The 57,671-nt window shown below is 45.5% G+C and carries 51 protein-coding genes and 1 pseudogene (2 of these 52 only partly in view); 33 read left to right on the forward strand and 19 right to left on the reverse strand.

What is annotated here, in order from left to right:
- Positions 1-1,081: the 3' portion of an ABC-F family ATP-binding cassette domain-containing protein gene (locus AC060N_RS11785; protein ID WP_479523970.1), read on the forward strand. Its footprint begins 791 nt before the window's first position; 1,081 of the gene's 1,872 nt are visible here — the last part of the coding sequence; its start codon lies off the left edge, out of view; the stop codon is at positions 1,079-1,081.
- A 50-nt stretch (positions 1,082-1,131) separates the two neighbouring features.
- Here AC060N_RS11785 and AC060N_RS11790 read toward each other — a convergent pair whose 3' ends face one another.
- From AC060N_RS11790 to AC060N_RS11830, 9 genes are all read right to left on the reverse strand, one after another.
- The gene (locus AC060N_RS11790; RefSeq protein ID WP_153639471.1) at positions 1,132-1,371 is read right to left on the reverse strand and encodes an SHOCT domain-containing protein; all 240 of its coding nucleotides are present in this window, start codon (positions 1,369-1,371) and stop codon (positions 1,132-1,134) included.
- 77 nt (positions 1,372-1,448) lie between these two features.
- Positions 1,449-1,811, reverse strand: coding sequence for a heavy-metal-associated domain-containing protein (locus AC060N_RS11795; RefSeq protein ID WP_479523971.1), 363 nt, complete (start codon positions 1,809-1,811; stop codon positions 1,449-1,451).
- A 30-nt stretch (positions 1,812-1,841) separates the two neighbouring features.
- Complete coding sequence (locus AC060N_RS11800; RefSeq protein WP_479523972.1) at positions 1,842-2,105, reverse strand: SHOCT domain-containing protein; 264 nt, start codon at positions 2,103-2,105, stop codon at positions 1,842-1,844.
- Between the two features lie 64 nt (positions 2,106-2,169).
- Entirely contained in the window at positions 2,170-2,556 is a 387-nt protein-coding gene (locus AC060N_RS11805; protein ID WP_479523973.1) for a DUF302 domain-containing protein, read from the reverse strand.
- Between the two features lie 145 nt (positions 2,557-2,701).
- A complete protein-coding gene (locus AC060N_RS11810; RefSeq protein WP_479523974.1) occupies positions 2,702-3,043 on the reverse strand; it encodes a P-II family nitrogen regulator in 342 nt (113 codons plus the stop codon).
- A gap of 38 nt (positions 3,044-3,081) precedes the next feature.
- Positions 3,082-4,920, reverse strand: coding sequence for an efflux RND transporter periplasmic adaptor subunit (locus AC060N_RS11815; RefSeq protein WP_479523975.1), 1,839 nt, complete (start codon positions 4,918-4,920; stop codon positions 3,082-3,084).
- Between the two features lie 7 nt (positions 4,921-4,927).
- Complete coding sequence (locus AC060N_RS11820) at positions 4,928-6,172, reverse strand: TolC family protein (RefSeq protein ID WP_479523976.1); 1,245 nt, start codon at positions 6,170-6,172, stop codon at positions 4,928-4,930.
- The gene (locus AC060N_RS11825) at positions 6,169-10,002 is read right to left on the reverse strand and encodes an efflux RND transporter permease subunit (protein WP_479523977.1); all 3,834 of its coding nucleotides are present in this window, start codon (positions 10,000-10,002) and stop codon (positions 6,169-6,171) included. The genes AC060N_RS11820 and AC060N_RS11825 overlap by 4 nt, the downstream gene beginning before the upstream one ends.
- Positions 10,003-10,124: 122 nt before the next feature.
- On the reverse strand, positions 10,125-10,514 hold the full coding sequence (locus tag AC060N_RS11830; protein ID WP_479523978.1) for an HYC_CC_PP family protein: 390 nt from the start codon (positions 10,512-10,514) through the stop codon (positions 10,125-10,127).
- A 289-nt stretch (positions 10,515-10,803) separates the two neighbouring features.
- Between AC060N_RS11830 and AC060N_RS11835 the strand changes: the two genes are divergently transcribed.
- Positions 10,804-11,229, forward strand: a complete 426-nt coding sequence (locus AC060N_RS11835; protein ID WP_479523979.1) for a hypothetical protein — start codon at positions 10,804-10,806, stop codon at positions 11,227-11,229.
- A 186-nt stretch (positions 11,230-11,415) separates the two neighbouring features.
- Entirely contained in the window at positions 11,416-12,945 is a 1,530-nt protein-coding gene (locus tag AC060N_RS11840; RefSeq protein ID WP_479523980.1) for a GNAT family N-acetyltransferase, read from the forward strand.
- A gap of 73 nt (positions 12,946-13,018) precedes the next feature.
- On the opposite strand, the gene AC060N_RS11845 is transcribed toward AC060N_RS11840, so the two are convergent.
- Positions 13,019-13,834, reverse strand: a complete 816-nt coding sequence (locus AC060N_RS11845; protein ID WP_106542578.1) for a DUF4382 domain-containing protein — start codon at positions 13,832-13,834, stop codon at positions 13,019-13,021.
- Between the two features lie 317 nt (positions 13,835-14,151).
- Positions 14,152-15,099, reverse strand: a complete 948-nt coding sequence (locus AC060N_RS11850) for a hypothetical protein (RefSeq protein WP_479523981.1) — start codon at positions 15,097-15,099, stop codon at positions 14,152-14,154.
- Between the two features lie 491 nt (positions 15,100-15,590).
- Here AC060N_RS11850 and AC060N_RS11855 point away from each other — a divergent pair, with 491 nt between their 5' ends.
- The 5 genes from AC060N_RS11855 (at position 15,591) to AC060N_RS11875 (ending at position 22,688) form a co-directional block, all read left to right on the forward strand.
- On the forward strand, positions 15,591-16,265 hold the full coding sequence (locus AC060N_RS11855; RefSeq protein ID WP_479523982.1) for a YkgJ family cysteine cluster protein: 675 nt from the start codon (positions 15,591-15,593) through the stop codon (positions 16,263-16,265).
- A gap of 70 nt (positions 16,266-16,335) precedes the next feature.
- Entirely contained in the window at positions 16,336-16,737 is a 402-nt protein-coding gene (locus AC060N_RS11860) for a hypothetical protein (protein ID WP_479523983.1), read from the forward strand.
- A 117-nt stretch (positions 16,738-16,854) separates the two neighbouring features.
- Complete coding sequence (locus AC060N_RS11865) at positions 16,855-18,366, forward strand: efflux RND transporter periplasmic adaptor subunit (RefSeq protein WP_479523984.1); 1,512 nt, start codon at positions 16,855-16,857, stop codon at positions 18,364-18,366.
- A gap of 18 nt (positions 18,367-18,384) precedes the next feature.
- Positions 18,385-21,486, forward strand: a complete 3,102-nt coding sequence (locus AC060N_RS11870; protein ID WP_479523985.1) for an efflux RND transporter permease subunit — start codon at positions 18,385-18,387, stop codon at positions 21,484-21,486.
- A complete protein-coding gene (locus AC060N_RS11875; protein ID WP_479523986.1) occupies positions 21,483-22,688 on the forward strand; it encodes a TolC family protein in 1,206 nt (401 codons plus the stop codon). Before AC060N_RS11870 ends, AC060N_RS11875 begins: the two co-directional genes overlap by 4 nt.
- A gap of 96 nt (positions 22,689-22,784) precedes the next feature.
- Here the strand turns inward: AC060N_RS11875 and AC060N_RS11880 are convergent, their stop codons facing one another.
- Positions 22,785-23,204 carry a MarR family winged helix-turn-helix transcriptional regulator gene (locus AC060N_RS11880; protein ID WP_479523987.1) on the reverse strand — a complete coding sequence of 140 codons (420 nt, stop codon included), beginning with the start codon at positions 23,202-23,204 and terminating at the stop codon, positions 22,785-22,787.
- Positions 23,205-23,404: 200 nt separating this feature from the next.
- On the opposite strand from AC060N_RS11880, the gene trxA reads away from it, so the two are divergent.
- The 8 genes and pseudogenes from trxA (at position 23,405) to AC060N_RS11920 (ending at position 33,501) form a co-directional block, all read left to right on the forward strand.
- A complete protein-coding gene (gene trxA / locus AC060N_RS11885) occupies positions 23,405-23,773 on the forward strand; it encodes a thioredoxin (protein WP_479523988.1) in 369 nt (122 codons plus the stop codon).
- Between the two features lie 18 nt (positions 23,774-23,791).
- Positions 23,792-24,217, forward strand: a complete 426-nt coding sequence (locus AC060N_RS11890) for an OsmC family protein (RefSeq protein ID WP_479523989.1) — start codon at positions 23,792-23,794, stop codon at positions 24,215-24,217.
- A 62-nt stretch (positions 24,218-24,279) separates the two neighbouring features.
- Positions 24,280-25,491, forward strand: coding sequence for a MalY/PatB family protein (locus AC060N_RS11895; RefSeq protein ID WP_479523990.1), 1,212 nt, complete (start codon positions 24,280-24,282; stop codon positions 25,489-25,491).
- A 233-nt stretch (positions 25,492-25,724) separates the two neighbouring features.
- Positions 25,725-27,086, forward strand: a complete 1,362-nt coding sequence (locus AC060N_RS11900) for a TrpB-like pyridoxal phosphate-dependent enzyme (RefSeq protein WP_479523991.1) — start codon at positions 25,725-25,727, stop codon at positions 27,084-27,086.
- A gap of 86 nt (positions 27,087-27,172) precedes the next feature.
- Positions 27,173-28,693, forward strand: a pseudogene (locus AC060N_RS11905) (IS1182 family transposase); the annotation flags it as partial.
- Between the two features lie 366 nt (positions 28,694-29,059).
- Positions 29,060-30,730, forward strand: coding sequence for a formate--tetrahydrofolate ligase (locus AC060N_RS11910; protein ID WP_479523992.1), 1,671 nt, complete (start codon positions 29,060-29,062; stop codon positions 30,728-30,730).
- A gap of 204 nt (positions 30,731-30,934) precedes the next feature.
- Complete coding sequence (locus AC060N_RS11915; RefSeq protein ID WP_479523993.1) at positions 30,935-31,804, forward strand: NAD(P)-dependent oxidoreductase; 870 nt, start codon at positions 30,935-30,937, stop codon at positions 31,802-31,804.
- Positions 31,805-32,490: 686 nt separating this feature from the next.
- A complete protein-coding gene (locus tag AC060N_RS11920) occupies positions 32,491-33,501 on the forward strand; it encodes a CAP domain-containing protein (protein WP_479523994.1) in 1,011 nt (336 codons plus the stop codon).
- Positions 33,502-33,588: 87 nt separating this feature from the next.
- On the opposite strand, the gene AC060N_RS11925 is transcribed toward AC060N_RS11920, so the two are convergent.
- From AC060N_RS11925 to AC060N_RS11940, 4 genes are all read right to left on the reverse strand, one after another.
- Positions 33,589-34,215, reverse strand: coding sequence for a rubrerythrin family protein (locus tag AC060N_RS11925; RefSeq protein ID WP_479523995.1), 627 nt, complete (start codon positions 34,213-34,215; stop codon positions 33,589-33,591).
- A 102-nt stretch (positions 34,216-34,317) separates the two neighbouring features.
- Complete coding sequence (locus AC060N_RS11930) at positions 34,318-35,724, reverse strand: sensor histidine kinase (protein WP_479523996.1); 1,407 nt, start codon at positions 35,722-35,724, stop codon at positions 34,318-34,320.
- 25 nt (positions 35,725-35,749) lie between these two features.
- A complete protein-coding gene (locus AC060N_RS11935) occupies positions 35,750-36,424 on the reverse strand; it encodes a response regulator transcription factor (RefSeq protein ID WP_479523997.1) in 675 nt (224 codons plus the stop codon).
- Between the two features lie 30 nt (positions 36,425-36,454).
- Positions 36,455-36,904: a DUF2231 domain-containing protein gene (locus AC060N_RS11940; protein ID WP_479523998.1), complete on the reverse strand. Its 450-nt coding sequence runs from the start codon at positions 36,902-36,904 to the stop codon at positions 36,455-36,457.
- A gap of 425 nt (positions 36,905-37,329) precedes the next feature.
- Here AC060N_RS11940 and AC060N_RS11945 point away from each other — a divergent pair, with 425 nt between their 5' ends.
- The 4 genes from AC060N_RS11945 to AC060N_RS11960 all read left to right on the forward strand — a co-directional run bounded on the left by AC060N_RS11945 (position 37,330) and on the right by AC060N_RS11960 (position 40,596).
- The gene (locus AC060N_RS11945; RefSeq protein ID WP_479523999.1) at positions 37,330-38,277 is read left to right on the forward strand and encodes a 1-phosphofructokinase family hexose kinase; all 948 of its coding nucleotides are present in this window, start codon (positions 37,330-37,332) and stop codon (positions 38,275-38,277) included.
- On the forward strand, positions 38,274-38,726 hold the full coding sequence (locus AC060N_RS11950; protein WP_479524000.1) for a CBS domain-containing protein: 453 nt from the start codon (positions 38,274-38,276) through the stop codon (positions 38,724-38,726). The genes AC060N_RS11945 and AC060N_RS11950 overlap by 4 nt, the downstream gene beginning before the upstream one ends.
- An 11-nt stretch (positions 38,727-38,737) precedes the next feature.
- A complete protein-coding gene (locus AC060N_RS11955; RefSeq protein ID WP_479524001.1) occupies positions 38,738-40,036 on the forward strand; it encodes an ArsB/NhaD family transporter in 1,299 nt (432 codons plus the stop codon).
- A 92-nt stretch (positions 40,037-40,128) separates the two neighbouring features.
- Entirely contained in the window at positions 40,129-40,596 is a 468-nt protein-coding gene (locus AC060N_RS11960; RefSeq protein WP_479524002.1) for a heme-binding domain-containing protein, read from the forward strand.
- Between the two features lie 108 nt (positions 40,597-40,704).
- Here AC060N_RS11960 and AC060N_RS11965 read toward each other — a convergent pair whose 3' ends face one another.
- Together AC060N_RS11965 and AC060N_RS11970 are read right to left on the reverse strand one after the other, a co-directional pair.
- Positions 40,705-41,343, reverse strand: a complete 639-nt coding sequence (locus tag AC060N_RS11965; RefSeq protein WP_479524003.1) for a hypothetical protein — start codon at positions 41,341-41,343, stop codon at positions 40,705-40,707.
- Between the two features lie 238 nt (positions 41,344-41,581).
- Positions 41,582-42,721: a helix-turn-helix domain-containing protein gene (locus AC060N_RS11970; protein WP_479524004.1), complete on the reverse strand. Its 1,140-nt coding sequence runs from the start codon at positions 42,719-42,721 to the stop codon at positions 41,582-41,584.
- A gap of 224 nt (positions 42,722-42,945) precedes the next feature.
- Here AC060N_RS11970 and AC060N_RS11975 point away from each other — a divergent pair, with 224 nt between their 5' ends.
- The 10 genes from AC060N_RS11975 to AC060N_RS12020 all read left to right on the forward strand — a co-directional run bounded on the left by AC060N_RS11975 (position 42,946) and on the right by AC060N_RS12020 (position 52,998).
- The gene (locus AC060N_RS11975) at positions 42,946-43,626 is read left to right on the forward strand and encodes a hypothetical protein (RefSeq protein ID WP_479524005.1); all 681 of its coding nucleotides are present in this window, start codon (positions 42,946-42,948) and stop codon (positions 43,624-43,626) included.
- Positions 43,627-43,779: 153 nt separating this feature from the next.
- Positions 43,780-44,616, forward strand: coding sequence for a CvfB family protein (locus tag AC060N_RS11980; protein WP_479524006.1), 837 nt, complete (start codon positions 43,780-43,782; stop codon positions 44,614-44,616).
- 87 nt (positions 44,617-44,703) lie between these two features.
- Positions 44,704-45,402: a potassium channel family protein gene (locus tag AC060N_RS11985; protein WP_153639504.1), complete on the forward strand. Its 699-nt coding sequence runs from the start codon at positions 44,704-44,706 to the stop codon at positions 45,400-45,402.
- Positions 45,403-45,443: 41 nt separating this feature from the next.
- Positions 45,444-47,261, forward strand: a complete 1,818-nt coding sequence (locus tag AC060N_RS11990) for a TrkH family potassium uptake protein (protein WP_479524007.1) — start codon at positions 45,444-45,446, stop codon at positions 47,259-47,261.
- Between the two features lie 567 nt (positions 47,262-47,828).
- Positions 47,829-48,278, forward strand: a complete 450-nt coding sequence (locus AC060N_RS11995; RefSeq protein ID WP_106542552.1) for a GNAT family N-acetyltransferase — start codon at positions 47,829-47,831, stop codon at positions 48,276-48,278.
- A gap of 2 nt (positions 48,279-48,280) precedes the next feature.
- Positions 48,281-49,351: an alanine racemase gene (locus AC060N_RS12000; protein ID WP_479524008.1), complete on the forward strand. Its 1,071-nt coding sequence runs from the start codon at positions 48,281-48,283 to the stop codon at positions 49,349-49,351.
- A 174-nt stretch (positions 49,352-49,525) separates the two neighbouring features.
- Positions 49,526-50,773 carry an MFS transporter gene (locus tag AC060N_RS12005; RefSeq protein WP_479524009.1) on the forward strand — a complete coding sequence of 416 codons (1,248 nt, stop codon included), beginning with the start codon at positions 49,526-49,528 and terminating at the stop codon, positions 50,771-50,773.
- Between the two features lie 25 nt (positions 50,774-50,798).
- Complete coding sequence (locus AC060N_RS12010) at positions 50,799-51,446, forward strand: Crp/Fnr family transcriptional regulator (RefSeq protein WP_228491955.1); 648 nt, start codon at positions 50,799-50,801, stop codon at positions 51,444-51,446.
- 146 nt (positions 51,447-51,592) lie between these two features.
- Positions 51,593-52,405 carry an MBL fold metallo-hydrolase gene (locus AC060N_RS12015; protein ID WP_479524010.1) on the forward strand — a complete coding sequence of 271 codons (813 nt, stop codon included), beginning with the start codon at positions 51,593-51,595 and terminating at the stop codon, positions 52,403-52,405.
- Positions 52,406-52,515: 110 nt separating this feature from the next.
- Positions 52,516-52,998, forward strand: coding sequence for an SRPBCC family protein (locus AC060N_RS12020; protein ID WP_479524011.1), 483 nt, complete (start codon positions 52,516-52,518; stop codon positions 52,996-52,998).
- Between the two features lie 54 nt (positions 52,999-53,052).
- Here AC060N_RS12020 and AC060N_RS12025 read toward each other — a convergent pair whose 3' ends face one another.
- Positions 53,053-54,378, reverse strand: coding sequence for an ammonium transporter (locus AC060N_RS12025; RefSeq protein WP_479524012.1), 1,326 nt, complete (start codon positions 54,376-54,378; stop codon positions 53,053-53,055).
- Between the two features lie 483 nt (positions 54,379-54,861).
- On the opposite strand from AC060N_RS12025, the gene AC060N_RS12030 reads away from it, so the two are divergent.
- From AC060N_RS12030 to AC060N_RS12040, 3 genes are all read left to right on the forward strand, one after another.
- Positions 54,862-56,097 carry an ammonium transporter gene (locus AC060N_RS12030; RefSeq protein ID WP_106542546.1) on the forward strand — a complete coding sequence of 412 codons (1,236 nt, stop codon included), beginning with the start codon at positions 54,862-54,864 and terminating at the stop codon, positions 56,095-56,097.
- Positions 56,098-56,444: 347 nt separating this feature from the next.
- Complete coding sequence (locus AC060N_RS12035; RefSeq protein ID WP_479524013.1) at positions 56,445-57,260, forward strand: helix-turn-helix domain-containing protein; 816 nt, start codon at positions 56,445-56,447, stop codon at positions 57,258-57,260.
- Positions 57,261-57,365: 105 nt separating this feature from the next.
- A protein-coding gene (locus AC060N_RS12040; protein ID WP_479524014.1) for a right-handed parallel beta-helix repeat-containing protein crosses the window boundary here: on the forward strand, positions 57,366-57,671 show its start. It continues 1,689 nt past the right edge of the window; the window shows 306 of its 1,995 coding nt (coding positions 1-306); it begins with the start codon at positions 57,366-57,368; the stop codon falls past the right edge of the window.

Raw genomic sequence — 57,671 nt, forward strand, 5'->3', positions numbered from 1 at the left:
GCTTCGGCGAATGCCACAGGCCCGTGGCCACAAAGCCAAATACCGGATAGAGAATGCATACAAGTTGCAGGAAAAAGCCTCGCAAGGACGTTCAGAAGAAACCGTAGAGCTGAATGTGCAAGGCGCCCGGTTAGGAAAGAAAATACTGGAAGTGGAACATCTCTCCAAAAGCTTTGGCGACATCCGGATTTTGGAGGATTTCTCGTATAAATTCAGCCGTTACGAAAAAGTAGGAATCGTCGGGGAAAACGGAACCGGCAAAAGTACCTTCCTGAATCTGATGACGGGTGCTATTCCCGCCGACAGCGGAACCATCGATGTAGGTGAAACCATTAAATTCGGATACTACCGGCAGGATGGCATCAACTTCAAGCCTGAAGACAGGGTACTGGATATTGTGAAAGATATTGCAGAAGTGATTGACCTGGGCAACGGACAGGTGATGACGGCTGCACAGTTTCTGAACATGTTCCTCTTTCCACCGGAAGTGCAATACTCGTACGTGGAGAAATTGTCGGGAGGTGAGAAAAGGCGGTTGTATCTATGTACTGTCCTGATTCAAAATCCCAACTTCCTGATTCTGGATGAGCCGACCAACGACCTCGACATCATGACGCTCAACGTGCTCGAGGATTACCTAAAAAGCTTCAGCGGATGCGTGATTATCGTCTCGCACGACCGGTTCTTCATGGACAAGATTGTCGACCACCTGTTCGTTTTCCGGGGCGAAGGCCAAATCAAAGATTTCCCGGGAAATTACAGCGACTACCGCGACTGGAAAGAAGAACAGGATAAGCTGGAACGCAAACAGGAAAAACAGGAGAAAGCTGAAAAAGCGGAACCGGCAAAACCAGACAAGCCGAAACCGCGCAAACTCACCTACAAGGAAAAGATAGAATTCGAACAGCTGGAAACGGAGATTGCTGAGCTGGAAAAAGAAAAAGCATCCATCGAAGAGGCGATGAATGCAGGCAACTTGTCACCAGAAGAACTGGTCGAACAATCCAACCGGCACGGTGAACTGCAAGACTTGCTGGACGAAAAAGAGATGCGCTGGCTCGAACTCAGTGAGCTGGCCTAAACGTTTATCTTCATCTGTTCTTCCGCTTAGCGGGAAAAGAAATTCACCGGTTAGTTTCCTTCCAGCGTTTTCTTTCTCTCCAGGTATTCTTCGCGTGAAATTTCACCGCGGGCATAACGCTCTTTAAGGATCGTCATGGCTGCGTCGTGACCAACATCTCTTGGCGGTTGCGAAACCGGACCACGTGTTAAACGCACGATAAATAAAACGACCAGAATAATAAAGGCAAACCAAATGAGCCATCCAAAGGGCCATCCCCAGCCCCAGCCAAACTGAAAACAATCGTTCATAACCATATCGTTTAAGTTTCTCTAGTAAACTTACAAAAATACCCGGGAGCAACCCCGGGTATTTCATATGAAAAAAGTTAATTTTTCTTATCGGGATACGTGGCCCTATCGTACTTGCAACAACCCGGAAGGTTGTCGTAAGTTGCATCGTCAGCCTTATCGAACTGAGTATCGTGTCCCACTTTGGCAATGGCTTTACTGATGCTCTTCTCATTGGTTTTCGAAGGATTGTAAGTCACTGCCAGCATCTCTGTTTTCATGTTCCAGTCGGCTTTCGCTACCCCGTCGACGCTCTTTGCTGCGCCTTCGATGCGGGCTTTACAGGAACCACATTTCCCGTAAACCTTAAATGTTTCCGTCTTCTGTGCGTTGTCAGCCAATAAAGACTGCGCACCCATCATTAAAATTCCAAAAATCAACGTTACAACTGCTTTCTTCATGTGTCTGCTTTTAAATAAATAACTAGTTAATTATTGTAAGTCTTTCTTCTTTTGTTCAAACTCTTCTCTGTCAATCTCGCCGCGTGCATAACGCTCCTTCAGAATATCAACCGGTGATTTTATATCCTGTGAGGCAGCGGGAGAATGATGATGATGAGGGTAATGATAAGGCTGATGTGTTCCGGTTGCCCGGATGAACAGCCAAACAAGGCCAATGATGAACAACAGGCCGATGATCCAGCCCCAGCCCATTCCAAAGCCCATTCCGTACATATTTCCAAATCCGTGCATCATGATAAACCTCCATTTCTTATTCGTTAATAACTTCTATGATGTCATTATCTTGAAGAAAACTTTCCTAAAGCGAAGCGATCACCCGTTCCAGTTTTCTTAAAATCTCCGTTGAAATACAGAACAAATCGTCGTTCTCAACCGCCTGCATCGAAGCCACCGGATTAACGGCTGCCACTTCGATTTCCCCGCTTTCCAGTTCCTGAACAACCACGTTGCAGGGAAGCATCGTCCCGATTTTGTCTTCGGATGCCAGCGCCTGGTACGCATAAGGCGGATTACAGGCGCCCAGAATCTTGTACTTCCTGAAATCGATATCCACTTTTTCTTTTAGCTTTTGCTGAATATCAATCTCCGTCAACACACCAAAACCTTCTTTCTGCAAAGCTTCGGTAACCTGACCGATTACTTCGTCGAAGCTGCCGTTTAGTTTTTTGTCGATGTAGTACTTCATTTGGTGCCTGTTTTTATTTCAACTTTACATCATAAAGATATTAACCACTTGTTGTTAGTGTGTTACACAATTCATCGAATGTTTTATATCATTTTAGGAATTAACACACTTTAGTATTTGCATTTCAGGTCCTGCGACCTGGTTATTATATCGCCGAGATTCCGTTTTCATCGGTTCTCACTTTGTATACCTCTTCTACCGGCGAAACAATCACCATTCCATCTCCCCGGTAACCGGTCCGGGCATTTTTTCGGATAAGTTCCACCAGTTCCGGTACGCGTTCTTTTTCGACCAGAATTTCGAGTTTCACCACACGATAGGCTTCCGCAAAAGGATACTTACTGCTGATATGTTCATGCTCCTGGTCGGCGTATTGACCGGTCCCTTCGCACTCCATCATCGTCATGCTGTGGAAACCGTTCCTCTCCAGGGCATCATACACTTCTTCCATTTTCCGGTAACGAATATATGCTTTGATAAGTCTCATAATTTCGTGCTTTTACTTTGACAATGAATACCAAAACATTATTTAATAGTGTCGCGGGTTTCGCCGCAGGTCAACATGTCCGAACCAAAATACGGGTTGCGGATATCTGACGACTCGCTCAACCAAAAAGCTCCCTTGTTATTGAGTGCCATCGGGCAGAACTGGTAATAAGTAGTTACGCCTGTCAGGCCGAAGCGTTTCACACTTTCGTAGAAAGCTTTGTTAAAGTTTGCAAAAGCCGCTTTCTGCTCATCCGGTTTTGCCGTAGACGTAATCGTGGCAATGTTGGGCTTCATCACATTCAGCTGCTTCATCCACGCCAGGTGGTTGTCTCCTTTCAGCTCTTCCATATCGACTTTTCCCAATGCTGCCTGAACAGCTTTGGCATCGGTCTGTACTTTGTCGAACTGCTTGGCGACGAAAGCATTTTTCATCTTCAAATAAGCCTTGTACACATTGGTAAGCTGTTGCTGAAATGCTTCGGAAACCTTCGCGTCGGATGTTTTTTCAGCCGTTTTCGCTTTCGCGGAAGAAGATGACTTACTTCCGCCCATATCCATTCCGGGCATACTTCCCGCACCGGATTCGCCGCCTTTGGGATTCATCATGCTGGGTTTACCGGCCAACTGCGCCGATGCATCGATTTTAAAGACGCCGTTCACGGCAATCTCCTCTCCTTCTTTCAAGCCGTCAGCCACCACATAATTGTCACCCGATTCGGGACCTAAAGTGATTTCCCGCATTTTGAAAGTCGGCTCTTCGCGGTTGGGCACTTTCACATACACAATGGAGCGTTTGCCTGTCCATAATACTGCTGTTTGCGGAATCAGCAACACTTTTCCGTCTTCAGCCCGTTGTGACGTGACAATGCCGTTGGCAAACATTTCAGGCTTCAACTCCAGGTGAGGATTGTGCACCTCAACCCGAACATGTGCTACACGTGTTTTGGCATCGATAAACGGATCGATGTAAGTCACCTTTCCATGGAAGGTTTCTCCCGGAAGGGACGACACCGTGAACTGCACTTTGTCGTTGTTGCGCAACCACGGCAAATCGGTTTCATACGCATCGAACATAACCCACACGTCCGTCAGGTTGATGACTTCGAACAGGCTGGCCCCGGTTTTCACATAATCGCCAAGCGACACCTGTCGTTTGGTCACCGTCCCCGAAATCGGTGACAGCACCTCGAAATCTTCCTGAATCGTGCCCTTCTGCTCGATGCTGTTGATTTGTGCATCGGTCAAATTCCACAACTTCAGTTTATTTCGGGCGGCCCGGTACAAATCCGGATTGGTATTCTTGTACTGAATTGCTTCCAGCAGCTCTTTCTGTGCCGTAATCAGCTCAGGCGAATAAATCAGCGCCAGCTTCTCTCCTTTTCGCACATGTTGCCCGGTGAAGTTCACAAACAGCTTGTCAATGCGTCCTCCATAACGAGCCGTCAGCTCTGCAATGTTTCTTTCGTCGGGTTTTACACGTCCCAGCAAGCGAACTTCTTTGGCCGGATACCCTTCCTGTACCGTCAGGGTTTGAACATCGGCCAGTTTCATGGCTGCTTCCGTCATCGGAATTTCATCCGCTGAAGCCGATTCTGTTGCTTTCAGATCCGTTAGTGGAATCAAATCCATGCCACAAATAGGACATTTCCCGGGATGATCCTGACGGATCTGTGGGTGCATGGAGCAGGTCCAGATGGTGGCTTTTTTAGTTCCGGCCTCTGCCTGCTCATGATGATGGTTGGCCGGTTCGGTCGCGTTATTTCCACTTCCGTGGAAAAACAACCATCCCACCAGCAATCCGGCTACGACCGCGATACCGATGCGGTACCACTCTTTTTTCGACAGGCTGATATATTTTTTCATTTCGAATTTCATTGTCTGTTTATTTACCCATTAAGTAATCGATAAAAGCGACTGAAGCGTTCCGGTCGGCCCGTGCCTTATCCAGTTCCAGTGCGTACTTCAACACCTTACGCTCCATCCGCAATACCTCCTCGAAGTTTTTTCCGTCGGTTGAATACGACGATTCGAGAATGTTCAGCGAGCGATGCGCCAAACTAAGCTGGCTACGGAAAAGTGCCACCCGGCGAACAGCATCCTGGTAATCGCGGTAGGCTCGTTCCAAAACACTGTTCAAAGTATTCACCTTGTCCAGTTTCTGGTTGGTCGCGGCTTCTTCCTTGAACTGCGCTTCCTGAATCATTGCCTGATACTTTCTCCGGTATAGCGGAATGGTAATTCCAACCGAAGGGAAAAATGCGTCTTTACCGGCATCCGCGCTGGTCATCGAACCTTTTCCTACGAAAATGTAGTTGAACCCGATAGAAAATTTCGGGCTGCCAGCTTTGCGGGCTGCTTCCTGCTCGGCCTGGTAAGCTGCCATCAAGTTGTCCAGTCGCTTAACCTGATGGTTTTTCAAGCTTACACTATCGGCAATTTGCTGCATATCCAGTGGCAAATCTTTCACCCATAGGGTATCCGGAATCTCCACCGTTGCATGACGATCACGATTCAACCGGTTATTAAAGGCCACTTGCTGCGTCTGGTAATTGTCATTCAAATAAGCCAGCTGATTTTCCAGCTCACCAATTTCCATTTGCAGGCGATATTCATCTACCGTGGAAGCCATACCGGCCTCGATTTTCACCAACGCCAGTTTCCTGAAGGATTGCAACAACTTCAGGTTTCCCTTCGTAATCGCAATCGACCTTCCGGTGAAATAGAGATTGAAGTAATTGGATCGCAAGTCGTAGAACAACTTCGACTTAGCATCTTCAAAGGCTTCGTATTTCGTTTGCGCCATGTTGGTGGCTACATTCTCGCGGGCCTTCAGCGTTCCAAACCAGGGAAACATCTGCGTGGCTGAAATCTTCGCTTTTTGCGGTCCCAGCCGGGTTTCCACCGGTTGAATAAAGTAACCAAACATGACCTGTGGATCGGGCAATGTTCCTACCTGCGGCACTTTCTGCAGTGATGCGCGGTAGTCATTGAATTTGGCTTTTAATCCCGGGTTATTTTCTGCTGCCTGCACCAGGTAGTTGTTCAGCGCTTCCTGCGCCAAAACTTTTTCCTGCGAAAGCAGAACCACAACGAACACCAACGGGATGATATATATTAATCGCTTCATGATTCAATCGATTTTTGTTTGAGGGCTTTCTTCACCTTTTTCTCCTGCCACATACTATACAGAACCGGAACCACGAACATGGTCATCAGCTGGATGAGCATTCCACCAAATGTGGGAATCGCCATCGGAACCATGATATCGGAACCTTTTCCGGTAGAAGTAAGCACCGGAATCAGGGCAATAATCGCGGTAGCTGCAGTCATCATCGCGGGACGAACCCTTTTTCGACCAGCATGCAGTACCGATTCGCGCACTTGTGCAATGGTCTCCGGTTTCTCTTTGGCAAAAACCTGTGTCAGGTATGTTCCCATAATCACCCCATCGTCGGTGGCAATACCGAACAGGGCGATAAATCCGACCCAGACCGCCACACTCAGGTTGATGGTGTGCATCTGGAAGAGGCCGCGCATGTTGATTCCCGCTACACTGAAGTTCATGAACCACGGCTGGCCATAGAGCCACAACATCAGGAAACCTCCGGCAAAGGCAACGAAAATACCGCTGAAGACCATCGATGAGGTAGTCACCGAACGGAACTGGAAGAAGAGAATCAGGAAAATCAGCAACAGCGAAATAGGTACTACCAGCATCAGGCGTTTGGTTGCCCTCACCTGGTTTTCGTAGTTACCGGTGAACTTGTAACTCACACCGGCCGGTACTTTGAATTCGCCATCGGCAATTTTCTTTTGCAGGAACTTCTGCGCGTTCTCTACTACATCCACCTCGGCATGTCCCGGCTTTTTATCGAAAATCACATAGCCTACCAGGAAGGTGTTTTCGCTCTTAATCATCTGCGGACCGCGTGTGTATTTAATTTTCGCCAGTTCGCTCATCGGAACCTGAACACCGGTCGGTGTCGGAATGAGCACATTCTTCAAATCATTCGGGTTGTCGCGGTACTCACGGGCATAGCGTACCCGAACAGGAAAACGCTCGCGGCCTTCCACCGTCGTCGTCAGCTTCATTCCGCCAATTGCACCGGAAATATAGGTTTGCATATCCTGAATGGTCAACCCGTAACGGGCAATGGCATCGCGGTCAATCTTGATCTCCAGATACGGTTTACCTACCACCCGGTCGGCAAACACGGACTGCGGTTTGATGCCGGGAACCTCTTTCAGAAATTTCTCCAGTTCGAAACCAACATTCTGGATGGTTTTCAAATCAGGGCCAAACACTTTAATTCCCATTGGCGCCCGCATACCAGTCTGCAACATCACCAGTCGCGTCTGAATGGGCTGCAACTTAGGAGCGGAAGTCAGTCCGGGTACGGAAGATGCTTTCACAATGGCTTTCCAAATATCGTCAGGCGATTTGATGCTGTTGCGCCACTGACGGAAGTATTCGCCATTGTCGTCTTCTATCAGTTGACTCTTATCAATCTGACGATAGCCGTCTTTCTTTGGATTGTATGTCGAACCGTCTTTGAGCATAAACGCGTCATCATCATTCACTTTAAAACGCATGCGATGACCGTTTTCATCAAGGATATACTCCGGACGGTAATTGATCACATTCTCAAACATCGAAATCGGAGCCGGGTCGAGCGCCGAATTCACGCGTCCCCATTTACCTACTACATTCTCTACTTCCGGAATAGCGTTCACACTTTTATCGACTTGCCGAATCACATCGATGTTCTCCTGAACACCGGAGTGCGGCATCGTGGTCGGCATCAGCAGGAAAGAACCTTCGTCCAGCGACGGCATAAACTCTTTCCCGATTCCGGGGAACGACTTATCCAGCGAAGTCCAGAGACTCGTCGTCCGGATATTCCACCCGACTTTATTCATCGTAGCCGGAATAAATGAGAACGTTTTATCGAATCCCTGCCAGATAACAATCCCCAACAAAACCAGAGTGATTGGTATGCTCAGGAATTTCCACTTGTTCGCCAGACACCATTTCAGTATATAGGAATAGTAATGAACGATGGTCATCAGCGTTCCCAGTACGGCACCGACAATAATGGATACAAAAAGGAAATTCACGAACAGACTGTTCTCTGCTCCCAGTGGCATCCATTCGGACGACAGGTAGTAAACCACAATCACAACCGCTATCGCGATGTTAATCCACGTAACGTACTTGCGCTTGTCTTCCGGCCAACGGTATTCCAATAAACCATTTACTCCGAAAGCCAGCAATGCCAATGCTACCCACGAATGATAGATAATCGGAAATAAAATACCAGCAGCTATCAACGCTGAATACCACACCCGGCTGGTCCGTTTTTTATCGAAACGAATGCCGAACAGGATATGTGCCATGGCTGGAATCAGGATAATTCCAATTCCCAGTGAGGCCAGCAACGCAAATGTTTTGGTAAATGCCAGCGGTTTGAAGAGTTTTCCTTCGGCGGCCTGCATAGCGAAGACCGGTAAGAAACTCACCACCGTGGTTGCCAGTGCGGTAATAATCGCCGAAGCCACTTCGATGGTCGCATTGTAGATGACATTCAACAGGTCGTGTCCACGGGCACCACGGTTCTCAGGCATTTCGAGGTGCCTGACGATGTTCTCCGTGAACACAATCCCCACATCAACCATGACACCGATGGCAATGGCAATACCTGAGAGAGCAACAATGTTGGCATCCACACCAAACTGCCGCATCACAATGAATGTGATGAGCACTCCAATCGGCAACAAACTTGATATCAGGAACGACGCCCGGAGGTTCAGCACCAGCACAATCACCACGATAATACTAATGAGAATTTCGTGCGACAATGCCGACTCCAGCGTTCCCAACGTTTCTTTAATCAGCCCGGTCCGGTCGTAAAACGGCACGATAGTCACTTTCGAAACCGTTCCGTCTTTCAGTGTTTTCGACGGAAGTCCGGGGGATATTTCTTTAATTTTCCCTTTTACATTGTTGATGGTTTGCAGCGGATTGGAGCCATAACGGGCAACCACTACACCTCCCACTGCTTCGGCGCCGTCTTTGTCCAAACCACCTCGCCGCGTCGCCGGTCCAAAAGTAACGTGAGCAACATCTTTTATCCGGATAGGAACATTGTTGTGAACAGCCACAACGCTCTGCTCCAAATCATGAATATTCTTGATGTACCCAAGCGCACGAATCATATATTCTGCCTTGTTGTACTCCAGGGTTCGGGCGCCGATATCCAGGTTGCTCTTTTTAACGGCAGACATAATCTGCGCTACATTCACATGGTTCGCCTTCATGGCGTCCGGATCGATATCCACCTGGTACTCTTTCACAAAGCCGCCGATGGAGGACACCTCAGAAACTCCTTTCGCCGACATTAACCCATACCGAACGAAATAATCCTGAATCGTCCTCAACTCTTGCGGGTCCCAGCCTCCGGCCGGGTTACCATGTTTATCGCGGCCTTCCAAAGTATACCAGTACACCTGTCCCAATGCCGTAGCGTCAGGCCCCAAAGAGGGTGTCACATTATCCGGAAGCGTTCCCGCCGGAAGCGAGTTCAACTTTTCCAGTATCCGGGTACGGCTCCAGTAAAAATCGACATCATCATCGAAAATGATATAGATGCTCGAAAGGCCGAAGATGGAGTTACTCCGGATAGTCTTTACTCCGGGTATTCCCAGCAAGGATGTCGTTAGCGGATAGGTTATCTGGTCCTCTACATCCTGAGGCGAACGCCCCGGCCACTCGGTGTAAACAATCTGCTGGTTCTCTCCCAAATCGGGAATCGCATCGACCGGCACCGGATCGCGGGGCAAAAATCCTGTGTCCCACTGGAAAGGTGCCGAAACAATTCCCCACGCAACAAATACCAGAAGCGCCAGAAATGTGACCAGTTTGTTCTCTAAGAAAAAACGAATGATCTTATTTAGCATGCTCTTTTGATTAAGCAGTCAATAATCGATTTATAATATTGAAGAAGTACGTCCGATTAGTTTCGTCAGGGTACTGACAAAACTTAAAATCAACATACATTATTGTTTTTCAACACAATAAATCAACAGAGAAATACTTGCATAAGGGCACACCTATCCCCTGCATCGTAAGCGGGGAGTCTGTATCGGTGAGTATAAAAGGAAGTATTACCTTCGGCGATAACAGGAAGTTCGAAATCGGAAACCACCATTACCGGAGCGATAAAATTCATTACCGGAGCCTGAAAATCGTTATCGAAATTCGATGCCAGAAAATCATTAACTACCTGGTAATGCTCGTGTGTATCGTGGCAACCATCCATATGATGTCCCGGAGAGCAGCATGACTGCGCAGCAGTATAAACGGACACATCAAACAACTGACCATTCGAATAGTGTTTGTTGATCGTTACCCCGATGGTAGAAGCTAAAAGTATCAGGGCTGTAAGGATATGTCCGGTTTTTCGAATCATATTAGATGGAACAAATCTATGGATTCCACTCAGAAAACAAAAACAGCTAAATGTTATAAAATGTTTAAAGTGCCGTTTTCACCTTATCCACTTCTCATTAAAACATTAACTATATGCCACTTAAATAAAAAGCTAAAAAATATTAAAAGTGTTAACGGCCTATCCGGCTTTCTCAGAATAGATCAACCGAAAAATAATCAACCATAATATATCGCCAGAAATTTCGTAACTTATTTCTCCGGAGTTGCCATTTAAGAATCAATCAAAACCTAAACCTGTCACCATGCGTATGCGTGCTTTCTTAATCGTTGATGCTGTAATCGACGGATTACTTGGAATTGCTCTGTTGTTATTTAGCCCCGAAGTATGGGAGTTCACAGGAATTCCGGGCGCTTACTCACGGTTTTACCCTAATTTACTGGGCGCTGTTCTGCTCGGTATCTCCATATCACTAATAATAGAAGCAAGAAGGAAGCAAAAAGAAGCTTCTCCGGGACTTGGTTTTCGAGGTTCGCTTGCCATTAATTTCAGTGCTGGTGTTATACTGAGTTTATGGTTGATTTTCGGACATCTTCCCATCCCCTTCAAAGGAATTATCGTTTTGGGCACTCTTTCCCTTTTTCTGCTTGTCTTCAGTTTCATCAAATGGTACATCTACCACAGAAGGCGTCATCAAAACCGCTTTCCCAACTACAACCATTCCGAACAGAACTAATTTCCGAAGCTAATTTACTACACAGCAAGAGGCTGGCGATGAACTTCACCTCGATATTATTGTTACATAATATTGAGAATTCATTTCTCTTTCGGATGAAAACAGACGGCCGACAACACCTTTCCCAACCTTGCCGTGAGTCATCCCACTTTCGTATATAACTTGAAAACTCAACAATTACAACTTATGAGCACAATCAATACAATTGAATTGAGGACGCTGAATAGCGATGATTACGAAGAACTGAAAAAATCGATGATTGATGCTTATCCCAACTGGCCCGGTGCCTACTGGAAAGAGAATCATTTTCAGAAACTGCTGCAAATTTTCCCGGAAGGGCAACTGGCAATCGTTGTCGACGATGTAGTAGTCGGATGTGCTCTTTCCATCATTGTGCAATATTCGCACTTTGGCGATAACCATACGTACGAGGAAATCACAGGAAAGTACAGCTTTAATACGCATACGCGGAAAGGAAATGTTCTGTACGGTATCGACGTGTTCATCCGTCCTGAATTCAGAGGAATGCGCCTGGGAAGAAGACTTTATGACGCACGAAAAGAACTTTGCGAAAACCTGAACCTGGAGGCCATTGTTTTTGGCGGACGTATTCCCAACTATCATAAGCACGCAACGGAAATGACGCCCAAAGAATTCATCCAGAAAGTAAAATTCAAGGAACTATACGATCCAACACTTACATTCCAGCTGGCGAATGATTTTCATGTAAAGAAAGTATTGAAGGGGTACCTTCCGGGCGACCGGGAATCGAAAGAATACGCGGTATTGCTGCAGTGGGACAATATTTACTACGAAAAAAAATCACCCAAGCTTTCTGCTACCAAATCGGTTGTCAGACTGGGTTTGGTGCAGTGGCAAATGCGCTCTTACCGTACATTGGATGAACTATTCGAACAGGTGGAATTCTTCGTCGATGCGGTTTCGGGCTACAAAAGCGACTTCGCCCTCTTCCCGGAATTCTTTAATGCGCCCTTAATGGCGAAATACAACGACTTGGTCGAGTCGAAAGCTATCCGGGAACTGGCACAGTACACGGATGAAATACGCGACCGCTTCCTTCAGCTAGCCATGGCTTACAACGTCAATATTGTTACCGGAAGCATGCCTTATATCAACGAAGATGACAGGTTGCTCAATATCGGGCACCTCTGCCGGAGAGATGGGACCTACGAAAGGTATGAAAAGATTCACGTCACACCTGATGAAATAAAATTCTGGGGGCTGGCAGGTGGTAACCAGGTTAAAGTTTTCGATACCGATGCCGGCCGTATCGGCATTTTAATTTGCTATGATGTCGAATTTCCGGAACTTCCCCGCCTGCTGGCACAACAAGGAATGGACATCCTGTTTGTGCCGTTTCTGACGGACACACAAAACGGCTATTCCCGGGTTCGCTACTGTGCCAGGGCACGTGCCATCGAAAATGAGTGTTATGTGGCTATTGCCGGAAGCGTAGGCAACCTGCCAAAGGTTTCCAATATGGACATTCAGTTTGCCCAGTCGGTGGTATTCACGCCCTGTGACTTCCCCTTCCCGACTACGGGAATAAAAGCCGAAGCAACACCCAATACGGAAATGATACTGGTTGCCGACGTGGATCTAGACTTGCTGAAAGAGTTGCACTATTTTGGAGCCGTTCGCAACCTGAAAGACCGTCGCACCGACTTGTACGGATTAAATCTTACCGACGAGTAAATATTGAACATGAAAAAAGGAGCAGCTCATTGACTGCTCCCCTCTCTTTATATTAGACAAAAATGTGTAAGCCTTATTGTGCGGTACCTGATGACTGTGTGGTCAAATCAATTGTACCAACGTCAGTCTGTGTTCCCTCAACAACTTTTACATTGTCTACTGATTGCTTACTGAAACCAGAATCGGTAGCAGGATCAACCTCAACGGTGTACACATCTGCCGGAACACCGCGCAACATGAAGCTACCGGATACAGTATCAACATATGTAGACAGCGTATCCATGCTCGGAGAAATGGCATAAACCACACCTTCGGTATTGGCAGGGTTCACCATTCCTTTAATGCTGCCTGAAGTAGCTTCAGTACTTACCCGGATGACTGGTTTCAGATTAAAACCTCCATTCCCGAGCGCTACAATCGACCGTGCAGCATCAAAATCCATTAAAATATCATAGGTCACTCCTCCGACGAAATCAGCATTCAGCTGTAACTTCAAACCACTGGACGAGCCACTGGGAACTTTCATTGAATAGGTATTCCCATTCATCACCAGCGAGTTGTCTGTTCCGAGTTTTACACGAATCTGACTGTATTTTCCGGCCGGAATATTTTTATTGGCAAGCAATGTATCCAGACCATTTGTCAATTCCAGCAAATTGTATACACCGGCATGAGCCCCCAGGTCGATCTCGGATGTTCCTTCCGTTGAATCGGCCGGCATCAGCGTGATGGCCTGAACATCCACATTCACCTCTGAGAAATCGGCAGGTGCATCGGTCATGTGAACTTTCACCGTTGCCTCTCCGGGCGTTGAATTGTTACTATCGTTATTACATGCAGCTACTCCAACCATCAGAGCGATGGCCATTACGAATTGAATTTTTCTCATCTTTCCTTAGTTTTTGATCTTTATTTGCACCGGAAACCAACTTTCAAGTATTTCCGATGGGGTTATTAAATCTAAAACAATGCAGAACGGTGGGTGAACTGCATCTCACCAGCTTAAAATCTAGGTAAATTCACTTAAGAAGATCTTCAATAAAAAATGCTATTGTCTTTAGGTCCCTTTGTTCTTTCACAACAGCATAAAAATATAAAAGTTTAAAACGTTCAAACTCTAATTAATGTTAAAAAGGGCTGACCTCATAAAGGTCAGCCCGAATTGGATTTGAGCGTATTTCAGGGATTTAAATCTATGAATGTTAGTTATTCCCCGTTGTCGTTTGCTGTATCGTCGTCTTCTTTGTTTCCCAGATGACCGTCATGATCTTCATCTTTTCCGTACCGTGTCGACATTTCCAGATTGTGTTCAATCACTTCCTGAACTGCCGCATTGACGTCACTCTGCTGCTCAGTCTTCTCAATCAAAATGTACGGATTTCCGTTTGCGTCTGTCTGTACGGTTAAATCACTGAAATCAACATGATCCGGATTGGTTTCCCGATTAGCGAAGTTAAACCAATCATCCAGATTAAAGGCCACAATAATGTTATTCACCGAATCTAAAGCCACTTTGAAACCTTTGGTTCCGTTGGTATTAAAGTTGATCTCCTTATCCATATCATACTTTACAGTGAAAGGAATATTGTCGTATTTCTGTTGTTGAATTACGCCTGTATATGTTCCCTCCAGGTAAATGGAATGCTGATAAATGGAATCTGTTTCGGTCGCCAAAGCGGAACCATCATCTTCATTGGTCTCATCACCTTCGACTTTGTCAAGTTTTAACTTGATGCCAGTATACGTTCCCGGGAGAAGCGCAACCGGCTTTAATTTCGGGGTAATGGAATCGGTAATTAAATCGACAATGTATGGTCCGTTGAATTCAATTTCTTTCTCCTGCTCCATCTCTGCTTCGTTGTCAATCTCGCTGTCAGGCATGTTAAACTGAATTTCCTTAACGGCTATTTTCGCCTGGGTCAACGTAGCCGTACCAATCAAACTGCTGTCTTTTCCTGTAATTGAGATCGAATTCGTTGGTGTGCTGGCTATCGAAGCACTTTTTACCTGTGTTGTGGAAGTTACTCCCTGAATAGAAAGTACTGTGTTGTCTCCTTGTGGAAGTGTGTCGGTCGCGTTGCTGTCTGTTTTATTACAGCTTGCCATTCCCAACAGGAAAGTCACGCCCAAGAATAAATTAAGCAAATTTTTCATGATGTAGTTTTTAAGTTTCCCTCCCGCTCCATAGTGGACCGGATTAATTAGTCCTTGAAATACCCCACTTCAACAAACAATTCAATTCCATGCTATTATACTTATTCAACCATAAAACAACGGGGTTTGTTGGAATGGTTGAATCCCTTTTCAATCGTGAATGGTTATTTTCAAGGCCATTGAAACAAAAGAAAAATTGCTTAATTCGCGTTTCAATCACCTACATCTGTATTTGGGTCTTTGATCTATTTATGTAAACGTGCATATTTCTATATTATTTTATGCATTCCTGAAATTGTATGTTATCTTTCCTGAATTATGATAAAAAAACACTGGCACTAAACGACTTAGGACCAGAATATTTTTTTTAAGACAACCGATACAACCAATCACTCTATTTTGTAAAATTGCTGCCGCCTGGAGCCGACCGGCTCATGCAGGAAAGTCAATGATATCGTAGTAGAATTATTATAGGTAACAATGGTTGCCTGATGAAACCTGAAGAGAAAATTGAAGCCGTAGAGATGGTCTTCAAAGGACTTGATGAACATCTCGCCAAAATATCGGACCAAACGGGTCTGAACTGCGTGACACATTGCAGTCTTTGCTGTCATAATAAAAGTATCGAGGCTACGCCACTCGAATTCTATCCATTAGCCGCTTATCTTCATCGAGTGGGGCAAATGGATGCTTTCCTGGAAAAACTGGATAACCTGAAAGAGGGAGATCTTTGTGTTCTATTGGATAAAAGTGCGCAGCAAAGCGGAACCTGGGGATGCTCAGCTTATCCCTACAGAGGTCTGATCTGCCGGATGTTTGGATTTGGATTCCGGTTAAACCGGATCGGAATTCCCGAATTGGTTACTTGCAAAACCATGAAAAGCAATTTCCCGGATAGTGTACAGCATGCAGTTCAACTATCATCCAATGAGACGGATAACCTCCCAATCTTCCGTGATTACAGCATGCAACTTTGGGCGATTGACCCGGAATTGGCAGGAAAGCCAATGCCCATCAATCAGGCCATTCGAATAGCTGTGGAGAAACTATACTCTTATTTTGCTTACCAGGACGAGGAAAATGTTGCGAAAGTGATTCAGCTCACGACACCGGAAGACCATGAGCCTCCGGTGCTAAGCCCCGACGGGTTCCGGCCGGCAGTCTGACTAAAGTTGCTTCGCAGCACATTTTCTGCTATTTGCGGAATTGACATAATCTGCTATTTTTGCTTTCGCGATGAAAGTTTCATTACATAGCAGATTATGGCTCATCATTTTAGCCGCCGTCTTTATTTACCACGACGGTATCTGGCACGCGGAACCTGTTGGCTCCGGCGAACCGGAACAGATCTGCTATATGGAGCACGAGGATACACCTCAGATTTTCCGGATTCCCGCTCCTCATCATCACGACGCCAGCAACGAGCACGGTGAATGTACGCAACCCAATCACCACAACTGGCTATTCACCTCAGTTTTACTGCATTTCAATCCACAATTCATTACGCTCTTTCCAGAGTATAAACTTAACTCAGACGAACCGAAAGAAACAGACTATCCAATTGCTATTCTTCCGGTTTATCATGATCCTCCCGTTAAGGTCTCAACCGTCAGAGGACCTCCCGAATATCGTGCTTAAATACTCGTTTCCCGACCGAACCTGAATTTTCCGGTTAACGGTATAGCTACGCCATTTTCTGCGAGCTTTCCGGGGAATATTCATCAATGCGATATTCATTTCACTTACATTTTTATCATGAAGAAATTCAGATTGCTCCTCCTGGCTCTATCGATTGCCGGGGGAATGACAACGGCTTGTCATAGCACTCATAATCATGAAGCTCAAGAAGAACACGAAGAGCACGCAGCCGTTGAAAAACAGACGTACACGATTTACGACCGTAACAACCGTTACGAACTCTTCTTCGAGTCGACTCCTTTTATCGAAAACGAGAAAGCCGAGCTGCTGGTGCATGTTACCCGCTTGCCGGAATACAAACCGCTGCAACAGGGAAGTCTGAAACTTCTGCACAATAACAAATTGGTTGCCTCAGCGAATCAGCCGGAAGTTCCGGGCATTTTTCATTTGGCCTTTTCACCGAAAAAGACCGGTCCAATCGACCTCAAAATGGAACTGACCGACAAAGGAGTCCCTGTTTTGTTCCCGCTGAACAACATCAACGTCTATGAGAACCATGATGCTTTTCACGAAAGTCAGCAGGAACACCACGAGAATGCCAAAGCCATTGCATTCCTGAAGGAGGAAGCTTGGAAAATTGATTTTGCCGTTGCACCGGTGAAGGAAGAACCGTTCTTCGAAATCATCAAAACATCCGGTGAAATCATGCCGGCGCAGGGCGACGAAATTGTTGTAACGGCCAAACACCGAGGAACTGTTCTTTTGGGTGGCACCCAGCTTCTTTCCGGAGAACCAGTGAAAAAGAACGAAGAGCTGATGACCTTATCAGCGTCACTACTGGACGGTAACCTAAATCAGGATTATCTAAAAGCCAAAGCGGCTTACGATAAAGCCAGCCAAAATTACGAACGTTCCAAACAGCTGATCGATGACCGGCTGATTACGCAAACCGAGTTTCGCTCAGCGGAAGCCGAATTCAAAAGTGCAAAAGCCGTTTATGAAAATATCAGTCGCTTCCATACTACACAGGGAGAACGGATTGTTGCACCGCAAAACGGTTTCATCAAAGAGTGTTTGGTGTCCGAAGGTCAGTTTGTGCAAGCAGGACAAGCATTGATGGTTATCACACAAAACCGGAAACTAACGCTTAGGGCTGATGTACCTCAAAAGGATTATGCACGCTTGCCAAGTGTTTTCTCGGCCAACTTTATCACGCCTTACGACCAGCAGGTGCACTCCATCGACAATTTGGGTGGGAAAAAGATCACCTTCGGAAAATCGACTCTCGATAAAACCTTCTTCACGCCGGTGTATTTCGAAGTTAAAAACACCGAAAACCTGATTCCCGGATCATACGTGGAAGTTTATCTGAAAGCCGGTTCTTTCAAGAATGCGCTGACGATTCCTCTCTCTTCATTGATGGAAGAACAAGGAAACTTCTATGTTTTTGTGCAAAAGGATGGCGAAGAGTACCTGAAACGGTACATCACTCCCGGAAGAAACGACGGCGAACGCCTCGAAGTTTTATCCGGGCTGGAAGCTGGTGAACGAGTGGTAGCCAAAGGTGCTTACCGTGTTAAACTAGCTTCCATGAGTGGAACTGCCCCGGCACATAATCACAATCACTAACCTCCTGAATTCATTTACATGCTAAATAAGATCATACAATTCTCATTGCACAACCGGCTGCTTATCATTGTCGGAGCGCTACTGCTGATGCTCGTCGGATATTATTCCGTTAGACAGATGGAGGTAGATGTCTTTCCCGACCTGAATGCGCCGACCGTTGTAGTAATGACCGAAGCACACGGGATGGCGCCCGAAGAAGTGGAACAGCTGGTCTCCTTCCCCATCGAAACAGCCATTAATGGAGCCACCGGATTGCGACGGGTACGTTCGTCATCGGCCATGGGCTTTTCCATTGTCTGGGCCGAGTTCGACTGGGGGATGGACGTTTACAATGCCCGGCAGGTAGTTGCCGAAAAATTGATGACTATCCGCGACCGACTTCCAAAGGGTGTGGGAAGCCCTACTCTCGCACCGCAGTCTTCGTTGATGGGCGAAATCATGGTTTTCACCATGACAGCCGATTCAACATCGCCCATGGAGCTGCGCACACTTGCCGACTGGCAGGTGCGGCCGCGAATTCTCTCCGTTGGCGGAGTAGCCCAGGTGACAACCATCGGCGGTGAATACAAAGAATACCAAATTCTGGTTAACCCGGAAAAGCTACGCTATTATGGCATCCGTTTCAATGAGCTGATCGAACTGCTGAACGGTTACAACGATAATGTGCCCGGCGGCTTCATCGAGGAATACGGAAACAGCTACATTGTACGAGGAATCGGCCGTTCCAACGAAGTGAATGAGTTGGGTAACACGGTTATTCGGGTAGCGAATGGGTTCCCTGTTAAGCTTTCAGATGTAGCAGAATTACGCATCGGTGCGGCGCCAAAAATCGGAGACGGTTCTTACAAAGGAGGAAAAGCGGTTGTGTTGACGGTTTCGAAACAACCGAACGTTAACACCCGAGAACTGAGCGATAACATCGACGCCGAACTGGCGGCTATTACGAAAACATTGCCACCCGATGTCAAAATCCACACCGACGTCTTCTCGCAACGAACCTTTATCGATACATCGATTAGCAACGTGGAGCGTGCGCTAATGGAAGGTGCCATCTTTGTGGCCATCATCCTGGCGCTCTTCCTGATGAACTACCGAACGACGCTTATCTCGTTGGCAGCCATTCCACTTTCACTTTTAATGTCCGTTATCGTGATGAAACTGATGGGCTACACCATCAACACCATGGTACTTGGTGGGATGACTATCGCTATCGGATCGCTGGTCGACGATGCCATCATTGATGTGGAGAACGTGTATAAGCGTTTGCGGGAAAATATCCGGTTGCCAAAGAGAAAAAGGCGCAAATCGCTCAAAGTAATCTATGAAGCTTCGGTCGAAATCCGGGCTTCTATCATGAATGCCACCCTCATCATTATGGTCGCATTTATTCCGCTCTTTTTCCTTAGCGGGATGGAAGGCCGCATGTTGCGGCCGTTGGGCGTCGCGTATATCATTTCGCTGTTTTCATCGCTGGTCGTGGCCATTACGGTCACGCCTGTTCTTTCCAGTTTATTGCTCGTAAACCGGAAGCGACTGAAGAAGCACAGCAAAGGAAGCTGGCTCGAGACCAAAACGGTTGAATGGTACAGAAAGGCTCTGGTTCAGGTAATGCGGGCCAAAAATCTCACCATCGGTCTTTCGCTCGCTCTTTTCATTGTCGCATTGATTTTCCTTTCGCAATTTGGTGGAAGTTTCCTCCCTCCTTTCAACGAAGGGACACTGACCATCAACGTGGCTTCGATGCCGGGAATTTCACTGGCCGAATCGGATAAAATCGGACGAGAAGCAGAAAAGTTGCTGCTTTCCGTTCCCGAAATTCAGGTTACCGAACGCCGAACCGGACGAGCCGAATTGGCCGAACATGCGTTTGGTGCCAACGTCTCAGAAATCGACGCACCTTTTCACCTGGGAAAACGTTCACGCAATGCTTTTCTAAAGGAAGTCCGGCAAAAATTGAACACGCTTCCCGGCGTCTCCATCGAAGTCGGGCAGCCCATTAGTCACCGCATCAATCACATGCTTTCCGGTTCCCGGGCCGATATCGCCATCAGCATTTACGGCACCAGTCTTCCGGAGATGCACGATTTGGGCGAACGCATCAAGTCGCTGATGACGGGTATTGACGGCGTAGCTGATCCCTTCGTGGAGCAACAGATTGAAATTCCCCAAATCCGCATTCGCCCGAAAAGGGAAATGCTGGCCCGTTACGACATCCCGATGAAACAGTTCAACCAGTTTGTGGATGTGGCTTTCGCCGGAGAAAAGATGGGCGATGTGTTTGAAAAAGAACGCTCGTTTGATTTGGTCATCCGTTTTGACGATGAACACCGGGGGAACATCGAAGCCATTAAGAATGCACTTATCGACACCGGCGATGGACGCAAAGTACCGCTGTATTACGTCGCAGATGTTCGTTCCGAGTCGGGCCCCAATACCATCAACCGGATGAATGTTCAGCGAAAGCTGGTCGTTTCATGCAACGTGGCCGGACGCGACCTGAACTCAGTGGTAAAAGACATTCGCGATAAAGTGGAACAGGAAGTTGTTCTTCCGGAAGGCTATCGCGTAGAATATGGTGGCCAGTTCGAAAGTGCAGCCGACGCGCAACGTAAGCTGTTGCTGGCGTCGCTGTTTGCGCTGCTGGTTATCTACCTGCTGCTTTACCAGGAATTCAAAGACATGAAAGTTACCAGTGTTATTCTGCTCAACTTGCCTTTGGCGCTCATCGGCGGTGTGATGGCCGTCGCCTTCACATCGGGCGTAATGAGCATTCCCGCTATCATCGGGTTCATCACGTTGTTTGGTATCGCCACCCGAAACGGTATTCTGCTGGTTTCCCGTTATCAGGCACTGAAAAACGAAGGTGTAGGACTCTATCGACGTATCATTCGAGGATCGGCTGACCGGCTGAATCCGATTCTGATGACCGCTCTGACAGCAGCTTTAGCTTTGATTCCACTCGCGGTGAACGGCGAGCTTCCGGGCAACGAAATCCAAAGCCCCATGGCCATTGTCATTTTGGGTGGTCTACTTACTTCCACCTTGCTGAACGTATTTGTGATACCGGTGGTCTATTTCCGGTTAAACCGGAAAGAAATAAAAGAGGAGGAAAAACGATGAGAACAGAAAGTATGAATAAGAAAAGTGCTATGAAAATCCTGCTCCTTTTTACGATGATCTTGATTTTCTCGCCAGCCATGGCTCAAAACGAGCTCCAGCAGCTCCTTCAGGCAGCCGAAAAGGCGAATCCAAGTATGGAGGCTGGCCGGAAGCTAAAAGATGCAAAACAATGGGAGTACCGCACAGGTCTGACTCCTTCCGATCCGGAAGTGGAATTTGGTTTCATGCCCGGAAACACGGATGCACTAGGTAACAAAAAAGTCTTTTCAGCAACCCAAAGTCTCGATTTTCCTTCAGTGTATCATTACCGGAATAAGCTGGCAGATAATCAATCGGAAAAGGCGGAGTGGGATTACAGCGATTTCCGGCAACAACTATTGCTCGAAACCCAGCTCACCTACTACGAACTGGTATATCAGCGAAAGCGCGACCGCTATTTAACCGATCGGGTGCAAAACACGGTGAAACTCCACGAATCGCTCAACCGAAAAATGGAACGAGGCGAAGCGACAATTCTGGAAGTGAACAAAGCCCGCATTCAGCGCATCGAACTGGAAAATCAGCTAACGCTCATCAAGGCAAACGAGCGACAATTGGTTGAAAAACTCACCTGGTTGTGTGGCGATTCGTTGCCGGCATTAAGTCAGTTTTCCTACCGGGAAGAAATCCTGCCGGGAAAAGACTCATTGTTCAGTGACATCATCCGTTCGCGACCCGATCTTCTTTCGGCGAAAGCAGGAAAAAACATCGCTGAAGAAGCTCGTAAACTAGCCGGAGCAAAGGGCTTACCCAAACTCATGGTAGGTTATGAATCAGAAACGGTTCCGGGGGAAAAATACGGTGGACCGAAAGTGGGGATTTCCATTCCATTGTGGTCCAACAAAAACAATGTAAAACGAGCCAAAGCGCAACAGGAATGGGCAGCGGCACAATACACCGGCCAGTTGAAACAGGCCTGGTTCGAACTGGAGCAAACCTACAGCCAGGTAGAATCGTTGCGAAAGTCGGTGGAAAATTACCGGAAAGGCCTGGAAGAGATGTCGAGTGTGCCATTGCTGAACAAATCGCTTCAGTTGGGGCAAATCTCAATCATCAATTACGTCACCGAGATGAACTATTATATCGGTGCTTACGAGAATTTTCTGAGCGCCGAGCATGATTATTATCGTGCGCTGGCGGTTTTAATGCGGTACCAGCTATGACCGAAAAAGAATTGCGTGGAGAGAAATAGAGAATCGATGCGATATCAATGATAAATAGTTGAATTCCCCCAGGTCATCATGCCTGCGGGGAATTTTCTATTTTAAAGTAGTTACGATCTTCGTGACCAGTTCGCTGAATTTCTTCATATCGGTGTCCGGCATAATTTCCATCAACTGCGCTTCGCACTCCTGCCGTCCCGTATCAATCTGTTCCTTCACGCTCTTTCCTTTTCCGGTCAGGTTTAACGTGATGGCTCTTCGATCATTCGGGTCGATTTCCCGGATCAGAAAACCATTGTTTACCAGTTTGTCCACGACCCTACTGACGCGCGATGGTGAAAGATCCATGTTCTTCGCCAACTCCGGACTACTGATTTTCTCGCAGTTATCCAGTGCCGAAAAGAATAATAATTCCGATTGCGAAAGTCCTAAATCGTCCATTAAACGCTGATCGACCGAAGCACATTTGCGCCTCAGTTCATAGATCATAAACATGATTCCATTCCCGTTCTCCATTGTATATTAATATTTTCGATTCTTTTCCGGATACAAAAATACAAATAAAGCAAATATTTACAAGCACATTTTTTGCTATTAGCAACTTTTTTGTCAGAAAAGTTTGTTTTTTAAAAATCACTAATTATTTTTGCATCGAAACTTTTGCTATTGGCAATATTTAATAAACGATATTTAAGAACCACAAAAAAAGAAACAACATGGCATTAGAATTTTTGACAAAAGACACTTTTAAATCAAAAGTATTCGATTTCGAAAATAACCAGGACTGGAAATTCGAAGGTAACGTACCTGCTATCATCGACTTCTACGCTGACTGGTGTAACCCTTGTAAAATGGTGGCTCCTATTCTGGAAGAACTCCAGGAAGAGTACGGTGAAGAAAAACTAAAAATTTATAAAATAGACACGGAAGACCAGCGCGAACTGGCTGCTATGTTCGGTATTCAGAGCATTCCGTCATTGCTGTTCATCCCGGTTGAAGGTCAACCTCAGATGGCCATGGGTGCACTTCCTAAAGACACCTTCGTTCAGGCTATCAGCGATGTACTTAAAGTTCAGGCAAACTAAAAAAAGCAGCACTATTTTATGAAGCATGAAGTAGGAATTTCCTGGAAAGAAGACATGGCTTTCGAAGCCGAAGTCAACGGGCACAAAATCATGCTGGACGCGGACGAAAAAGTGGGCGGCAAAGACCGTGGCCCTCGTCCGAAACCGTTCATGCTGACTGCCCTGGCTGGCTGTACCGCCATGGACGTTATTTCCATTTTGAAAAAGATGCGGGTTAATCCCGATAATTTTGATGTAAAAGTGTCAGGCGAACTGGGTGAAGAGCATCCGAAGGTTTATACCAGTATGCACATCACTTATCAGTTCTGGGGAGAAGATTTACCCATGGAAAAGCTTGAAAAAGCGGTAAATCTTTCACAGGATCGGTATTGCGGTGTTTCCGCTATATACCGGAAAGCGCTTCCTATTACATCATCTATCGAGGTGAATCCGGAAAGTAAATAACTGTTGCAGAAAAATCACGCCCCGGTCCGTATGGTCCGGGGTTTTTTATTTAAACCCTTACCATGACAACTAACTTCGACCAAATTGTAGATCGCTCCGGAACAGGCGCCATTAAGTACATCCGGCGCAAAGCGCTTTTCGGACGCGAAGATGTCATCCCTCTTTGGGTGGCCGATATGGAATTTCGCAGTCCGGAACCGGTTATTGAAGCACTGCACCAACGTTCCAATCACGGCGTTTTCGGCTATACCCTACCGGGAGATGATTATTTTGAAACCATCCGGGAATGGCAGGACTCGCATCACAACTGGGAAATCGACCGTGAGTGGATGAGCTTTGTTCCCGGCGTTGTTCCTACCATTGGGCTGGCATTGGAAGCTTTCACCCAGCCGGGCGAAAATATTTTGGTTCACGCTCCGGTTTATACTCCGTTTTTCGATGTTCCTCAGAAACTCGATCGACAAGTCGTTTTCAGTAACCTGAAACTGGAGAACGGAAAGTACCACATGGATTTTGAAGACTTGCGGAAAAAAATGAAAGAGAACATCAGCATCTTTATCCTGTCGAATCCCCATAATCCGGGTGGTCGTGTATGGTCTGAAGACGAATTGAAGGAGCTGGCTTCGATCGCTGCAGAAAACAATGTGTTGGTCATTTCAGACGAAATTCACGCCGACCTGGTGCTGAATGACTATCGACACATACCATTTGCTACGGTTTCAGAAAAAGCAGCGATGAACAGCATTACACTCATTTCACCCACAAAAACCTTCAATATCGCTGGATTATCAGCTGCTACCGCCATCGTTCCCAATTCGGAAATTCGTGAAAAGTTGAATCACCGGATGCATGCGTTGCATCTTTTCCGTGGCAATATTATGGCTTACGAAGCGGCACGGGCTGCTTACCAACACGGTGAAGCATGGCGAAAAGAGTTGATCTCCTACCTCGAAGAAAACCATCGCATCGTTCATGCTTTCTTTAAAGAAAACCTTCCGGAAATCATTCCCATGGAAGCCGAAGCTTCTTTCCTGGTTTGGCTCGATTTCTCGCAAACCGGGCTTCCGCTTGAAGATGTTCGCGAGCGCCTCATCTGCGAGGCTGGTCTTGGACTTTCTCCCGGCAAAGCTTTCGGACCGGGCGGAGAATATTACCAACGAATGAATATCGGGATTCCACGACAGTTGCTTCTCCACGCGCTGGAAAAAATACACCAAGCTTTTCACTTCCCTCGAAGTAAAATAAACTCAAGTCGCATCACAGTTCATCGTTGATGCGACTTTTTTTACCTGCCTCCTGCGCCGATCAGAAATTTTTGCAGCATAGCTCTTCTCCCCTCATTCCTTGATTTTTACTTTTCACAATTTTTCTTACTTTTGAATAAATACATTTTCGACATATTACAAATGTTTTATGATGCGAAAATTCTTATCGAGTTGTATCTTTAAAATTGTTGATGAAAAGTCCTCTTACTTCTCTCAACGCAATTACCGCTAAACCATTTATTATGCTGCAGAAAAAAATCTTTCTCGATGAATCGGAAATGCCACGGCAATGGTATAACCTGGCCGCGGACCTGAAAATGAATCCTCCGCTTGGACCCGACGGGAAACCGGTTTCACCCGAAATGCTGACTCCCGTTTTTCCGATGAACATTATTGAACAGGAAGTCAGTACCCAACGCTGGATTGATATTCCTGAAAAAGTGCTTGAATTGCTTTCCATCTGGCGTCCCAGCCCGTTGGTGAGAGCTTACGCTTTGGAAAAGGCGTTGGGCACTCCGGCCAAAATCTACTACAAAAACGAGAGTGTGTCTCCGGCCGGAAGCCATAAACCCAACACAGCCATTGCTCAGGCTTACTACAATAAAGAATTTGGCATCAAACGCATTACCACCGAAACCGGTGCCGGGCAATGGGGTAGCGCTCTGTCGTTTGCCTGTGCCCAACTAGGACTCGAGTGCAAAGTGTTCATGGTCCGGGTGAGTTTCGAACAAAAGCCTTTCCGGCAGATGATGATGAATACCTGGGGCGGAAAATGCATTCCCAGTCCGAGTATGGAAACAGCGGCCGGCCGAGCCGTGCTCGAGAGCGATCCGGATACGCCCGGAAGTTTGGGTATTGCCATCTCGGAAGCCATCGAAGCGGCTGTGACTGACCCAACCGGTGAAACCCGCTATTCGCTGGGCTCTGTTCTCAACCACGTGATGCTGCATCAGACAATCATCGGTTTGGAAACTAAAAAGCAGCTGGCCAAGGTCGGCATCAAAAAGCCGGATGTGGTAATCGGTTGCTGTGGTGGTGGAAGTAACTTCGCCGGACTTTCGTTCCCTTTTGTAAACGACAAGATTAATGGCGCTGATATCGAAATTATTGGAGCTGAACCCGCTTCGTGCCCGACTCTGACGAAAGCTCCGTTCCTCTATGATCACGGTGATATTGCCAAGATGACTCCCCTCCTTCCTATGCACAGTCTCGGACATACTTTCATTCCTGCACCTATTCATGCTGGTGGACTTCGCTACCACGGAATGGCTCCGCTGGTTAGTGCAGCAGTAGAAGCTGGCCTGGTAAGTCCGGTTTCCTTGCATCAAAACGAGTGTTACAACGCCGGTGTTTTGTTCGCAAAAACGGAAGGAATCATTCCTGCTCCGGAAACGAACCACGCCATTGCAGCCACCATCCGCGAAGCGTTGAAAGCAAAAGAAGAAGGTAAAGAGAAAACCATCGTCTTCAACTTCTCCGGACACGGATTGATGGATTTGGTTGGCTACGACAAGTTTCTGCAGGGACAGCTCACTGATTATGAATTACCCGACGAAGAAATTGCCAAAACCGTCGATCTCCTGAAAGATTATCCCAAACCGTAAATATTTAGAAAGAGGCTGTCCAAAAAGTAAAATTGGACAGCCTTTGTTTTTGTTGTCCCTTTAAGGTTTGTATCTTAAAGGTGCTAATGACAACACGATCAAACGTACGATTTAAAAGTGTTACTTCCCAACAGTCAGTACTGTTTCCGGGTAACCTAAGCGATAAAATAGCGGCTAATCACCCGGTTCGTCTGGTTAATCAGGTTGTTGACCAGTTAAACATAGACGATATTTTATCGACGTATAAAGGCGGCGGAACAAGTTCGTATCATCCTCGGGTAATGATTAAGATACTATTTTACAGTTATCTGAACAATATCTATTCCTGCCGGAAAATAGAACGGCAACTTCAGGAAAATATCCATTACATGTGGCTTTCGGGTGAAGCAACGCCTAATTTTAGGACCATTAATAACTTCCGCAGTCAGAAATTAAAAAATAAAATCCATCAGTTGTTTGCCTCCATGGTTCGGTTAATGAACGAAATGGGGTACGTTAGCCTTGATGTACAATACATCGACGGGACCAAAATCGAAGCAACCTCGAATCGCTACACTTTTGTTTGGCGTGGCTCAGTTGAAAAATACAAGGAGAAGCTTGAAGCCAAAATCGAGAAAGTACTAAAAGAGATTGAGGAAAGCATTGAAGTGGACTCTGCTGCTCCTGATGAAGATTCTCTGCCACAGACGATTGATTCCGAACTGTTGCAACAGAAGATTCGCCAGATAAATGAGCAACTCTCAAAACTAAACAGGAAACAGCAAAAACAGTTGAAACAATTGGAATCGGATGCCTTACCGAAGCTGAAAAAATACAAACAGCAACTGGAAACCCTGGGCCAAAGAAACAGCTACTCAAAAACGGATACCGATGCCACCTTCATGCGCATGAAAGAGGATCATATGAAAAACGGGCAGTTAAAGCCTGCTTACAATACTCAAATCAGCACGGAGAACCAGTTTATTACCCATTTTTCACTTCATCAGCGCGCCGGCGATACCAGCACTCTGATACCACACCTTGACCATTTTGAATCACTTTACAACAGGCGATCGTCCACGGTGGTTGCCGACTCAGGCTATGGCAGCGAAGAGAATTACCAACATCTGGAAGATCAGGGCATAAAAGCCTTTGTCAAGTACAACTACTTTCATAAAGAACAAAAAAGAAGTCAAAGGAATAATGCTTTTTTGCCAGCAAACCTGTATTACAATCAGCAAAAGGATTTTTATGTCTGCCCCATGGGACAACGCATCAGTAAGGTGGGGAGTAACAGTCGCAAAACACAGTTGGGATATGAATACCAGGTGAGTATCTACCAGGCACAAAATTGCACGGGATGCCCGCTTCGGGGGCTGTGCTATAAAGCCAGGGGGAACCGAAAGCTCGAAATCAACCACAATCTAACCCGATTACGCCGGTTGGCAAGAGAAAGGTTAACCAGCGAAGAAGGCCTTTACCACCGCAGTATGCGCCCCATCGAACCGGAAGCGGTGTTTGGGCAGCTGAAATCAAACAACAAATTTAACCGGTTTACCCTCAAAGGATTATCCAAGGTAGAAGTAGAGTTTGGGTTAATGGCCATTGGACACAACTTGAGGAAGTTAGTGGCCCTAACTATGTCCAAACATCCGAAAAATTCCGTTCCTTATACAATTATTTTCGTTTTTGAAGCAATATCCTGCACAAAAGCAGACATACAACAATGCCTACCAAAAATCAGCAAAATGTTCGGAACAATCAGGCTAGCTGCTTAAAAAATGAGGCCGCCCTTTTTGGACAGCCTCTTTTTTTGCTCCATCCTATTTAAAAATTCCTTCCGACTTCTTTTATCAGGAAAATTGCTGACAGATGACATTGTCTCGGTTTCATTCTTTCGGTAAGTTCGTACTATGCCTAAATCTTACCATAACCATTGAGGTAAAATTGAGGAACCGGCGTATCCGGCAAAACCATAAACGAACGAAATTTAGATGAAGACCGACATTGAAATTGCACATTCCGTGAGCATGAAGCCCATCACGACAATTGCTGAAAAACTGGGCATCGGATTTGACGATTTGGAATTGTACGGGAAGTACAAAGCTAAAATTCCACTTCAGTTTATTGACAAAGAAAAGGTAAAGCAGCACAAATTGATTTTGGTTTCGGCTATCTCGCCTACACCTGCCGGAGAAGGAAAGACCACTGTTTCCATCGGTCTCTCGCAGGCCATGAACCGCCGCAATTATAACACAACAGTTGTCCTGCGTGAACCGTCTCTTGGACCGGTTTTCGGAATCAAAGGTGGAGCAACCGGAGGTGGATGGTCGCAGGTTTTGCCAATGGAAGACATTAATTTGCACTTCACCGGCGATTTTTCGGCGATTGAAAAAGCGCACAATCTGCTGGCTGCGTTAATCGATAACAATCTGCAAAACAAGCAATATTCGCTGGGTATCGATCCACGTACTGTCGAATGGAAGCGTGTGATGGACATGAACGATCGGGCATTGCGACAATTGGTTCTGGGTTTGGGTGGCACCACTTCCGGAGTTCCCAGGGAAACCGGCTTCGATATCACAGCGGCCTCTGAAATTATGGCCATTTTGTGCCTGGCTGACAACTTTGAAGATTTGAAAAGGCGCCTGGGTAATATCTTCATTGGATTCACCTACAGCGGCGAGCCCATTTATGCCCGCGATCTGAAAGCGCAAGGTGCCATGGCGGCTTTGCTGAAAGACGCGATTAAGCCCAACCTGGTGCAAACCATCGAAGGCACGCCGGCCATTATTCACGGTGGACCGTTCGCCAATATTGCGCAGGGAACCAACTCCATCATTGCTACTCGCATGGGACTTTCCCTTTCGGATTATGTGGTAACGGAAGCAGGTTTCGGATTCGATTTAGGTGCCGAAAAATTCATCGATATCAAATGCCGTTATGGCGATTTGCAGCCTTCGGCCGTTGTTTTGGTCGCCACCGTACGTGCCCTGAAATATCACGGCGGCGCTCCACTCGATTCTCTGAAAGAGGAAAATCTGGAAGCGTTGCAAAAGGGGTTTGCCAACCTTGAAAAACACATCGAAAATATGTTGCAGTTCAGGGCTTGTCCTATTGTTGCCATTAACCGTTTTACCTCGGATACCGATGCCGAAATCAATCTGATTGTGGAGAAATGCAAGTCAATGGGCGTGGAAGTCTCCCCCATCGACGTTTGGGCGAAAGGCGGAGAAGGTGCACTGGAACTGGCCGATATTGTTGCCGGAACATGTGAACGATGCGACAACCAAATAACACCGTTGTACGATTGGGAATGGGACGTCCCGAAAAAGATCGAAACCGTCGCCAAGCGCATTTACGGAGCCGAAGCCATCGATTTTTCCAGCCAGGCCAAAAAAGATTTGAAGAAGATTGAAAAGCTCGGACTGGATAAATTGCCGGTTTGTATTGCCAAAACACAAAAGTCACTCTCGGATAACCCGGCATTGCTGGGCCGTCCGAAGGATTTCGTGGTAACCGTACGCAATATTGAAATTGCATCAGGTGCTGGTTTTGTTATTCCGATTACGGGTAACATTATGCGAATGCCCGGATTACCGGCTAAACCTGCCGCCGAAAATATCGATATCGACAACGAAGGAAATATTACCGGCTTGTTCTAAAACCCGTTACCGAACCAAGTTCCCCTGTAACAGATTGTTATGGGGGAATTTTGTTTTATTAACGTCGAATAATAATTTAAGTCGATGTTTTTCAATAATTTAAATTATAAATTTTTAAACCTGACCAACAAACCTTTGCTTTCCTGTTCAGTTATTAAATAGTGAAAGACAAATTGATTTAGTTAAACTCAAAAATATTCTGTTATGAAAATCGCATTTATCGGATTGGGAATCATGGGAGGCCGGATGGCTAAAAATCTGGTAAAAGAAAATCTGGACGTAACCGTTTACAACCGGACGCACTCTGCTGCCGACGAACTGGGTAAATTAGGTGCCACGGTAGCGCAATCGTCAGCCGACGCTGTGAAAGAGGCTGACGTGGTTATTTCGATGCTCTCAACGCCAGGTGTGGTTAACGATGTTGCGTTGGGTGATGCAGGCTTCGTAAAACGCATGAAGCAAAATGCACTGTGGGTTGATTGTACCACTGTCGACCCGGGTTTCTCGCGGGATGCGGCGGCTAAAGCCAGAAGTCACAATGTACGCTTTATGGACGCACCGGTTGCAGGAAGTAAAATCCCGGCGGAAAAAGGTGAATTGGTGTTCCTGGTTGGTGGAGCTGCCCACGATATGCAAGAGGTTCAGTCGTTATTCGATATCATGGGAAAGAAAACCGTTCACGCCGGTGATACCGGAATGGGAACGTCACTGAAAATGCTGGTCAATTCGCAGCTGGCCCAGGCAATGGCTGTTTTTGCCGAGTCGGTTGTTTTGGGCGAGAAGATGGGATTCTCCCGTGACTTTCTCCTCGAATTCTTACCTGCACTTCCAGTGACGGCACCTTTTATCAAGGCAAAAGCGGACAAAATTAAATCGAACGACTATTCGGTCGAATTCCCGTTGGAGTGGATGCAAAAAGACCTGCACTTGCTGGGATTGACCGCTTATGACAACGGTGTTCCGCAGTTTATGGCATCAGTTGCGGCCGAAATTTATGCATCGGCAAAAGCCGAAGGATTTGCCCGGGATGACTTTTCAGCCCTGATAAAATCACTTGAAAAAAGAGCAAAATAGTTGAATTTGCCATAAATTAGATCGAGGAGACGGGACTACAAGAGGAGCCGGTAAATTGTATTACCTCATATAGCTTAATATGAATGCCGGAATTGTCATATCGATCGTATTTGGTGTAGTCTACATTATTCTCACCCATTTTATTGCAGAATACATCGGAAAAAACCGGACCATTGGTTATGGGCGTTCCGTTTTCTGGTGTATTTTGCTTACACCTGTTATTGGTATTTTTATCGTTTTATTAAGTCCAAAAACGAAGGAATAATTCAAAGGTAATCCTCACTCATTCTTCCACTCATTAACATATTGATTTACTGCACAAAAAACTTCATTTTTTTTTACTCTCCCACATACCAATTTCACAACATCATCGTTTTTTATAAAACAACAGTTAAAAACACACAACTAAAAGATTATCTGTTATTTATCAATAAAATATTGACCTATCAGAGCAGTCAGGTTTAGAATGATGGATTCAGTTAGTTGAGCAAGGCTTGGTTGACTTTTTCAAAACCAATTTATTTTTTTCGACCCAACCAATCCCTTCCTCCCCGAGGAACCCGAGAGCGAAAAAGGGGCGATGTTTACAGCATCCGTCCCTTTTTTTGTTGGCTTAAAATAAATATCTCTTCATCCAAAAGGTTCGATATTTGTTATATCGTTATGGGCTATATTAGTTAACGAGCATGAAAATCATTACACTTTTTGTTTTGCTTCTTGTTTCTCTCAGTCTTGCTAATGAAAAAGCATTATCACAAAATGTGATCAGTCGCAAAAATGAAGTAGATCAGAAACTCCGCACATATCACATTTCCCGCGAGGAATTTGGCTACTACCAAATCCTGAATAACAAAGAACACCGACTAAGTGCCTTCCGGGATGATGATTTGATGCTCTTGTCAAAAATTATCCTGCTGCACCGAATCAATGAAAGCCGGGAAAAATATCATGTTCCGCCGTTAAAGCTCGATATTCTGGCCAGCCGCGTTGCCAATCAGATGAGCCGGGAATCGTGTGACAACGGCTTTTTCGGACACTGGAACCTTGAGGGCGAGAAACCCTATCATCGATACGCCTTTGCGGGTGGAACCGACCATGTATCGGAAAATGCGTCCGCTCTTATTACTACCGGAAGGATTTCGCCGGAATTCGACGACATTGTCAAGTTGATGGAAAGCGCTCATTCCGGTTTTATGGAAGAAAAGGCTCCTAATGACGGCCATAAACAAACGGTTATCGGGCCATTTCATAACTACGTTGGTATTGGGACAGCCTGGTGTGATCATGGCTTCCGGTACTATGAAGAATTTATCGACCGTTATTTGCAGTTTCATCCTTTCCGGCAAACTATTAAAAAAGGAGAAACGGCAACAATACAATTCCGGTTGCTGGATAAAAAGCTCTACCCGTATGCCATCATCGGTTACTACGAGCCGCCGCTAAAGCCAATGACACGTGACCAAATTAACCGGCTGAATAGCTACAACGATTTCTCCAGGGATATTGCCTTTCAGCTGTGGCCCTGGCAAATTCCATCCGCCAACCGCGACGGCTATATCACTTTGCGGAAACGCTTCAACAAAAAAGGGCTGTACTACATTCAAATTTACCTGAGCAAAGAACCTTACGAAAACGGAAGAAGAGCCAGTAACCGTGGTAAGATTCAGGGCTCTGGAATTGTCATCAGGGTTCAATAAAAAAAGACTTTCCTTACCAGGAAAGCCTTTCTCTCAATTAATCAACCTATTGTTTCAGTAACACTGGATAAAAAGGTCGTTCTATATTTAGAGTTTCAGCGTAACAAAACGTTCGTTTGGTGTCATACAAATGCCGCAACGAGCAGGGCCTTCACCGGCATAGGTATTACCGCACACCAGACAAACCTGGTATAGCGACGGCATACTCTTCACTTGGTTGTTATCCAGTGAGGCAAGCGCATTTTCGTACATCTCTTTGTGCTTCTTTTCCGTTTGGAAGGCATAATTGAAAGACATCAGCGCAATGTTCACCTTTTCGTTGGAAGCATCTTTCAAGAAGTTGGGATACATCGTTGCTACTTCGTACGATTCTCCTTCGATGGCATTCTGTAGATTTTCACGCGTACTTTTTACATCAAACTCAGGATTTACATTCGGAACTTCGGCACCCAACTGCTTCAATGCCGATTGATGGTTTCCAGCATGAACTTTTTCTGCTCTCGATGCAGCTTCGAATAACAACGCAATTTTAGGATATCCATCCTCTTTAGCTTTTTTCGCAAAGGCTGCGTATTTGGCATGAGCGGTACTCTCTCCGGTGAAAGCGTCCTGCAAATCTTTAACGGTTTGCGTACTTCCTGCAGCAAATACAGGCGAAATTCCCAGCATCAAAACAAATGCCAGTAACAAGGAAGAAAATTCTTTTTTCATCATGGTTAATGTTTGTTTTTGTTCTTTATTTATTATGAGAACAAATCTAATACACCAACCTTAAAAGGCGTCTAAAGAGAAACTTAAGAACAACTTAAATCAGACTCAAACATCCGTTTCTATCATATTTTCTTCCGGAAAAAACAAAATAAACTCGGTTCCTTTTCCGGGTTCACTTTTTACTTCAGGCTTAATATGTAACAACCCACAAAAACGCCTTACCAGTGCCAGGCCAAGGCCATTGCCTTCGATAAAGGAATTCCGGGATTCATCGACGCGATAAAAGCGGTCGAAAATCCCATCCAATGCGTGTTTTGGAATACCTGGCCCCTCATCGGCTAACGCCAGAATAGCAGTATTTCCTTGTTTCTTCAGGGAGATTGATATTTTAGAATTGGCCGGGCTATATTTAATTGCGTTTGTAATCAGATTCTCCACAATCTGCTCGAGCATAAACCGATCGGTCCGTAAAACAATTTCCGGAGTAAAATCCAGCGCCAGCTTTATGTTCTTTTCAGCAAACCGTGTTTCGAACCGGGCCAGAACTCCTTCCAGTAAGTCTTGAACATCGACACTCGACAGATGAACCGGTGCTTCGTCGCCTTCGTAGCGAGCAAGCATCAGGAGTTTATCGACCAAATCCGACATGCGGTTCACTTCGGATAAACTACTGCTGATTTTTTCGATATAATATTCAGGCTCACGGCTTTTCCGCAACATTACCTCCAGGGTTCCCTTCAGAATGGAAAGTGGAGTTCGCAATTCATGGGAAGCATCTGATGTAAACTGTTTTTCACGAATCACCGCCTCTTCCAGGCGCTCCAGTAACTGATTGATGGTCTGCGTAAGCGTATACAGTTCGTCTTCGTGCAAAGGCAATGGAATTCGTTCGCCCAGATTTTCCCTGCTGATTTTTTCGGCCGTCTCGGTTAGCCGGAATACCGGATGAATACTCCGACGGGCAATCAAACTGGTAATGAAAAACAGCAAAATAAGGACGATCGGAAAAGCCAGAATCAATACGCTGCGTAGATTCCGCAAGACAACTATCGTACTTTCCAGCGGAACGGCCATGTCCATATACCCTTTTAATTCATGCAATGAATCGAAAATCGGTGTTTGTAACTGCCTGACAGGCTGTTTGGAAAGGGTAGTATTGATGAAAAAGCTCGCGGTACGATTCAGGTAAACATTCAGTGAATCACCGTATAAATTAGGAGTACGTTTGATAATCTGACCGTGAACGTCACTTATTTGCATGAAGATCGGATTCACCTCAACCTGCTCATGCTCATTTTCATTCCATTCATAAGGATTTGTCATGACAATCTCACCATCCAGAATAACAAAACCTTCGTTTAACTGCTCCGATTCTGCCGACAACTCGCTATCCAAATGCCGGTAAACACTCTGATGCACCACCATGTAAATGAAAAAAAACACCACCAGCGTCAAAATAGCAGTGGTGCCCATGTAATACAGAGCAATTCGGTTGCTGAAGCTAAGTCTCATTCGCAGGTTTTGTGTTTGTCGTTTTTTAATCCTCTTGTATGATGTACCCCACACCGCGAATGGTGCGGATAAATCCCGGTTCATCTTTCTTATCTATTTTCTTCCGGAGGGAATTAATGTACACGTCAATTACCGATGTGTCATAGTCGAAATGAATATCCCACACATGCTCGATTATCCGGGTACGGGAACAGGCTTTTCCTTTATTCCGAAGCAAAAATTCCAACAGTGCAAACTCTTTTTGCGTTAACTGAATCTCTTCTTCCCCCCGAAAAACCTGATGGGTATTCAAATCCATTTGCAGTTTTCCTACGCCAAGGCGAGATGTTTCCCCGGAAGGCTCACGCAACTGGACCCGGATCCGGGCCAACAATTCCTCAAACGAAAACGGTTTTCGAATGTAATCGTTGGCTCCCATCTCCAGGGCGAATACAGCATCTTGTACGGTGTCGCGCGCTGTTAGGAAAATGACAGGCATCTCCAGCCCTTCTTCGCGAATCTGCCGGACAATCTCCACACCGCTCATCCCGGGCAACATCCAGTCAACCAGCAACAAATCATATTCTTCACCATTGTCCATAGCCATCTCCTGCCCCTTGATTCCATCCTCTGCTACATCTACGGCGAAAGATTCCTCTTCAAGACCTTCTTTCAAAAACCTGGCAATCCCCGGTTCATCTTCAATGACTAAAATACGCATAGTGATTCGAACTAGTAGTTAGATAAGTAATTAGTTGTTTCCAAAACTAAATTCAACACCGGCTGCATGTTTGTAAACCAGCTCTCCTCCATAATATCCGGTGCGGGCAACTGATAAAACGGTAGCTAAAAACAAAACCAGTGCTGCCGCCTTCAATATTCCCCTGTATTTTTCCAGCCAAACCAGAACAATTCGGAAAGCCGAAGTAATTAACGCAAGCCATAAAGTCAACGTTCCTGCATCTTCGTGCACCTCAACAGCTTGTTTCAGCGAACCCGACTCGATGCCATCGCCCGCCATATGTCCGGTAATCACCGCAGCAATGGCTCCAAGCGTTCCCAAAATTAATAAATAAAATCCGGCACGGGTAAAGAATTCCTTCTTCACGAATAAACCAAGTATATCAGAAAAGAAACCGGCAATTAACAAGGCTATAGGAAAGTGAACAAGCATGGGGTGGATGTGCGAAATATCAATCATGTCGTCAAAGTTTAAATGAATTTATACGTTATGAGCTGCGGAAACAATCACCGCCCCAACTTTACGTTCTTCTTTTTTCTTCTTCGTAAGGCCAGAACTATTGTAACTCGCTAAACTCTTGACAAATTAACAACGGCTGAACTTAAGCGGTTCTCTGTAAAAACTTAAAATATGCTTAATTCTGTATATCTACTATAACCCCTGGATACAAGAACGACTTTGTTTATGGTATTTCACCTCTTCTTTATTTTCATTTCAGCAGAACGGAACAATGAACAAAAGGGAATATTCTGTTATATCTCTCCATAGTTTATGTTGTATAACTCCTTAAAATCCTCCACGTTACCGAAAACCGACGATTATTTTCCTTAAATTTATATAAAGCACGATTGCTCATTTATCCAACCAAAACCGGGAGGTGCACCATGATACTCACTGTCACGTTAAATCCGGCCATTGACAAAATATTGATCCTAAATGGATTTGAAATCCACAAGCTGCACCGGCTCGACAGCCGGGAAATGAGCATGACAGTTCCCGGGGGAAAAGGAGTCAATATTGCACTGAATCTGAGCGCCCTTGGAAACGATACCATTGCAACGGGTTTTGCCGGTGGGCACGAAGGGCATTTGCTTTGTGACTCGCTGCGACAAAGCGGCGTTACCACCAGCTTCATTTTCACCGAAGGTTCCACACGAACCAACACGTCTATTCTGGATTTACAACACGAAACACTGACCGAAATTAACGACTTTGGACAGGAAATTCCGGAAGATGATCTCGTGTTTTTGTTAGAGAGCTACGAGCGGCTGCTCAACCGCGTGGATATGGTGGTTTTGGCTGGTTCGCTGCCCAAAGGCGTGATTGAAGATGTCTACCGTCAGATGATTATCATGGCGCAGGGACACGGTATCAAAGTGGTTTTGCACACAGCTCCCAAATACATCGACCCGTTGATCGACTCCAGTCCATTTCTGATCAATCCCGACATGCGCAGTTACCACCGGTTCATGGGCCGGCCACTCGATGGTATCGATGCATTCCTTCGGGCAGGAAGAGAGATTATTTCTTACCAGAAAGACACCGAGTTTGTCATCTTCACACACCGGATTGAAAACGTGGTGGCGGTTACCCGGAAGCAATCCTATATCCTGCGTCCGAGAGATTTGAAAATTGTCAATATGTTGGGTTATGCCGATGCATACCTGGCGGGGTTTATTCATGCCTACCGGCAGAACCTTCCTACGGCCGATGTACTCAAATATGCTTCTGCTGCCGGACTAACCAACATTGAAGTGCTTTATAAGGAGATACGCGATACGGACCAAATTGAGGCCAATCTTCAACGAATCGATGTGGAGGAAGTGTCATGAAAAGGGTAAAGGATTTCATATACAAAGACATTCTTTCGGTTAACGAAAACTCTGATCTGCGGCGGGTCATCATTACCATGAAAAGGCATCGGGTTTGTGCCATTCCGGTAGTTAATCAGTTGGGCGAATATGTGGGATGCATCAGCGAACAGGATATTCTCAATGCTTCAGTTCCGCAGTACATGAAATCGATGTACAATACTTCTTTCATGGCCGATTTGGATCACATTATTGGTCATTTACACGATATGCTTGACCAGAAAGCCATCGAATTTACCGATTCAAGCTACCCGACTGTTGCACCAAGTGATTCCATGTCGTACGCGGCCGATCTGCTGTTTCGTTCGAAGAAAACTGCGTTGCCGGTTCTTGAAGGGAAAATGCTGATTGGTCTGATTACAAGAATAGAAATACTAACCGTATCCCTCAACGGAAAAAAACTAAGCTAAGGAGGTTACCTATGACGGAATTCCTGAGTTGGCATCTCGACACCATTCACATTATCACCACACTGGTTATTTTCATTTTCACATTTGTATTTATTACAACCGAAACGCTGCCCAACGCCATTGCGGCTATGGTTGGTGCTTTTTTACTGGTCGCATTTCACATTGTGAACCAGGAAGAAGCTATCGAAGCGATTGATTTTGAAACGGTCGGGTTGCTTAGCGGAATGATGATGACCGTGGCTGTGATGCGAAAATCGGGACTATTCGAGTACATTGCCATCAAGAGCATCAAGTTGACGGGTGGCAGTCCCTGGCGAATACTGGTAGTACTGTCGATTGTTACCGCTGTTCTGTCCGCATTTCTCGATAATGTCACCACCGTGCTGATTATAGTTCCGCTCACCTTCGCGGTAGCCGACACGATGAAAATTAACCCCATGCCCATTTTGATTTCAGAAATTCTTTTCTCCAATATTGGTGGTGCAGCCACGCTTATTGGCGATCCTCCGAATATCATGATTGGAGGTGCCACAAATCTCGATTTCATGGATTTTATCGAGAATAATGCACCGGTGGTAGTGGTGGTTTCCATCGTTACATTTTTCCTGCTTCGTTTGATTTATCACAAAAAACTCGCCGTTCTGGTAGCTGACAAGGAAAAAATCCAGGCCTTCGACGAAAAGAGGGCCATCCAGAATAAACGTTTTTTTTATACTACACTGGTTATCTTTCTGATCATCATTGGCCTTTTCATTACACATCACCTGCACAAAATCGATCTGGCTTCTCTGGCTATTGGCGGAGGCTTTACCATGATGATGGTGACCAAGCAAGACCCCGAGGATATTTTGAAGGAAGTAGAGTGGCCAACGCTTTTCTTTTTTATCGGTTTGTTTGTGATTATTGGTGGTTTGGAAAAGACCGGCATCATTACTTTTCTGGCCGATAAAATGGTGGAAGTAACTCATGGCGAAGTCGAACCGGCAGCACAACTCGTGTTATGGATGTCGGCATTGTCAACCACTTTTATTAACAGTATTCCCTATACAGCCACCATGATATCCGTTGTCAAAGAAATGGCCATCAATACCGACCAAAGCATTGAGCCGATTTGGTGGGCACTCTCACTGGGCGCTTGCCTGGGTGGCAACGGAACCCTGATTGGCGCTGCGGCCAACATCATTGTTGCAGGCTTTACGCAGAAAACACCCTACCCGATTAAATTCAAAGAGTACTTCAAAATCGGATTTCCGCTGATGCTGGTTTCTATTGTGATTACTTCGCTGTATTTATACTTAAGATATTTCTGATAAACTGACAGAGAATACCTCGAATTGGCACAAACAGCAGAATTGTTGTAATTTTACTTATTGAGTAACGCTAATCAACCAAACGTTTATTTATGAAAAAAATCAAATTTAACCTGACAGGGAAAATTGTCCTTCTCGTGTTGATTGCTTTTATGCTAATCCAGTTTATTCCGGTTCATCTGAGCAATCCTTCTACATCTCCTTCGAAAGACTTTCTTCACACCTATCAGCCTCCGTCCGAAATCACGGATATGATGCGAAACGCGTGCTACGATTGTCATTCCAATGCAACTCAGTTTCCGTGGTACGCGAACGTCGCACCGGTTTCCTGGCTACTGGAATCACATATCGACGAGGCTCGTGCCCACATCAATTTTTCGGAATGGGGCAGCTATCCGGAAAAAACCGCCAATCTGAAGCTGGAAGGAATGGTTATCGATGTAAAATCCGGTAGCATGCCACTCACCTCGTATACCTGGATGCATTCGAAAGCGAAGCTAACAGATGCTCAGAGAACCCGGTTAGTTGAGTATTTTCGATCACTACAATCGGGAAATTGAAAACCATAATCCTCAACGAAATAAAAAGGCTGCCTGTAAAAACAGACAGCCTTTCACATTTTCACAACTTAGCTGATATCCCAAATAGTTTCTTCGTTTCAATCACTGTTAATAGTGATTATTGGAAACCACTTTCCCTTTCGAATCAATTTTCACAATCGCATAACCATTATGCCGAACATAAACCTTCACCCGGTAGACAGCATTCAACGGAAGATATTTCGGTGTCATCATTAGCTCTTTCACATGCGCCAGACGAATAACTTTACCTTTGAATGTGTTTTTGATTGTATTAACAACAACTTCCGGCAAAACCGAAACGCGCCCTTTGGCAATAACAAATGAACCATCAGGTTTAAATATACCGGTCATTTTTAGCCCTTTATACAGAAAATTTAACTGATACTGAGTAGGTGGCGTGTGAACAATCACCTGGTAATCATCTGGCACGTAATAGTTGTAATCCAGATCATCATTGTAATAGTATGGAGCATCGCCTATGCCATCGTATAACTCGCCGTCGCCATAGTACTCATCAGGGAAACCGTCGAAATTAAAATCTCCGAAATACGCGTCACTTGTCCAGTCAGACAAATAATTATACTTATCATTTCCGGTCCAGGATGTAATTGTTCCACCAGGAAAAATCTTGTTAAATGAGCTGACGACTGATGCCGGAAGCTTTTGTGTTTGTCCAAATCCCAAAGCCGGGATCAACAAAAATGAGATGACTAATAATTTTTTCATGATAATCATTTTTACTGAGTTCTATAAAATAACCTTCTATGAATTCCGTATTGATTACCATGAAACCTGATTCCGGTAGGCGAGGTTCTGTAACTAACTATCAATTAATAAAAAACAACTTTTCTTATATAAAAGATCTAAATTTCAGAAAACGGAAACGACTTAATTAACTGACCTGATGCGCATTGAACAATAACAACACAATAACTATAAAACACATTACTTTTATAATTTTAACCTAACATACCTGAGACTTACGGTATTCTCCAGGCGTTACGTCGAAATATTCCCGGAACCAACGCACAAAAGACTGATGAGTACTGAACCCACAAGTTTCACCTATTTCCCTTATTGTCATCGATTTTCCGGAATCACTTTTCATCAGTTTCTGAGCTTCCTCCGTTCGATGTTTATTGATATACTGATTGAAGTTCATTCCGAATTCCTGGTTAATTAGCTGCGATAAATAGGTTCTGTTAGTTCCAAGAGCCCGGGCCAAAGCGGGCAGATTAATATCCGGATCAAGATATATTTTTTGTGTCTGAACCGCCTCCTGTAAACGAAACCTCAGCCCATCCAAATCCGTCATATTTCCCAAAGGAGCAGCTAAAGCAACCACATCGGGCGTATAAATTTCTTTCTGTTTGTTTCCATAGTACCCAACGATCCAGAAAAATACAGTCAACGGGACAAAGGTTAAAGCCAATAGATGATCGTTCTCCAAAAAGACCGAACGTTCCATGCTGTGAAAGAAAACCCCTGCAGCCAATGTCATAAAAAAAGTGAGGTTATATATGCGAATCCAAGGAATATTAACATCTTCGGTATGAGAAAAAATATCATTCATCCTCTCCCGGTGTCTTCTTATCTTTCGATTGGTTAGCCAATAGTAAAATAACCCGAAAAGGATAAAACTATTTTTCGCTAATCGATCAACAAAATAGGCCAACTTTAAACCGGGATGATTGGCCGGAGTACCGGTCAATATCTCCGAAATAAACCGGTATCCATCTTCCTGCGAAAGCAGAATGTAATGAACAACCGCAGCAACGATGGTCGCCACAGCCGGAATAAGAAAATGGAAAAGTGACTTCGTTCTCCAACCGTTTTCACTGGTTAACGTATCGATGTATACATAAAATGCCGGAAATTGTGACATCGCAAAAAATACAACCGGTACGTATATCATTTGGTAAAATGAATAATATGCACCAAAGAAAGCAACTGCTGAAATAAAAGCAATCATACCGCAAAACATGAAGAAAACGAGCGATACATTTTGGGTCGTTTTCCGGTATTGGCTACTTAATAGAACCACAATCCAAAAAATGGTAACAAAAAGAGGTGTTAGGAGTAAAAGGTTTTTTAGTTCAAGCATAATCAAAGAGGAGGTAAAAATCGTCAAAATCTCAAATGCCTAGCAACCTGAATATTACAGCTTCCAAATTTGATAATTATTACCCCAAATATTAAGTTCAATTCATAATTTTAAGCCTAAATATATAAAATTTTAAAGGCTAATCCTGACATCCTTTCCCTAGATGTCAACACGTTAAGAAATTTCACTTTACGATTATTGATTTTTGAACTTAACTAACGGTTATGAAAAAAATTCTTGCGGCAGCTTTGTTTGCCTTATTGATTTTCCCGACTGTATCAAACGCTCAGTTTGGGAAAAAAACAGTGATGATAACAGTCGACCCCAAAGATGCCAATATCTACGCCAACGGTGAATTACTAGGACAAGGTTCCGTCGAGCTGGTGATTCGCAAAAACGACTGTGTAAAGGTTGAAGTTGGAAAAACCGGTTGGTTGTGGCAATCAGCGAGGTTTTGTCACCAGAAAGGTTATGCTTCTCCCCCTAAATCAAAATATTTTGAATTGGTACGCGACGACGCCTTTGAAGCTTCCATTAACGGAGCTGACATTTCCAACATCGATATTCCGATACGCGTATCTGAGGGAATGAACGAAAAAGATGCCTGGCGGCAGATGGCCCAGATTATTACCTCCTATTTTGATGTAATAGAAGTCACCGACCGCGAAACAGGCTATTTAAGGACAGCCTGGCATCTGGATAACTTCAGTCAAGCGAGCGTGCGTACCCGGGTTATTTTGAAAACAGCATCGAGTGATCCCCTCATGTTCAGTCTCAAAGTTGTGAGTGAACGGGCAAATGGAAAAGGAGTAAGCGCTAAAGCGGATGAAAGGTACCAGGAATGGGACCGCGTACTGCGTAAATTCTCCGGTATTATGGAAGAAGTGCTGACCCGAATGCAATAAGAGTCTAAATACGACAAGAAAAGCTGGCTCCGGTCAGCTTTTTTTATTTTATCTCTTCAGAAATCACAGTCAGCAATCTTCTCCGATTCTCTTCGACTTGATCATTCAGTAATCAAATTTAACTGTACCTTTGCCGCAACATATACGATGACCATGAACAAACTCGGAACATTTCAGGCGTTGGAGGTACTTCGTCTCGTTGAATTTGGCGCTTACCTCGACGGACAGGAACTGGGCGACATTTTACTTCCCAAACGGTACATGCCGGAAGGTTGCAAAGTAGGTGATTTCCTCGAAGTATTTATCTACCTCGACTCGGAAGACCGCATCATTGCCACCACGGATGAACCTTTGGCGGAAGCCGGTGACTTTGCCTTGCTGAAAGTTGTTTCGGTGAACCAGGTAGGCGCTTTCCTCGACTGGGGATTGCCGAAAGATTTACTGGTGCCCTTCAGCGAACAGAAAAATAAAATGCAGGAAGGACAATGGTACCTCGTTTATGTGTATGCCGACGACGAGAGCCGACGTATGGTTGCTACCGCGAAGCTGGACAAATACCTCGATAATGTTCCGCCTGAATATCAACCAGGACAGGAAGTAGCTCTCATGATTCACAGCAAAACCGACATGGGGTATAAAGCCATTGTGAACAACATGCACTGGGGAATGCTCTACCAGAATGAAGTATTCCGTACCTTGAAACAGGGAGAACGGCTTACCGGTTACATCAAGCAGGTGCGCGACGACGAAAAGATTGACGTCAGCCTGCAAAAGCCAGGCATCGAAAGCGCCATGGACCTTTCAGATAAAATACTGGAGATGCTCAAAGAGCAAGGCGGCTTTCTGGCTGTCACCGACAAAAGTTCACCGGAAAAAATCTATTCTTTCTTCGGCGAAAGCAAGAAAAACTATAAAAGGGCTGTTGGGATGCTTTACAAAAAGCGAATCATCACCATTGAGCCTGACGGAATCCGCCTGAATCGACAGTAAAATAACAGAGAAAAGGATATTTTAACGGCGTCCCTTTGGCTGTTCCGGCGATTATCGTTAATATTCATTATCTAAAAAAGAACAGCCATGGCAAATTCAACCAGTAAATTTGCAGTTATTGGAATGGGCCAGTTCGGACGGGCCATCGTTCGAAAACTGACTCAGCGTGGGGCAGAAGTGCTAGCCATCGATACCGATGAACAGATCATCGACGATATAGCTGAGGAAGTAGCTTATGCCGTTGCCCTCGACGCCACCGACCCCAAAGCACTCGCTTCTCAGAACATCAGCGATTATGATGCGGTTGTGATAGCGATTGGTAACAACTTCGAGCAGTTAACACTGTGTGCGGTTACCCTGCTGGAGCTGGAAACCAAGCGTATTATTGCACGTGCGACCGGGACAGTGCAGAAAACCATTCTCGAGAAAATCGGTATCCGCGAAGTGCTTATTCCCGAAAGCGAGGTGGCCACCATTGTTACTGAGAAGCTGCTGAACCCGAGCATTGTCTCTTACCTCGAATTACCCGACGATTACCGTATCGCCGAACTAAAGCCGCCGGAAGTAGCCATTGGCCGGACCGTTGGCGACCTGGCCCTTCGCGACCGGTATAACCTGAGTTTAATAACCATTACCAAAGAGCTGGAGGTGATTAAGAACGGCCGGGTGATTCTCGAAGAACACATCGATATTCCCAACTCTTCTACCGAGATAGGAGAAGACGATTTTATGCTCATCTTCGGCAAGCAGGTCGATATTGAACGCTTTCTGGAAATCAACGAATAATAAGGCTATCCGGTGCAAGCCGTCATCAGAACCAATCGTGCATGAAGCCCATTTTTTCCAAACAACAACTTGAAAACATCAACACGTTCCGGTACAACATCCGGGGGGTGATTAACCATATTATGCCGGTTGCCCGGATACTGGTTTCGCTGGCAGCGGTAGGCAGCATCGTCTACTACTACGGCTTTCCGCAAAGTAGCGACACGGCTTTGGTGGCACTCAGCATCATTCGGTTCAGCTTCTACTTTTACATTTTCAAATACCTGCTGTATTTGCTGCTGGCACAACACACCAAAGAGTATATCCGGGAAAACCGAATGGAAAGTATCATCATCTTCGGCCTCATTTTTTTCGGCTTACTTTATCTAATCTTCGGGCACCAGATTCTGAAGAATTTCAGCGAAACATATTACCTCTCATACATCCTGCCCTATCTATTGCTGTTCGTCCAGCTGTACTTTCTCATTATCGTTTCCATTGAGATTGGGCAGGCCAGCCCGATAATTGCGAAGCTGGATTTGGGACCGGCAGCACTGCTGATTCTCTCCTTTTTCATTCTGATTCTCGTAGGCACCGGCTTACTGATGATGCCGGAAATGACCGTACATCACCACATCCATTTTGTCGATGCGCTTTTTACCTCGGCCAGTGCCAGTTGTGTTACCGGATTGATTGTCGTCGATACAGCCACCTATTTCACCTTCAAGGGACAGATGATCATTATGTTCCTCATCCAGCTGGGCGGAATCAACATCATCTCGTTCGCCACATTTTTCACGACCTTCTACCTGCGTTCCACCGGTGTGCGCTACCAGTCACTCATCAAGGACTTTCTTAGTACCGACAAGTTTTCGGATACGCGGTCTATTCTCCGGCAGGTTGTCTTCCTGAGTGCTTTCATGGAAATTACCGGAAGTGTGCTCATCTATTTCCTTTGGGGGAATCATTATCAATTTGGTTCCGGTCGCGACCGTGTTTTTTCGTCGGTTTTTCACGCCATCTCCTCCTTTAATAATGCCGGTTTCTCGCTCTTCACCGATAACCTCTATGAGCAAGGTGTGCGAAATGCCTACGGACTGCAAATCGTGGTCGCCATACTGGTAATTACCGGAGGTTTGGGATTTATTGCTTTGCAGGATATTCAAAAGAAATTTTCCTTCCGGAAGAAAAAAAATGCACCGCATCCGGCTTTGCAGGTTAACACCCGCCTGGTTTTATGGGTGAGCGGAATTCTGTTGCTGGCCGGAACCGCTATCTTTTACTTTTTCGAAGACGACACTTTATTGAAAGGACAGTCGTTAGGACACGCCCTCATCACGTCCTTCTTTCAATCGGTAACGGCACGTACCGCCGGCTTTAACACGGTAGACTTCGGACAAATTGGTTTGCCCATGCTAACCATTTTCATGTTCCTGATGTATGTGGGCGCCTCCCCCGGCTCGACCGGAGGCGGTATTAAAACCACCACTTTTGCTGTGCTTATCAAGTCGGCCATCGACACGCTGCGGGGGAAAAAGAATGTGGAATTTTTCAAACGGACCATCTCGTTCGACAACATTAACAAAGCATACTCGCTGGTGCTTTTTTCCATCGCGCTGATTTTCCTCTCAACTTTTTTACTTAGCATCTTCGAACCAAAAACCGATTTTGTCCGGCTACTGTTTGAAGAGATATCGGCCTTTGCCACCGTGGGACTTTCCACGGGAATTACCGCCGGATTGTCGGTTGGCGGGAAAATCATCATCATTGTTTCCATGCTGGTTGGTCGTGTCGGACCGTTGACACTGGCACTCGCTCTCAGTAAAAAAGCTATTTACACCCGCTACCGGTATGGCCGTACAAACGTGATGATTGGCTAACACAGTTATAAAAAAAAAACGGCTCAGAATCCTCCACCACTTCAGAAAATTAAGTACTTACTTTAAAGCAACCAGACTAACAATAATTTCACTGTTAATAAGTGGATTGACAGCTTCAGCGTATGTTTTGTACCGATCTTTCAAAACTGTCAAATATCATAAATTCGGCATTTACCCAGCATTTGATTATCTTTGTGAAATAAATGTCCAACCGGATATTCTGTGGTAGATTTATTTACCGGGAACGGCCGGAATGATGACAGAAATACCGTTTTTATTCGAGACCGCAACACTACATATCATAAAAGAAGCCTACGAATGCTTTTCATAACTCTGTTCAATCACCTCACACCAAACAGAGTGCGTTCGGAAGTACTCCTTTTATGCGTTTTGAATACCGACAAACTCAATCCCCGCTTTCAATCATTCTGTTCATATTTCCCGCGTTATTCATCGTCTACAGCATATCCGCCCGGACAGAGTTGAAAACATAAACAACTTGCTGTCAAAATCCTGACAACAACCCGTTGTGTTTCAACGAAGCTATGTTTAACAAAAACAAATTGTATGATTGACACTGAAATTTTTAATTCAGATCACAAACCTAGTCCGAAACAGAAAGAAGCAATCATTGACTTCCTCTTCACCCATCTCGAAAAGTATGGTGACCCGAAGCCTGATATCCAGAAGGCATTGGATTACTCAATGAATGAGGGAGAATCATTTGGTGGTTTTACCATCGTATCCAGCAATAAGGATCAAATCACCGGAGTCGTACTCGTTAACCGGACCGGCATGAAAGATTACATCCCCGAAAATATCCTCGTTTACATCGCTACTCACAACGAAATGAGAGGTCAGGGAATTGGTAAGGCCCTCATGCAAAAAGCTATCGATGAAGCCGAAGGGGATATCGCATTACACGTTGAGCCAGACAACCCGGCCAAATTCCTGTATGAGAAATTTGGTTTTACCAATAAATACCTTGAAATGCGTTATAAACGAAACGGTAAATAACAATGGCTTTCCTGGCTCTGAACACGGATAAATTAAAAGAAAACTACCAATATCTCGACACACTCTTCAAGGAGCATAACATTGAGTGGGCTGTGGTTTCGAAGGTCCTCTGTGGCCATAAATCATACCTGGAAGAGGTCATCAACCTCGGCGTAAAGCAAGTTTGCGACTCCCGGGTATCGAACCTCAAGACCATCAAATCCATTGCTCCCGAAATGGAGACCGTATACATCAAACCGCCGGCGAAACGGGCAATCAAAAGCATTGTCCAGTATGCCGACATCAGCATGAATACGGAATTCGAAACCATTAAACTGCTCTCGAAGGAGGCACAAAAGCAAAAGAAAACCCACAAAGTCATTATCATGATCGAGCTGGGCGAATTGCGTGAAGGCGTTCTTCGTGAAGAGTTTATCGATTTTTATGCCAAGATCTTCGAGTTGCCCAACATCGAAGTGGTGGGAATTGGCACCAACCTAACCTGCCTGTACGGAGTGTTGCCCAACCACGACAAACTCATTCAGCTCAGCCTGTATGAGCAGCTCATCGAGGCAAAATTCAACAAGATGATTCCGTATGTTTCGGGAGGTTCGTCGGTGACCATACCGCTCATCGACCAGGGATTGCTGCCCGAGGCCATCAACCATTTCCGCGTAGGCGAAACCCTGTTTTTAGGAACGGAACCCTATACCAATCAGCAGTACAAAGACATGCACACCGATGTTTTCCAGCTTTACGCTGAAATTATCGAGCTGATTGAGAAACCGGTGGTTCCCATGGGTGAATTCGGCGTGAACGTGGAAGGCAAAGCCTACGAAATTGATGAAGAAAAACTGGGCGAAACGTCGTACCGGGCCATCATCGATTTGGGCTTGCTGGATGTGGAAGAAACACATATCGAACCGGTCAATCCGAAGCTGAACTTCGTGGGCGCCAGTTCCGATATGATTGTTATCGACCTCGGCAACAACGAAGACAACTACAAAACAGGTGACCTGTTGGAATTCAAACTCGATTACATGGGTGCCCTCAGGGTACTGAACTCGAGGTACATTGATAAAGTGAAGCGGTAAGCAGATATTTGCTCAACCGCGTGAACGGAGGCTTTGTTTTTCGACTACGGGAAACATCGCCTCCGTTTTCATTTCCTACCGGAAAGGTTTTTATTACAGTTAATAATTGCTTAGCCGGACAGGTAGTAGTTTTTCGCCCGATTTTTCCGAAATTTCGCAAAACACACTACCAACATGGCCTTCGAAAAAGATTGGCAGTTTAAAAAGTTTTGTGCTTACGGATTCCTGAAGAACCTCCGCTTCTTCGAACCTTTCATGGTGCTCTTCCTGCTGGGTGCCGGCCTCTCCTACCTGCAGGTTGGTTTGTTATACAGCCTTCGGATGATTCTCCAGAACGTGCTCGAAATACCGGCCGGCATCATCTCCGATGCATTGGGCCGTCGCCGGACGATGATCACCTCTTTCGTTTTTTACATGCTGTCCTTTGTCGTATTTTACCTTTCCGGGAAGATGCCGGGCTTTGTTGTCGCCATGGCCATTTTCGCTTTGGGAGAAGCCTTCCGGACCGGAACACACAAGGCGATGATTTTCGAATACCTGAAGGTGAAAGGCTGGGAATCGGAAAAAGTGACTTATTACGGCTACACACGGAGCTGGTCGCAACGTGGTTCCGCACTATCCGCACTTCTCGCAGCGGGCCTGGTTATTCTGACCCAAAATTACCGGATGATTTTCCTCTTTTCCATCGTCCCTTACCTGCTCGACCTCATCCTCATTGCCAGTTATCCAAAAGCACTCGACGGAAAAACCATGGACATTCGCTTTTCCGATATCGGGAAGAACTTTAAAGAGGTTCTTTCCGACTTTTGGTATTCGTTCAAAAATCCGTTGATGCTGAAGACGATTGCCAACAGTTCCATCTATTCAGGCTATTACAAGGCTTTAAAGGATTTCCTGCAGCCGGTCATCAAAAGTCTGGCGCTGGCGCTCCCCATTCTCACGCTCCAGCCGAATGAAACCAGAAGCGCGGTGTTGGTCGGTGTCATCTACTACATCATCTATCGTTTATCAAGTCTGGCAGCACGTCATTCAGGCAAATTCTCGCTTCGGTTCCGTTCGCTGCAAATGGCTTTGACTCTTTCCATCTTCATTGGCGCCGGTGCCGGATTAGTCTCCGGATTGTTCTACCAACTACACATTCCGGCAATTGCGGTTCTGTTTTTCATTGCTGTCTACCTGGTGGAAAATCTGCGTAAGCCAATCGGGATGAGCTGTACCGCCGACCTGCTGGAAAAAGATATTTTAGCGACAGCTCTATCTGCTGCGTCTCAACTGGAAACCTTGTTCGGCGCTGTTTTCACCGCTTTGCTTGGATTCCTTGCCGACCGTTTCGGACTGGCCAACGGCCTGATGGCTGTTTCGCTGCTACTGATGGTACTGACCCCGATATTTTTCATTCGGAAATCCCGCACGAAAGCTTAAATTTGTGGCGTAACTGACACCTTGAATGATGAATATCGATTTGAATTTACTGGAAAAGCGGTTTCCGTTTTTCGAGCTTTCATTACGCTATGCTATTGCTGAAAAAGGCATTTTGCAAGAGCTGGAAGATGGCGAAGAAATTATTCGCGAAGGCCAGTATATTAAGTCGGTTCCGCTGGTTCTGGAAGGACTGGTCCGTATTTCCCGCCTCGATGATCAGGGGCGCGAGTTGTTGCTCTATTACCTGCATCCGGGTGAGGCGTGCGCCATGTCGCTTACCTGCTGCATGGGACATACACAGAGTAATGTCCGCGCTGTAGCCGAAGCTCCCACCATTTTGCTCCGCATTCCCACTCCTCTGCTCGATCAGTGGATGAACACCTACCAAAGCTGGAAAGAGTACGTAATGTACGCTTATCGCAAACGCTTTGACGAACTGCTGGAGACCATCGACAGCATTGCTTTCATGAAAATGGACGAACGCCTGGAGAAATTCTTTGCCGATCGTTTCCGGTCGACCGGAAGCACGTTGTACACCGGAACACACCAGGATATCGCCTTTTCACTGAACACCTCCCGCGAAGTCGTTTCCCGTCTCCTGAAAAAGCTGGAGAAAGACGGCGTCATTACGCTTTCGCGGAACAAAATCGACTATGCCGGGATGGTGAAATAAAACCCGGTTTTTATGCGGTTTTCCCGAAGTTAATCTTCCCCCCTTTTCAACCTTTTCCCTTTTGGAGATATTATATCTGTCCAATTTCACTGTCATTCCCGTCAAGTTCTGTAATTTTGATTTAGTTTAAATAAAAACCTAATCGAATGACAAATTACATGTGCCAGACGTGTGGCGTCCAATTTGAAGCTACAGAACAACCTCCCGAAATCTGTCCTATCTGTTCTGACGACCGTCAGTTTGTTCCTTGGGACGGACAGAAGTGGACCACACTCGAAAACGTGCAAAAATACCACGCCAACCAACTACAGAAAGTTGAAAAAGGAATCTACACCCTCCAAACAACACCCGGTTTTGGGATTGGACAACGGGCCATTTTCATTCAAACTGAGCAGGGCAACATTCTTTGGGACTGCATTTCGCTCATCGATGAAACCACCGTCGAACTGCTCAACCATCTGGGCGGCGTGGATGCGATTGCCATCAGCCATCCGCATTACTACTCAACCATGGCGGATTGGAGCCGCGCATTCAACAACGCTCCCATTTACCTGCACAAGAAGGATGCAGACTTCGTGTTCCAAAAATCGGAGAACATCGTTTTCTGGGAAGGTGATTCGTTGGAACTCTGGAAGAACGTGAAATTGATCAATCCGGGAGGCCATTTTCCGGGAGCCACCGTTCTGCATCAGTACGATCCCGAAAAAGATGTTTACTCGCTCTTTACCGGAGACATTATCAATGTGGAGCCGGATATGAAAACGGTCTCTTTCATGTACAGCTTCCCCAACCACATTCCACTATCGGCTAAGGATATTGAAATCATCCGGGACCGGATGGAAGGCATCCCGTTCGAACGGATTTTCGGCGCCTGGTATAGACGAAATATCATGAAAAACGGTCGGAATATATTCGACTCAACCATAGCCAGATACTTAGAAATCGTTCGTCAGGATTAAAGAAGAAGTTATTTTTGTTTAATTTTTTACTCTATTAATTAAACACTTTTAAGTTCTATACGTTTAAGAAACTGTAAGAAAAACGAATACGACACCTAGTACAGCAAAACATGATAACGTTCCATTCGCACTCCGGAATACACACGCTGGTAGCACGCCAGATTATTGAGGTTGGTATTGATGAGGCCTGGGAATTCTTCTCGTCACCTGCCAACCTTCGGCTAATTACGCCACCGGAAATGGGATTTGTCATCACATCGCCGGCTCCATCGGCTACAGCCTACCATGGACAAATCATCTCATACAAGCTTCATCCGGTTGGTAAAATAAAAACCAATTGGGTCACCGAAATTACGCATGTTTCGGAAAAAAAGTTTTTTGTCGATGAGCAACGAAAAGGCCCCTACCGCATGTGGCACCACGAACATCATTTTAAGGACCTGAACGGACGGGTTGAAATGACCGACCGCGTAACTTACCGGCTGCCTTTTGGCGTGCTGGGAAAATTGGTGCACAACATCTTTGTCAAACAAAAGCTGCGGGAGATATTTGTATACCGGAAAATGAAAATCGAGGAAATCTTCAAGTCATAAAAAAGGCCATCCCTCTCGGGATGACCCATACGTGTAAAGGGTTGGGGTAACAGTTTAATCCATATATAAAAAACCGTATGATTCGTTGTGTTGACTGATATCCAGACCGACTTTCTCAGCTTCCTTCGATACGCGAAGCGGGACAATCTTATCGGTAATCCAGTACAGAAGGTAAGAACCTCCAAAAGTGAAAACACTCACTACGACTAAAGCCAGCAGGTGATACAAAAATGTTTTTGTTTCACCGTTAATCAAACCGACACCTCGGGCAAATACCCCGGTTAAAATCATCCCAACAATACCGCCCATTCCGTGAGCCGGAAATACGTCCAGCGTATCATCGAGGGCTGTGCGGCTGCGCAGAGTAATAGCATAGTTGCTGACCACCGCCGCGGCGACACCAATAAAAATGGAGGCACCAATGCCGACATAGCCGGCAGCCGGCGTAATAGCCACCAAACCAACCACGAGGCCAATCGCCGCTCCCAAACCCGAAGGCTTATGACCCCGGGCTCCGTCAAGCATAATCCATGCCAGCATGGCTGCTGCCGAAGCGGTGTTGGTATTCACCAACGCAAGTACTGCCGTTGAAGATGCTGCCAATGCTGAACCAGCGTTGAAACCAAACCAGCCAAACCAGAGCATTCCTGCTCCGAGCATTACAAACGGAATATTGGCACGTCTTTCCGGGCCTTCGATGTCATTTCGCTTACCCAGGAACATGGCACCCGCCAGTGCGGCAAACCCCGCCGACATATGAACGACCGTACCTCCGGCGAAATCGAGAACGCCCCAGTTATGAAGTATACCGTTCGGGTCCCATGTCCAGTGAGCCAACGGCGCGTATATAAATATCGTGAACAAGCTAATGAAAAGCATGTAAGCCCGGAAGCGAACCCGTCCGGCGAACGAACCGGTAATCAGGGCCGGAGTGATGATGGCGAATTTCAATTGAAAGATGGCGAACAAGGCGAACGGAATGGTCGGCCCTAAATCGGGATTAGGTGCCGCTCCCACATGATTAAACATGAAATAGGTCGTCGGATTTCCAATCAAGCCGGTACCCGGTCCACCAATGCTGTCGCCAAAAGCCAGGCTAAAACCAACCACAATCCAAATGATGCTCATCAGGCCCATGGCCATAAAACTCTGGAGAATGGTTGAAATGATGTTGCGCGGATCGACCATCCCTCCATAGAAGAAAGCTAATCCGGGAGTCATGAGCAGAACCAGTGCTGTTGATGTTAACATCCAGGCTACATCACCGGTGACAATGGCATCTCCCCCATCGCCGAAACTGGTGGTTGGGAAGAATATACCCAGAATGGAGATAATGATTAAAACGATAAAGGTACGAAGCCATTTGTTCTTGTGTCTCATGACAATTTTTTCTTTTTTAAAGCTTAATTTTCACAATTCATTGGTTTTCGGACACAAAAATATATTTAATTATGACGAAACCATATTTATATGTCAATTTGAAACTTTAAAGTTCTTATTTTTTACATTCTGATAACATTGATACCAAATTTCATTTTTAAATATTTTCACAACACCCCATCCTCAAAGAATGTATGCACAAATTATTTTTACTATTTTCAAATTAAACCCCTCATTTATTATACCCATATTCCATTTTACAACAAAATAGAATCTTCTCTTTAATCATTGATATATGCAGACTTATACCTACTAAATCATATCACATATTTCGGAAATACCCCTCCCTCACAATAGGGTATACTTTCAATTTGAAAGTTATTTTTTCATTAATACCCCTTGTTTTTTATGGCTAAAACCCATTTTACTTATATTTTTACAATCGACACACTGATTTAGGTAACACTTTATAGATTTTGAACCATGTTTGATAAGGGTTTAACGGCATTTATGATCATTGCCACCAGTCTGGTGATGCTCATGACTCCGGGCCTTGCCTTTTTTTATGGAGGCCTGAGTTGTAAAAAGAACATTTTGAATATCATGATGCAGAGCTTTGTCTCGCTGGGCATCACTTCGCTTTTGTGGATTTCCATTGGTTATACCATGTGTTTTAGCGGAGACCTGGCACACGGAACCGACTTCTCCGGAATCATCGGCAATTTCGACAAAGCATTTTTGCACGGCATAACGGCTTATACGCCGCACTCGGCCGACCGCAATTTCCCGGAATTCATTTTCATTGCCTACCAAATGATGTTTGCTATTATCACGCCGGCACTGATTACCGGCGCATTCATCAACCGGGTGACCTTTAAATCATACATTATATTTCTCATCTTCTGGCAGATTTTTGTCTACTACCCCTTCGTGCACATGATTTGGGGCGGAGGCATCCTCGCTCAATGGGGCGTGCTCGACTTTGCCGGGGGAATTACGGTACACGCTACCGCCGGATTTGCCGCACTGGCCTCCGTACTGTTCGTGGGCAAACGAGCGGAACAAGGCGACGGACCGAACAACATTCCATTGGTGGCCATAGGGACTGCGTTGCTATGGTTTGGCTGGTACGGCTTTAACGCCGGAAGCGAACTGAACGTGGATGCCATTACCGCGCAGGCATTCCTGAATACCGATATCGCTGCTTCCGCTTCTGCCGTTACCTGGCTGATTATTGAGTGGACTACCGGAAAGAAAAAGCCGACGTTTATTGGCCTGATGACCGGGGCGGTAGCCGGACTGGCTACCATTACGCCGGCGGCTGGATATGTCTCGCTTGATTCCGCGCTGTTTTTCGGATTGCTGGCCGGAGTTGTGTGTTACCTTGCGGTGAAATTTGTGGAATACAAAGGCTGGGACGATGCCCTCGATGTGTGGGGCGTTCACGGAGTTGGCGGTGTGTTGGGAACGCTGCTGCTCGGATTCTTTGGCAGCCTGGCGGTCAACCCGCACGGAGCCCAGGGCATCCTGAACGGCGGAAGCCCGGTGTTCTTTCTGAAACAACTGACCGCTATTATCCTGGCATCTGCCTGGGGATTTGTCTTCACACTGGCTATGCTGAAAACCATTAATGTACTGGTACCGGTGAAAGTAAAACTGGCCGATGAGCTGCAAGGCCTCGACCTGGTTTTTCACGGGGAGGTTGCCCGCCGGCAATAATAATACTGAACGAAAAATATTTCGAAAACCCTTGATGGGAGCTGTTCTGAGGCTTCCGTCAGGGGTTTTTTATTTTAAAGAAAGTGACCTTGCTCGTAGTAAGGGAGGTGGTCATTTCGGGCAATGACAAAAAATGCACGGATATCATCCCAAATTGAGAGGACCGGTTTTCGGGAATTTCCCATTAAGAATATTGGCCAGTTATTATCCCTGAAACGGGAATTAACAACCAAACAACAGCCGCGCCCGCCAAGCAGTGCTTCATAATTACATCATTATGAAGGGCATCTGATTGGCTAAAATCATATTTCTTATTATTTTTAATATTCATATTCAAATTTATGTCTATGTTATTCAAAGTATTTAGTCCCCCTGCCGAACTGAAAACCTATGTCCATTCAATACAAATAATGGAAGTAGACAAAAGTGAGAATTCCGGCCGGAATAAGATTGTACCGTATGGCTATGCAGGCCTTTTATTGCATTATAAAGACCCCTGTGTACAAACCGACCGGATAAATGGTAAGCGATTATTGCCACAGGCTTTTGTTACCGGGCTGACAGACCAGCCGATAATAATAGAGGCGTTAGGCAACATAGGCACGATAGCTGTGAATTTCTATCCGTTGGGGTTATATCATTTTTTGAGAAGTGCGGTATATGAATTTACCAATTCGACGGTGGAGGGCACCGAAGTACTGGGACCTGAAATCGAAAAATTGCACGACAGTATCCAATTCACTTCATCTGTCTACGAAAAAATCGATCTGGTCAACCGGTTTTTAATCAAAAAGCTAGGAAATATTGACTACCGAAACAGCATGAAAATTGAGTACGCGCAGAATGCCTTAATCGCTTCAAAAGGTATTATCAATATTGCACAATTATCAAAAGATTCGGGACTAAGTTTATCATCGCTTGAACGCCAATTCCGGAAACAAATCGGATTTTCTCCGAAATATTATGCAAGAATTTTGCGGTTTGACTATGTGTTTAAATTAAAACAAATGCGAGGAGATGTCAACTGGCAGGATATCGTTTTTCAGGCTGGATACCATGACCAGGCCCATTTTATTAAAGAGTTTTCAAAATTTGCCGGCGAACCCCCGAAAGGCTTTTTCCTTCACCACCTTTTTTCTTCGAGGTTTTACTCTGGAAAGTAGGGTTACTGACTCATAATCAATGGGCCAGACTGCCGATTTTTTACAATTTTAAAGAGCTACGCCTAATTATCTTCAGTCCATAATTCATAACATAATAGATAGATTATGCGTACTTTCAAACTAACTTTCCTGATACTGTCGGTTCTGACAGTGTTATTTGGTTGTGAGGAGCAATCAAGCAACGATTCCAATGTACTGGAAGCCTGTTTTTCAGTATCCCCGGATGTTATCTATGCAGGAACAAACGCTGCATTTAACCCGTCGTGTACCAAGCAAGCGGTCTCCGTATCCTACTACTGGGATTTTGGGGATGGTGGTTCATCGACCCAAACAAGTCCGGTCCACGTTTATGCCTCTCCCGGCAGTTACAATGTCGTATTAACGATAACCGATCCGGATGGCAATACGGCC

This window comes from Prolixibacter sp. DSM 2831, assembly GCF_056493735.1.

Coding starts and splice junctions, on each gene's coding strand:
- AC060N_RS11790 (WP_153639471.1), bottom strand. CDS start 1,371: ATGAACGATTGTTTTCAGTTTGGCTGGGGCTGGGGATGGCCCTTTGGA.
- AC060N_RS11795 (WP_479523971.1), bottom strand. CDS start 1,811: ATGAAGAAAGCAGTTGTAACGTTGATTTTTGGAATTTTAATGATGGGT.
- AC060N_RS11800 (WP_479523972.1), bottom strand. CDS start 2,105: ATGATGCACGGATTTGGAAATATGTACGGAATGGGCTTTGGAATGGGC.
- AC060N_RS11805 (WP_479523973.1), bottom strand. CDS start 2,556: ATGAAGTACTACATCGACAAAAAACTAAACGGCAGCTTCGACGAAGTA.
- AC060N_RS11810 (WP_479523974.1), bottom strand. CDS start 3,043: ATGAGACTTATCAAAGCATATATTCGTTACCGGAAAATGGAAGAAGTG.
- AC060N_RS11815 (WP_479523975.1), bottom strand. CDS start 4,920: ATGAAATTCGAAATGAAAAAATATATCAGCCTGTCGAAAAAAGAGTGG.
- AC060N_RS11820 (WP_479523976.1), bottom strand. CDS start 6,172: ATGAAGCGATTAATATATATCATCCCGTTGGTGTTCGTTGTGGTTCTG.
- AC060N_RS11825 (WP_479523977.1), bottom strand. CDS start 10,002: ATGCTAAATAAGATCATTCGTTTTTTCTTAGAGAACAAACTGGTCACA.
- AC060N_RS11830 (WP_479523978.1), bottom strand. CDS start 10,514: ATGATTCGAAAAACCGGACATATCCTTACAGCCCTGATACTTTTAGCT.
- AC060N_RS11835 (WP_479523979.1), top strand. CDS start 10,804: ATGCGTGCTTTCTTAATCGTTGATGCTGTAATCGACGGATTACTTGGA.
- AC060N_RS11840 (WP_479523980.1), top strand. CDS start 11,416: ATGAGCACAATCAATACAATTGAATTGAGGACGCTGAATAGCGATGAT.
- AC060N_RS11845 (WP_106542578.1), bottom strand. CDS start 13,834: ATGAGAAAAATTCAATTCGTAATGGCCATCGCTCTGATGGTTGGAGTA.
- AC060N_RS11850 (WP_479523981.1), bottom strand. CDS start 15,099: ATGAAAAATTTGCTTAATTTATTCTTGGGCGTGACTTTCCTGTTGGGA.
- AC060N_RS11855 (WP_479523982.1), top strand. CDS start 15,591: ATGAAACCTGAAGAGAAAATTGAAGCCGTAGAGATGGTCTTCAAAGGA.
- AC060N_RS11860 (WP_479523983.1), top strand. CDS start 16,336: ATGAAAGTTTCATTACATAGCAGATTATGGCTCATCATTTTAGCCGCC.
- AC060N_RS11865 (WP_479523984.1), top strand. CDS start 16,855: ATGAAGAAATTCAGATTGCTCCTCCTGGCTCTATCGATTGCCGGGGGA.
- AC060N_RS11870 (WP_479523985.1), top strand. CDS start 18,385: ATGCTAAATAAGATCATACAATTCTCATTGCACAACCGGCTGCTTATC.
- AC060N_RS11875 (WP_479523986.1), top strand. CDS start 21,483: ATGAGAACAGAAAGTATGAATAAGAAAAGTGCTATGAAAATCCTGCTC.
- AC060N_RS11880 (WP_479523987.1), bottom strand. CDS start 23,204: ATGGAGAACGGGAATGGAATCATGTTTATGATCTATGAACTGAGGCGC.
- trxA (WP_479523988.1), top strand. CDS start 23,405: ATGGCATTAGAATTTTTGACAAAAGACACTTTTAAATCAAAAGTATTC.
- AC060N_RS11890 (WP_479523989.1), top strand. CDS start 23,792: ATGAAGCATGAAGTAGGAATTTCCTGGAAAGAAGACATGGCTTTCGAA.
- AC060N_RS11895 (WP_479523990.1), top strand. CDS start 24,280: ATGACAACTAACTTCGACCAAATTGTAGATCGCTCCGGAACAGGCGCC.
- AC060N_RS11900 (WP_479523991.1), top strand. CDS start 25,725: ATGCTGCAGAAAAAAATCTTTCTCGATGAATCGGAAATGCCACGGCAA.
- AC060N_RS11910 (WP_479523992.1), top strand. CDS start 29,060: ATGAAGACCGACATTGAAATTGCACATTCCGTGAGCATGAAGCCCATC.
- AC060N_RS11915 (WP_479523993.1), top strand. CDS start 30,935: ATGAAAATCGCATTTATCGGATTGGGAATCATGGGAGGCCGGATGGCT.
- AC060N_RS11920 (WP_479523994.1), top strand. CDS start 32,491: ATGAAAATCATTACACTTTTTGTTTTGCTTCTTGTTTCTCTCAGTCTT.
- AC060N_RS11925 (WP_479523995.1), bottom strand. CDS start 34,215: ATGATGAAAAAAGAATTTTCTTCCTTGTTACTGGCATTTGTTTTGATG.
- AC060N_RS11930 (WP_479523996.1), bottom strand. CDS start 35,724: ATGAGACTTAGCTTCAGCAACCGAATTGCTCTGTATTACATGGGCACC.
- AC060N_RS11935 (WP_479523997.1), bottom strand. CDS start 36,424: ATGCGTATTTTAGTCATTGAAGATGAACCGGGGATTGCCAGGTTTTTG.
- AC060N_RS11940 (WP_479523998.1), bottom strand. CDS start 36,904: ATGATTGATATTTCGCACATCCACCCCATGCTTGTTCACTTTCCTATA.
- AC060N_RS11945 (WP_479523999.1), top strand. CDS start 37,330: ATGATACTCACTGTCACGTTAAATCCGGCCATTGACAAAATATTGATC.
- AC060N_RS11950 (WP_479524000.1), top strand. CDS start 38,274: ATGAAAAGGGTAAAGGATTTCATATACAAAGACATTCTTTCGGTTAAC.
- AC060N_RS11955 (WP_479524001.1), top strand. CDS start 38,738: ATGACGGAATTCCTGAGTTGGCATCTCGACACCATTCACATTATCACC.
- AC060N_RS11960 (WP_479524002.1), top strand. CDS start 40,129: ATGAAAAAAATCAAATTTAACCTGACAGGGAAAATTGTCCTTCTCGTG.
- AC060N_RS11965 (WP_479524003.1), bottom strand. CDS start 41,343: ATGAAAAAATTATTAGTCATCTCATTTTTGTTGATCCCGGCTTTGGGA.
- AC060N_RS11970 (WP_479524004.1), bottom strand. CDS start 42,721: ATGCTTGAACTAAAAAACCTTTTACTCCTAACACCTCTTTTTGTTACC.
- AC060N_RS11975 (WP_479524005.1), top strand. CDS start 42,946: ATGAAAAAAATTCTTGCGGCAGCTTTGTTTGCCTTATTGATTTTCCCG.
- AC060N_RS11980 (WP_479524006.1), top strand. CDS start 43,780: ATGAACAAACTCGGAACATTTCAGGCGTTGGAGGTACTTCGTCTCGTT.
- AC060N_RS11985 (WP_153639504.1), top strand. CDS start 44,704: ATGGCAAATTCAACCAGTAAATTTGCAGTTATTGGAATGGGCCAGTTC.
- AC060N_RS11990 (WP_479524007.1), top strand. CDS start 45,444: ATGAAGCCCATTTTTTCCAAACAACAACTTGAAAACATCAACACGTTC.
- AC060N_RS11995 (WP_106542552.1), top strand. CDS start 47,829: ATGATTGACACTGAAATTTTTAATTCAGATCACAAACCTAGTCCGAAA.
- AC060N_RS12000 (WP_479524008.1), top strand. CDS start 48,281: ATGGCTTTCCTGGCTCTGAACACGGATAAATTAAAAGAAAACTACCAA.
- AC060N_RS12005 (WP_479524009.1), top strand. CDS start 49,526: ATGGCCTTCGAAAAAGATTGGCAGTTTAAAAAGTTTTGTGCTTACGGA.
- AC060N_RS12010 (WP_228491955.1), top strand. CDS start 50,799: ATGATGAATATCGATTTGAATTTACTGGAAAAGCGGTTTCCGTTTTTC.
- AC060N_RS12015 (WP_479524010.1), top strand. CDS start 51,593: ATGACAAATTACATGTGCCAGACGTGTGGCGTCCAATTTGAAGCTACA.
- AC060N_RS12020 (WP_479524011.1), top strand. CDS start 52,516: ATGATAACGTTCCATTCGCACTCCGGAATACACACGCTGGTAGCACGC.
- AC060N_RS12025 (WP_479524012.1), bottom strand. CDS start 54,378: ATGAGACACAAGAACAAATGGCTTCGTACCTTTATCGTTTTAATCATT.
- AC060N_RS12030 (WP_106542546.1), top strand. CDS start 54,862: ATGTTTGATAAGGGTTTAACGGCATTTATGATCATTGCCACCAGTCTG.
- AC060N_RS12035 (WP_479524013.1), top strand. CDS start 56,445: ATGTTATTCAAAGTATTTAGTCCCCCTGCCGAACTGAAAACCTATGTC.